Below are 57,671 nucleotides of genomic sequence, written 5' to 3'. Positions count from 1 at the left end.
CCACGGTTACAGCATTGCAGAAACGGATGACATCAGTCAGCAGGCGCTGCAAGCCTGTAATCAGAGCCACGCCCCTTATAGCCAGTCGCACAGCGGTATCGCGCTGGAGACCGAGAACGGCAAGATTTTCGCCGGGCGCTATGCGGAAAATGCTGCCTTCAACCCAAGCCTGCCACCGTTGCAGGGGGCGCTGATCTTGTTGAATATGTCCGGTGAAGATTGCATGAAAATCCGCCGTGCCGTTTTGATCGAACGCCCGCAGCCGCTGGTCAGCCAGCACGACGCCACCCGCTCCACGCTGGCCGCACTCGGCTGTGAAGAGCTCACCGCCCTGACACTGTAAGCTTCTGTTCGAAACATTGACGGGCGCTTAAACCCTGCCCGTCAATGCGCCCTGATTTGAAATCCCTCTTTGGCATTGTTACCCTTCCCACAGAAATCCGACATAAATCACAAATTCCCGGCCTTTCGTCATAGCCTGATAACAAATACTGTACATATTTACTTATTCTCTTAGGATCAGCTTCCTAACATAGTGAATACTAAGAAATCAGCCACCCGCCCCGAGAGCCTGAAGAGTAAAATCATGGAACTTGAATACGAGAGTAAACGCCCGCTGTATATCCCGCACGCTGGCCCGATCCTGCTGGAATTCCCGCTGCTCAACAAAGGCAGTGCCTTCACCGAAGAAGAGCGCAGCAACTTCAACTTGCATGGACTGCTGCCGGAAGCCGTTGAAACTATAGAAGAACAAGCCGAACGCGCCTACCGTCAGTTTCAGGATTTCAAAACCGATATCGATAAACACATCTATCTGCGCAATATACAGGACACCAACGAAACCCTGTTTTACCGCCTGATTGACTCCCATCTCAGCGAAATGATGCCGGTGATTTATACCCCGACCGTGGGCGAAGCCTGTGAACATTTCTCTGATATTTACCGCCGCGCACGCGGTCTGTTTATCTCTTATCCGAATCGCGCGCACATCGACGACATGTTGCAGAACGCCACCAAACAGCACGTTAAAGTGGTTGTCGTGACCGACGGCGAACGCATTCTGGGCCTTGGCGATCAGGGCATCGGAGGAATGGGCATTCCGATTGGTAAGCTGTCGCTTTATACCGCCTGTGGCGGCATCAGCCCGGCTTACACCCTGCCTGTCGTACTGGACGCCGGTACCAACAATCCGCAGTTGCTCAATGACCCGCTCTACATGGGCTGGCGTCACCCGCGTATCACCGGTGACGAGTATTACGCCTTCGTTGACCAGTTCATCGAAGCCGTAAAAGTGCGCTGGCCGAACGTTCTGCTGCAATTCGAAGACTTCGCGCAGAAAAATGCCATGCCGCTGCTGACACGCTACCGTGATGAACTCTGCTGTTTCAACGACGATATTCAGGGTACGGCGTCCGTGACGCTCGGCAGCCTGATTGCCGCCTGTAAAGCAGCCGGCAGCCGTCTGCGTGACCAGACCGTGACTTTCCTCGGTGCCGGTTCCGCCGGTTGCGGTATCGCTGAGCAGATCATTGCTCAGATGAAATCCGAAGGGCTGAGCGAAGAAGAAGCGCGCGCTAAAGTCTTCATGGTGGACAGATTCGGCCTGCTGACCGATAAACTGCCCAACCTGCTCGATTTCCAAAGCAAGCTGACGCAAAAAAGCGCCGACCTCAACGTCTGGGGGCTGAACAACGACAGCATCTCCCTGCTGGACGTGGTTCGTTATGCTAAACCTACCGTGCTGATTGGCGTATCAGGCCAGCCGGGGCTGTTTACCGAAGAGCTGATCCGTGAGATGCACAAGCACTGCGCGCGTCCGATCGTCATGCCGCTGAGCAACCCGACGTCCCGCGTTGAAGCGCAGCCCGCTGATATCATTAACTGGACCGACGGGGCTGCGCTGGTCGCGACCGGCAGCCCGTTCGCGCCAGTGCATTACAAAGGCCAGGTCTACCCCATTGCGCAGTGCAACAACTCCTATATCTTCCCCGGCATTGGTCTCGCAGTAGTCGCTTCGGGTGCCACCCGCGTTACCGACGGAATGCTGATGGCCGCCAGCCGCGCACTCGCTGAGTGTTCACCGCTGGCCACCGACGGCGTGGGTTCACTGCTGCCGGATGTGGATGATATTCAGGGCGTCTCAAAATGCATCGCGATGGAAGTGGGTAAAGCCGCCCAGTTGCAGGGCGTGGCAATGGTGACCTCGGAGGATGCGCTGTCGAAAGCCATCGAGCACAACTTCTGGGCACCACAATACCGTGATTACAAACGCACCTCGTTCTGACTAAGGCGCGTTTTTGAGTCCATTGATCAGGGCCAATGTCTTAAGGCATTGGCCCTTTTTATGCAAAAAATACGGTGGCGGTTCCAAACTCTCGAGTAATTGGCTGAAAACTGCCGAAAAATTCCGCGAAGCCTCGAGATCGCGCTTTGTGCTTATTGCATGGTTCTCGCTGGTCAAGTAGCCTTGAAGCCCTGATTTCCAGCGTTCTACTCCACACGGGGCACCATCATGTTTAAAAGGCTCATATTAGGCTTCACTGGCATCGTCGTACTGATGCTGGTTGTGGCTATTGGGCTTGACCGGTGGATGAGCTGGAAAACCAAAGACTATATCTATGATGAGGTGCAGGAACTGCCGCACCGTCAGGTTGGTGTTGTGCTCGGTACCGCAAAATACTACCGCACCGGCGTGCCCAACCAGTATTACCTCTACCGTATTCAGGGTGCCATTAACGCTTATAACAGCGGCAAGGTTAAATACCTGCTGCTCAGCGGTGATAATGCCCAGCAAAGTTATAACGAACCGATGACCATGCGTCGTGACCTGATGGCCGCGGGCATTCCTGCCAGTGATATCGTACTCGACTACGCCGGGTTCCGAACGCTGGACTCCATCGTACGCACCCGTAAAGTGTTCGATACCAACGACTTCATCATCATCACACAACGTTTCCACTGTGAGCGTGCGCTTTATATTGCGCTGCATATGGGGATTCAGGCGCAGTGTTTTGCCGTCCCGTCACCGAAAGACATCATGACCGTGCGCGTGCGCGAAATTTTTGCCCGCCTCGGCGCGCTGACGGATCTCTACATTCTTAAACGTGAGCCGCGCTTCCTGGGCCCGCTTATCCCGATCCCGGCCGTACATCATATTCCTGACGATGCTCAGGGATACCCTGCGGTAACGCCGGAGCAGCTGCTGGTATTACAGCAACGTCTGGCCGATGAGAAGAAAGCCGCTATTGCCAAAGCTGCGCAACTGAAAGCCGACGCTGAAAAAGCTACCGCCGATAAGGCCGCCGCGGTTGAAGCAGCCAGAATCAAAGCCGAGCAGGACGTCAGCGACGCTGAGCAGGATGACACCGAAGATGCCACGCCGCCACCCGCTGCCGCGCCAACGGAGCCCGGCAGAAATCCGTTCTCCCAGTCACGCCCTTTCACCCATTAATGTTGGTATGCAAAAAGAGCGCCGAAGCGTCTAATGCAAACCTTTTAAGGATCAGTTGGCTGACATAATGGATCTTGTAAAAAGGGTTAATGTTCAGACTGGCAGCTTTTTTACGCCTGCGCCATGAGGCCACCAGACGCACGACACGCGGCGAAAGCGCCAACTCACATCAACATCGGGCGAGAAATCTAAAACCCCACCACGGCGCGCTCAGCGGCGGCACGGTGATTAATATTTTTTGGAAAAATGTGGATCCATGCAGCACAAATGCACATTTACTCACCAACATTGAACACTTACACTTCCCACACGGACTTAATGGAGATTAACCAGGAGCGGTTATGTACTACAGCAATGAAGTCATTAGTTATCTTCAGGCCAATAAAATCCTCGCACTAAAGCTCGATCACGCATTTACGAGCGCCGGAAAGACGGTATCAACTCAGATTGAAACAATAGGAGCGGGCGCACAACGCGCGTTGTATTACACCTCCTGCTTTACCGATGAATATCAGGACGTTTGTCAGCAACAAAAGACCGAAGATATACGATTCTCTAAAGGGGTTTATCATCTTCTACGACATACCGATGTTGTATATGAAATGCTTAAAATCTATTTTGATGACGTATTCAAATACAAAACGTCCGATCAGATAGAGCACATCAAACAAATGCTCATGGCTGTGAATGTCCACATTGCCGCAAGCTCACTCACAAACGCCGGATTCGCTTTAGCGGCAGCATCGGCCGTCGCCGTTGGCATGAATCTAAGTCTTGAAATCAGCGCAATAGTAGGCGGCTGGGCTTCTAGGGGAATCGCATCAGTTGGCATATATGGCGTTGTTCAGAAAGCAGCAGATAGCGCACGTCGCCTTCACTTTACTTACCCGAGTTACTACGCTGCGCTATATGCTCAAGAACTGGAAATGATGTACTTCCTGATAGAACCATTGTTTGAGCGGGCTGAGGCGCTTAAAGCACAATGGGCGTCGGATAGTGGTATTGCCGACATCATCACCAAGATGATTCGATAAAACATGATGAATCTTATCAAAAGATTTTTTAGGCGGATATTCAGGTCATTATTTTCGATGTACGGGCCCGCAGCACTAACACTCATATTTGCGGTTGTTCTAGTGCATTTCTTCCCTGATGGCCCTATATGGCCTGTACCCGTATTCCTCGTATTCATGCTGGTTATTTTTGGTCGCTACGTGAAATGGTAATCGTCTGACAATTACCATTATTTGAAATTAATTTATAAGGAAATTGAATGTCCACTCCCGCACATTTATGGCTTGAAGATGAGAACGGCTCTCCGATTGTCGGTAGTTGTTTGATGCCAATGCGTTTAGGCTCCATCGAATTAAAATCATTCTCCCACGGTGTAACTATTCCTGTTGATGCGCATATGGGAAAACTCACCGGAACACGAGTTCACCGGCCTATCGTGATAGTGAAAGAATTCGACCAGACTACGCCGCTTCTATATCGCGCTGTATGTGAAGGCCGAATCATGAAGAAGGCGACAATCAAGATGTACCGTATCTTAGAATCCGGCATCGAGGCCGAGTATTTCAATATTATTCTGGATAACGTCAAGATCACGACGATTGCGCCGTATTTGGCCCCAAATGGTATGAGCAGCACACATTTGGAAACGCTCGAATTACGGTATGAGGCGATCACTTGGAAGTACACGGATGGAAACATTATCTACCGCGATACATGGAATGAACGTTGCGTAGCCTGATACCCTTCCCGACCAGGGGCGGTGCGAAAATGCTGATAACCTTCTGCACTTCTTCGTCGTACGACAGTTGTTAATCGGGCTGCCGTGGGCATCGCCGGGAACAATCCCGAGTCATCTGAAGCACTTTTACAGCAACACAGCGATGCTGAAATTACCCGAAAGGCGAGAGCGGGAGTATGCGAGAGAAGTGAGAGAAAAAAGGTCGAAATATCCCTTAAAAAAAATGCCAGTCACCTTAAGTGACCAGCATTGGCCGAAGCGCCCTTTTGTTTACTCTGCTGTGCAGACTCAATCCGGTTTGGACGCTTACTTCTTCTTGGCGTATTTCAATGAATCCAGCGCCACGGCGAAGATGATGATTGAACCCTTGATGATGTACTGCCAGTAAGGGTTCACACCAATGTACGTCAGGCCGTAGTTGATGACGGTAAAGATAAGCACACCGGTCACTACACCAGCGACAGAACCCACCCCACCCGCAAATGACACCCCACCAACGACGCAGGCAGCGATGGCATCCAGCTCGTACATAAAGCCGAGGTTGTTAGTGGCACTGCCGATACGCCCCGCTTCCAGCAAACCGCCGAAGGCGTAGAACACACCTGACAGGGCATAAATCATGATCAGGTTTAACGGTACGTTAACGCCGGACACTTTTGCCGCTTCCGGGTTACCACCGATGGCGAAGATATTTTTACCAAAACGGGTTTTATTCCACAGTACCCAGACGAAGCCAATAGCTATCAGCGCGTAGAAGGTAATGAATGAAAGTTTCAGGCCGCCAATCTGAATAAAGCCTTGGGCGAAATGCGAGAAACCAGGGTCGAAACCGGCGACCGGAGATGAGCCCACGTAGTCGTAATACAGCGAGTTAATGCCGTAAACGATAATCATGGTACCTAACGTGGTAATAAAAGGCGTCACATTCAGGTAGGCGATAATAATACCGTTCAGTAACCCAATGAGCGCCCCAATAATACAGACCGTCAAAATAACCAGCGGAATAGGCACCACGTCCAGATTCGGGAAGACCTTGTTCACGTTGTCCATTGCCTGCAACATGGTGGCCGCAACCACAGCAGCAAGACCTACCTGACGCCCGGCTGACAAGTCAGTACCCTGGGTAACAATCAATCCCGCTACACCGAGTGCAATAATAACGCGCACGGAGGACTGGGTAAGAATATTACTTAAGTTAATCAGACTCAGGAAACTTGGATCCTGGATAATAATAATTGCCAGCAATACCAGCAACACCACATAAATCCCGCCCTCTTTTAAATAAGTGAGCAAACTTTTCTTATTTAATGCTTTCATAATAAGAACCCTTAAAAATTAGAGGTGCAAGGATGCAAGGCGTAAGATTTCATTCTGCGAAGTTGTTTTGGTGTCAACAATTCCCGCAACCTGTCCATTGCTCATAACCAATATTCTGTCTGTAATCCCCAGAAGTTCAGGCATTTCGGAAGAGATAATAATGATCCCTTTCTCTTTTTTCGCCAGCTCGGTGATTAACTGATAAATTTCAAACTTCGCGCCCACATCGATACCGCGCGTCGGTTCATCCAGCATTAAGATTTCCGGCTGAGTTAATAACCAGCGGCCGATAATCACTTTTTGCTGATTTCCCCCGGAAAGCGACCCAATATTGGTGCGGTGTCCTGGTGTTTTTACCCGCATTGCATCGATAACCCATTGGGTATCGCTCTTCATGCGGCCAACGTCGAGCAGGCCCATTTTATTTTTGTAGTTACGGATATTGGAAATCAGCGAGTTAAAGCCGATATCCAGATACGCATAAATACCGGTAGAACGGCGCTCTTCGGTCACTAAGGCAAAGCCGTGGTTAATGGCTTCGTTGGCGCTGTGATTATTAATCTTTTTGCCGTGCAGTTTGATGGTGCCGGCCACTTTCTCGCGGATACCAAACAGGGTTTCCACAATGTCAGTGCGCTTGGCGCCCACCAGACCGGCAATGCCCAGAATCTCACCTTTATGCAGATCAAAAGAGATATCACGGATTGAAGGCTGGCGCAGCGACGTCAGATTTCGGACTTCAAGAATGACCTCTCCCGGTACATTCTGGCGATCCGGAAAACGCTGGCTGAGGGAACGGCCCACCATCATGGAGATAATTTTATCCATGTCGAGGCCTTCCAGCGTCTGGGAGATGATCCACTGACCATCGCGCAGAATCGTTATCTCATCACACAGTTGGAAAATTTCTTCCATCTTGTGCGAGATATATACAATGCCGCAGCCACGGTCTTTCAGCTTGCGGATGATCGTGAACAGATGGTTGACCTCTTTTTCGGTCAATGATGACGTCGGCTCATCCATAATCACGATTTTCGCGTTATAGGAGAAAGCCTTAGCAATTTCAATCATCTGCATCTGAGAAACGGACAGCTTGCCGACTTTCTCACGCGGGTCGATATCAATATCCAGCTCGTCGAAAATGGCTTTGGTGTCGCGGTACATCTTATCCTGATCGACGAAGAAACCTTTGGTCGGGTAACGCCCGAGCCACATGTTGTCCATGACGGTACGCTGCAACACCAGGTTTAATTCCTGATGAACCATCGACACGCCTTGTTCCAGTGCTTCTTTCGAACTTTTAAAATTAATTTCCTGCCCCTGAAACAAAATGGTGCCGGAATCTTTGCTGTAAATACCAAAAAGGCATTTTAATAACGTGGATTTCCCCGCGCCATTCTCACCCATCAGAGCATGAATAGAGTGCGGGCGAACTTTTAAATTCACATTATCGAGTGCCTTGACGCCAGGAAATGATTTATTGATACCACTCATTTCCAGCAAAAACTCGCGGGGTTGCTCGCTGTTTTTATCAGACAATGTTTTGTCAGGGCTATTCATATCGGCCATAGTTGTACCAGGCAAAAGATAAAAAAACTGAGATATTAATTCCTGATATCGCCAAAACGGCCGGTCAGAAAACTGACCGGCGTTTTCGACATAACATCCTGTTAGCAGGTATTAACGTCGTTCAACTCTATTTGTAAAATCCTTCATAAAATCAGATTTCACTTTCACTTCTTATTAATGCCACTACTTAGCTATATATTTAGCTATTTTCTTGTCTGTCCGTATTCTCTGAATTATTTAACAAAGTTAGATAAGTTAGATTGATCTACGGCTACGTAAGGAATACGTACCACTTTGTTTTCAATTTTCCATTTGGTGCCATCAGCAGCAGGTTTACCGTCAGCCAGATTTTTCGCCAAATCGAAGGTTGCTTTAGCCTGATTGTCAGCGTCGTTAAGCACGGTACCGGCCATTGCGCCAGATTTCACCAGTGCCAGCGCTTCTGGCAACGCATCCACACCGAAGACCGGAATGCTGGATTTGTTATGAGATTTCAGTGCTTCTACTGCACCCATTGCCATCGCATCGTTGTTGGCAATAACCACTTCGATTTTGTCAGCGTTTGGACCAGACAACCAGGCATCCATCTTGTCTTTCGCCTGTGCGGTATCCCACATGGCGGTATCAAGTTGCAACTGCTGAGTTTTCAGGCCTTCTTTACCATTCAGCGTGCTGATGACGTATTTGGTACGGGCTTCAGCATCCGGATGGCCCGGTTCGCCTTTGATCAGCACGTACTGGATCACGCCATCTTTGTTGAGGTCCCAGGCTGGCGTGGCTTTCCAATGTTTAGCGATCAGTTCGCCCTGGATAATGCCAGACTCTTTAGAGTCGGTACCGACGTAGTAAGCCTTGTCATAGCTGTCCAGATCTTTACGGGACGGTTCTTTGTTGTAGAACACAACCGGAATGCCAGCGCCGCGGGCTTTCTCGATAATCACCGGGGCCGCAGCCGGGTCAACCAGGTTGATTGCCAGCGCTTTAACGCCTTTTGCCAGCATGACGTCTACCTGGTCATTCTGGGTGGACTGGCTGTTTTGCGAGTCATTCATCAGCAGTTGCACACCAGGAGACGCTTTCGCATCTTTCTCGATGGCTTTACGCACTACAGACATGAAGTTGTCGTCATATTTGTAAATAGTGACACCGATTTTAGTATCAGCAGCATGGGCGGCAGCGCCAAACATCATAGTTGCAGCCAGAGTAGCCAGGGTGAAGACCTTCTTATTCATTTGTATCTCCGGTTATGTAGGGTGGTACAGAGTGTGGCACCGGCAATCCATGCGGGAGCAGTGCGTCCGCGCCTCAACAATCCTGCGGTGCCTGCCTTCCTTGACGTCTGACTTCCTGACTCGCTGTGAAACCTGTCCGGTAGGTCGGACCAAACTGAATCATGTAGAAAACGAATGAATCATAATGGCGTCAATGTTAATAAACTGTGAAAGTTCTCACAGATTGAAAACGGTTACACGACGTTATTTAATCAATAAGTGACCGGTGCCACATTTTGCCAGGGTGCCACGGAGTGACGCCTGACCAGCGTCGGCATGAAACAGTGCGACACCCCCGCCACCAGCTGGTTTGCGGCCCCTTTCAGCGCTAATTCAGTGGCTAATGTCGCCATAGAAACAATCGGATAGCGAACCGTCGTCAATTTCGGGCTTGTGTAGCGCGCAATAGGGATATCGTCGAATCCAACCAGTGAAAAATCCTGTGGAACATTGATACCGTTTTCTTTCAGCACTGCCAGCGCCCCTGCGGCCATCGCGTCGTTATAGGCGAAAATCGCACTCAGATGCAGGTTGCGGCCCAATAACTCCACCATCGCCGCTTCCCCGCCCTGCAGGTCCGGCGAACCCTGCGCACGCCAGCTTTCCGGCGGCGGCTGACGTGTCTGCGTCATTGGTGCTGACGCGTCCTGCGTCATCGCGGCCAGATAGCCCTGATGACGCTGTAATTCGTCTTCAATACCGTGATTGGAACCGATATAACCGATTCGCTGATGCCCCTGCGATAGCAGCAGCCGCGTCGCCATTTCGGCACCCACGACGTTATTAAGGGATACGCAGCGGTGCTCATAACCGGGGATCACACGGTTAACCAGCACCATGCCCGGCACCTGATCCAAAAAGCGTGAAAGTTCGTCATCACCCAGTGCTTTTGCATGTACAATCAGTGCGTTACAGCGCTGGCGAATCAGCACTTCTATCGCGTGACGCTCTTTCTCGGCCTCATGGTAACTGTTGCCGATCAGCACATATTTATGATGGCGCTGGGCCACCATATCCACGGCTTTGACCAGTGCACCAAAGAAGGGATCGGAGACGTCCATCACCACCACGCCGATGGTATCGCTGCTCTGCGTCGCCAGCGCCTGCGCGTTGGCATTTGGCCGGTAACCGAGCGCGGCCACCGCCTGCAGTACCTGCTCGCGTGCCTCTTTACTGGCAATAGCTGGATTATTCAGAACCCGAGAAACCGTTGCGACGGAGACGCCAGCCAGCTTTGCCACATCACGAATGGTGACCATAGGTCGCTCCGTGTTCTGACGGCAAAGAGGTTACGCGGGCGGTGTCGGTACGAAAGGAATAGGGAGGAAAACTCAGGGATAACACCCAGGTGGTGAGAAAGGTACTCAAAAAAGGCCGCAGTACAGTGATCATGGTGTTTCCTGTTTTAGTGTAACGATCGGCTAACTCTGCACGACCGCTATCCTAAACGCTTTGTGAAAACACCTGCGTGAATCTCGTCACAGGAAAGAAAACGTTTACATACAATTCTGCAACCTTTCTCTCATATTCATCATTTTGATGAATATCAGTCCTGTATTTTTAGCTCGACGCCTGAGGCTTTGATAGTCAGTTTTCGCCACACCCACTCCACCGGCCCCTGCCGGAAATAGCGCAACCAGGTCAGCGTGACCAGCAGATTGATGGCCCAGACCAGTGGCACCAGAGCCAGCAGTTCCAGCCGGTCAAAGTGCAGGAAAAAGCCAAAAATATTGAAGAAGGTGACGCAGGCCAGCGTCTGTAACAGATAGTTGGTAAGCGCCATACGCCCGACCTGAGAGATCCAGTGTACCAGCCGTAACCGGGAGAGCTGCGGCCAGAAACCATAACAAAGCGCCAGATAGGCCACCGCCTGCATCAGACCGCCAATTTCCCTCGGGGCCTGCAACAAAAAACCACTCCAGCGGTAATCCCAGCCGAGATGCCATTGCAGGTAAATCACCGGGATCTGGATAAGCAATGAAAGCGGTAACAGTAGCGCAGCCAGTTGCCGGTAGTGGCGCAGACTAAAGCCGCCGCGTAACCAGGTGCTGCGCATCAATCCGGCGCCGAGAAGCATCGCGCCGGCCAGCTCCCAGCCATACTGCACGCCAATGGCAATCAGGCTTGATGACAGCAGATCCAGACGGTTACGGATCGCCTCCAGTCCGCCTTTGAGTTTCCAAAACTGTTCATACTGGATCTCTGCCGGACCGGGCAACCAGAAACTCCCCGGCTTGGGCGTAGAGATAAACCCGAGCATCAGCAGGATTGCCACCCCAATCAGATAGAGCACGATGCCGGTCGTGATCAGCGACTGGCTGCTTCGCCCTTCCCTTACCATGCGCCAGCTCACCAGCCCGATAAGACCATAGGAGAGCAAAATATCGCCGTCCCAGAGAAAGGTGGCGTGCAGCAGGCCGCAAAAGACCAGCAGTGACAGACGGGACTGGATCCAGTGTTTACCGCGCGGTAACAGCAGATAAAGACCGCCACCAAACAGAATGGCAAACATCATCAGGAATTTGCCCTGCGCCACGGCGTCCAGCACCGCCCAGGTCAGGGCATCGCTGTGTGAGGGCTGCCCCGCATACGCAGGGTTAAGATAAGCGGCTTTCGGCAGGCCAAAAGCGCTGATATTGAGCAGTAAAATGCCGAAAATGGCGATGCCACGGGCAAAGTCCAGCGTGGCAATGCGTTGACGCATTTCTGGCGTTCCTTTATGGATTTACGAAGGATGTCTTACCGTGCGCAGAAATTCCTGACGGGTATTCTGGCTGGACTTAAACAGGCCGCCGAGAGACGTCGTGGTGGTGGCGCTGGTCGCATCACGGATACCTCGGGCTTTTACGCAGTAGTGAACGGCGTCAATCGACACGGCCACATTGGTGGTGCCGAGCAGGGTTTGTAATGCCAGCAGGATTTGCTGCGTCAGACGTTCCTGCACCTGCGGACGCTGTGAGAAGAACTGCACAATACGGTTGATTTTCGACAAACCAATCACTTTATCTTTCGGAATATAGGCCACGGTGGCTTTGCCATCGATGGTCACAAAGTGATGTTCGCAGGTACTGGTCAGCGTGATGTCGCGCACTGTCACCATTTCATCGACCTTCATCTTGTTTTCGATAACGGTGATTTTAGGGAAGTTGGCATAATCCAGACCGGAGAAGATCTCATCGACATACATCTTGGCGATGCGGCGTGGCGTTTCCGTCAGACTGTCATCGGCCAGATCAAGATTGAGCAACTGCATGATGCCGGTCATATGTTCTTGGATCCGCTGCTTGCGCGTTTCATTATCGATTGGCAGGGGTTCACGCAGTGGGGTTTCCAGACCACGGGCCATTAATGCCTCATGGACCAGGATGGCTTCTTTACTCAACGTCGACATAGTCTCTCTCCGGCAGGTCCTGCAAATGTAGTCAGTTTGACGCAGATCACGTCAAAAAGAGGTGGCTTACTGTAGTGGAGAGCGGATCCATAATCCAGTGATTGTGTTTCATGATAGGTGAAATAGCTGCTCGTTATCATCCCCCGGCAATCTGCCCACACAGGCTGCCGGGAATTTCTGCTTAGGAAAGAACCGCCTGCTCTGCGGGCCGACGAACCACCAGCGCACCGGCGATAATAAAGCCGATCAGGGCAACATACAGCGCTGGTTCAAGGCGATGGGTCAGTGAGGTGGAAATCGCGGACAGAATCGGCCCGAACAGTTGACCGATGGCGTAACCGGTGGTCAGCAATCCGGCCAGATAGCGGCTGTGATTAGGCGCCAGTTCGCGTCCACATTGTAGTGCCAGTTGCACCACGCTCAGGAAACCACCGCCCACCAGCAGCGCGCCGAGTACCAGTCCGGTCACGCCCGGCACCACTTCTGCGCACAAGATACCCAGCCCCTGCGCCCATAATGTCAGGGCCAGACGCGTGTGGCTGGTCAGGCGGTGACGGGTCAGGATGCCTATAACAATGCCAATTACCGCCGCGCCGCCAAATACCGGCCAGACAAACTGTGCAAACAGGCTGTCTGGAAAACGGGCGTTCGCCATCTGCGATAAAAAGGTCGCGGGCAGAATGTAGCCAAATCCGGCCAGACTGTAGCAGAGCACCAGACGTTTCAGCGCTGGCGTCATTTTCAGCGGTTCGGTGGCAACATGCGCACGATGCAGATCGCCCTTGCGCGGCAGATTCACACTGATTAACGCAATTAGGATCAGCGCCAGTACGCCATACACGCTCCACGCCTCGGCCGACGTCAGTTGCAGGCTATGGATCCCCACGGCCAGCATACCGCTGAGGAAGATCCCCGCGCCCGGCCCCGCGAACACCGCCGCACTCATGGCCGGACGACCGAAATGCATCAACCGCTCATTACACCACGCCGACACCAACACCATCGCCCAGCCGCTGGTCCAGCCAATCATAAAGCGGATCACGCTGTGCAGCACTTCGCCGGTCACCGCCGCAGAAAGCAGTGTCAGCACCACCGCACCCCACACGCCGAGCCACAGGCGGCGCTCAAGATGACGGGTCGCACGCATCGCGTCAAACGCCCCGCACAGATATCCGAGATAGTTAACCGCCGCCACCAGCCCGGCGCCGGTCAGGCTAAACTGATGTTCAGCTATCATTAAAGGCACCTGCGGCGTGAAGGCAAACCGCCCGATGCCCATCGCGACCACAAAGGCCAGAAAACCACTTAATGCAATACGAAATGCCATACCGTTCAGCCCCGCCCATGTAATTTACAATTTCGCAACACCGAACAAACATAATGAAATTGTAAAATCGAAACACCTTCTTTCTTACGAGAAGGTCAAAGTAAAGTGACAACCATCATGCAGGACGCATCAAATCACGAAAACTGAATAATAATCACCAAGTTCTTTCCGTTTTGAGAATCAGTAATTTTATGTATACTGAATTCCACCCTTCTTTCAGAGAGCAGATCATGGATCTTACCCAGCTGCGGATGTTTTGCAGTGTGGCCGAAACCGGATCGCTGACCCGTGCCGCCGAGCAACTGCACCGAGTGCCGTCGAACCTGACCACCCGTTTGCGCCAGCTTGAGCTGGAACTCGGCACCGATCTGTTCATCCGGGAAAAACAGCGCATCCGCCTGTCGGCGATGGGCCACAACTTCCTTAATTATGCCCAGCGCATTCTGGCACTAAGCGATGAAGCCATGAGCATCACCCATGCTGGTGAACCGGCCGGAAGCTTTGCGCTGGGTTCGATGGAGAGCACTGCCGCGACCCGGCTGCCCGTTCTGCTGGCGTCTTATCATCAGCACTATCCGCAGGTGGCGCTGTCGCTGAGCACCGCGACCTCCGGCGAAACCATCGACGGCGTACGCGCCGGGCGTCTGGCTGCGGCGCTGGTCGACGGCCCGATCGACTTTGACGACATTAACGGCTGCATTGCCTTTCGTGAGCGCATGGTGGTTATCTCCCCGCTCGGCGAAGCGCCGCTGCAAAACCCGCCCGGACGCCCCGCGCATACCGTCTTTGCCTTCCGCCAGAGCTGCTCTTATCGCACGCGGCTACAGGCGTGGATTAAACATACCGGCCTGCCGGTCACTAACATCATGGAAATTCAGTCTTACCACTCGATGGTCGCCTGTGTGGCCAGTGGCGCAGGCATTGCCATGGTGCCGCGCAGCGTACTCGAGCAGTTGCCCGGCCACGAACGTGTACAGGTCAATGAAATCCCGGATGAATTTGCCGATACCGCCACCTGGCTTATCTGGCGGCGTGACGCATTCAGCCCGAATGTGCGGGCACTGAAAGAGCTGATTATCGTACAGAACGACGGCGTGGTGCCGTTGCTTAAACACCCGATTACCGGTGAAATTCACCCGGTGATGAATTCAGGAGCACTACCATGAGCACCGATATGAAAATGATTAAAACCCGCGCGGCTGTTGCCTGGGGTCCAAACCAACCGCTGTCGATTGAAGAAGTGGATCTGATGCCGCCGCAAAAAGGTGAAGTCCTGGTGCGCATCGTGGCAACCGGCGTGTGTCATACCGACGCCTACACCCTGTCCGGCAAAGACCCTGAGGGCGTCTTCCCGGCGATCCTCGGCCACGAAGGCGGCGGCGTGGTTGAAGCCATCGGTGAAGGCGTGACCAGCGTTGCCATCGGCGACCATGTTATCCCGCTCTACACCCCGGAATGCGGCGAGTGCAAATTCTGTAAATCCGGCAAAACCAACCTCTGTCAGGCCATCCGCGCTACGCAGGGCAAAGGTCTGATGCCAGACGGCACTACCCGCTTCTTCAAAGACGGCAAGCCGATTTTCCACTATATGGGTACCTCGACCTTCTCCGAATACACCGTGGTTCCTGAGATTTCTCTGGCGAAAATCAACAAAGAAGCGCCGCTGGAAGAAGTTTGCCTGCTCGGTTGTGGCGTGACCACTGGCATGGGTGCCGTGATGAACACCGCCAAAGTACAAAAAGGCGACACCGTGGCGATCTTCGGCCTTGGCGGCATTGGCCTGTCGGCGGTTATCGGCGCAGTGATGGCCGGTGCGAGCCGCATCATCGGTATTGATCTCAACACCAGCAAATTCGATCTGGCGCGTAAACTCGGTGCCACTGATCTGATCAATCCGAAAGATTTCGATAAGCCAATTCAGGACGTGATCGTCGAAATGACCGACGGTGGCGTGGACTTCTCCTTCGAGTGCATCGGCAACGTTAACGTGATGCGTTCCGCGCTGGAGTGCTGTCACAAAGGCTGGGGCGAATCCGTTATTATTGGCGTAGCCGGTGCCGGTGAAGAGATCTCCACCCGTCCGTTCCAACTGGTGACCGGCCGCGTATGGCGTGGTTCTGCGTTCGGCGGCGTGAAAGGTCGTTCCCAATTGCCGGGCATCGTGCAGCGTTATCTTGACGGTGAATTCGCCCTCAATGACTTCATCACCCACACCATGCCGCTTGAAAAGATCAACGAAGCCTTTGATTTAATGCATGAAGGAAAGTCTATTCGCACAGTTATTCACTTTAATAAATAAGGAATTCTGGCGATGAGCAGCTCGATAGAACTTCTCGAAGAACACCGGATGTTTGGCGGCTGGCAGCAGCGCTACCGTCATACGTCTGGGAGCCTCAATTGCAGCATGACGTTCAGCATTTACCTGCCGCCACCGCGCGATGATAACCCGCCGCCGGTGCTTTACTGGCTGTCAGGGCTGACCTGCAATGACGAGAACTTTACGGTGAAAGCCGGGGCGCAGCGTATCGCCGCGGAACTGGGTCTGGTGCTGGTCATGCCGGACACCAGCCCGCGCGGTGACGGCGTCGCCAATGACGAAGGTTACGATCTGGGTCAGGGTGCTGGTTTTTATCTCAACGCCACCCGTTCCCCGTGGGCTGAACATTACCGCATGTACGACTATGTGATTGATGAACTGCCCACGCTGATTGCCGGGCATTTCAGCGTCAGCGATAAGCAGTCAATTTGCGGGCATTCGATGGGCGGTCACGGCGCATTGATGCTGGCCCTGCGCAATCCGCTGCGCTTTCGCTCGGTGTCGGCCTTTGCGCCTATCGTCAATCCGTGTCAGGTGCCGTGGGGCCGGAAAGCCTTCAGCACTTATCTCGGTGATGATGAAACCCTGTGGCTGAATTATGACAGTTGCCATCTGCTGAACGCCCTGCCAAAAGATCAGAAAACCTTCCCGATTCTGGTCGATCAGGGAGATGGCGACCAGTTTCTGGCCGACCAGTTACAGCCCTCGAAACTGGCGGAGATCGCCCGTCAGCGCAGCTGGCCGTTACAGCTACGGGCCCAGCCGGGGTACGATCATAGCTATTTCACGATAGCGACGTTTATTGAGGATCACCTCAAATTCCATGCAAAGTATTTGCATGATTGAGCTGAACCGTTGTGACAGCCTTTCTTGAGCCGCTGCCCAAACCTGCTTTAAATCTTTAAATTCAAAACCGTGGGCCTCGGCCCACACCGACCAGGAGAGGCGTAAACGCGCCTCCCCTGGACCCCTGCGTTTTTTCTCTGAGGCACCGACAGCTTCGCCGCTGGCAGGGCGCGTGTTTCAGCCACTTCCGTTCCCGGCGCAAAATGTCACGGCTTCGCCGTCCCCGTATTTCGGGTTCGAGCCTCAGGTCTCGAACCGCTCATCCGGTGCCATTTTTGACTGCGCCTTAGCGGCTATGTAGGTCAAAAGATAAAAGGCAAAAAAAAAGCAAAAAGAAGCACGCTCTGATTTTGGATTTAAAAAAGTGTGGGCCGCATTCAAAAATGGCGCTGAGCAAGGGGTTCGAGACCTGTGGCTCGAACCCGCGGCGAAGGCACCGCCTAAGCGGCGACATTTTGCGGCTGTAACAGCGGCACCTGAAACACGACCATTGTGACCCGCGCAGCTGCGGTGCTACAGCAGCAAAAAAACGCAGGATTCCAAAGGGTTTCGTTTAAAACCCTTTGGGCCAGTGTGGGCGGCGAGCCCACGGTGTTGACGTTAAAAGGCCGTTTTGAGCGACAGCCCAAGGTTTTGAAGTTGAATTTAAAAGCGGATTCGGGGCCGCCACCCCCAAATTACCCCTTTAGCTTAGGATCAAGCGCATCTCTGAGCCCATCTCCTAACAGATTAAACGCCAACACAGTCAGAAATATCGCCAAACTTGGGAAAATCGCCACGTGCGGTGCCATTACCATGTCCGCGCGGGCTTCATTGAGCATCGCGCCCCATTCTGGCGTCGGGGGTTGTGCGCCCATACCGAGGAAAGACAGGCTGGCGGCAGTGATGATGGAAGTACCGATACGCATGGTGAAATAGACCACGATGGCAGACAGTGTGCCGGGAAGAATGTGGCGAAACAGGATGGTGGCATCGGATGCGCCGATGCTGCGCGCAGATTCAATATAGGTCTGATGTTTCAGCACCAGCGTATTGCCACGAACCAGACGGGCGAAAGCGGGTACGCTGAAAATCGCCACGGCGATGATCACATTCGACATGCCGTTACCCATCACCGCCACCACCGCGATAGCCAGCAGAATGCCAGGAAAAGCAAACAGCACGTCGCAGATACGCATGGTAATGCGGTCCCACCAGCCTTCGTAGTAACCGGCCATCAGCCCTAACACCGTACCGATTGCGCCACCCAGCACCACGGACAGCACGCCCGCTGCCAGCGATATGCGCGCGCCCATCAGGATGCGGCTAAAGATATCCCGCCCGAGAGAATCTACCCCCAGCCAGTGCACCAGTGACGGCCCCTGATTAAGGCGGTCATAATCGAAATAGTTTTCGGCATCAAAGGGCACCAGCCACGGGGCAAGCGCCGCCACGGCGATCATCAGCAGGACAAAGACGCCCGCCGCCATCGCGATGTGCTGTTTGCGAAAGCGTCGCCAGAAGGCTTTCCACGGAGTGCGCACCGTCTGTTTTTGTACCGATTCCGCGGTCATTACCGGCATTAACGCCAGCACGGCATTTCGCCGCCAGTTTTTCATGCGCTTGCTCACTTGTATCGGATTGAAGGATTGATGACCGCGTACAGCATGTCCACCAACAGGTTAATCAAGATGAATTCCAGCGAGAAAAGCAGCACTTCGGCCTGGATCACCGGATAGTCACGCATTTCGACAGAATCAATCAGCAGCCGTCCGAGACCCGGCCAGTTGAAGACTTTCTCCACCACAATCGAACCGCCCAGCAGGAAGCCAAACTGTAGCCCCATCATGGTCACGACCGGGATCATGGCATTGCGCAGGCCATGTTTGACTACCACCCAAAACTCATGCACGCCTTTGGCCCGCGCGGTACGCATGTAATCTTCCTGCATGACTTCCACAAACGACGCACGGGTGAAGCGCGCCATGATGGCCGCCACCGCTGCGCCAAGCGTTATGGAAGGCAGAATGTAGTGTTGCCAGCTATCAGCGCCGATGGTCGGCAACCAGCCAAGCTCCACCGAGAAGACCTGCATCAGCAACATGCCGAGGGCGAAAGCCGGGAAAGAGATGCCTGAAACGGCCAGTGCCATTCCCAGACGGTCGGGCCAGCGGTTACGCCAGACGGCGGACACCACGCCAATGATCAGACCAAAAATGACCGACCACACCATGCTGGTCAGCGTCAGCCACAGGGTCGGCAGAAAACGGGAGCCGATCTCTTCCATTACCGGACGCTTCGAGACCATCGAGTGGCCGAAGTCGCCCTGCAATGCGTTGGCAAAGAAGGTGAAAAATTGCTGGTAGAGCGGTTTGTCGAGACCGAGATCTTTTCGCACCAGTTCGACCACGCTTTGATCGGCATCCTGCCCTGCCATCAGCCGCGCTGGGTCACCCGGCAGCAGATGGACAAACAGGAATACCAGCACCGCGACAATCAGCAGCGTCGGGATAAGGCCAAGTAATCGTTTTAAAAAATAATTCAGCATGGCAAATCAAATACGTTCATTGGTTAACCCGAGATATACGGGGTTAACACGGCGTGAGGCATCCCTGCGGGAGCCCCATCGCCGTGCTTCCCCTAAAATGAAACGTTACAGAAGTCTGTGATACTTATTTCACGTCGGCATTATCAAAGTTAAACGACGTGTCTGGCATCACGTAGAAACCGGTCAGGCGTTTATTGTTGGCAGACACCAGACGTTCAGTCACGAGGAATGCCCAAGGTGCGTCAGCCCAGATACGGTTCTGTGCGTCTTCATACAGTTTGGCTTTCTCGGTTTTATCCGTGGTTTTCAGCGCATCAGCCAGATCTTTATCCACCTGCGGGTTGCTGTAGAACGCGGTATTAAACTGTTTTGGTGGCGCTGACTGGGTGGCGAACAGCGGCGTTAACGCCCAATCCGCTTCGCCGGTAGACGCTGACCAGCCGGTGTAGAACATACGCAGACCGGACTCTTTCTGGCCCACATTTTCTACCTGAGCGGCGCGCTGTGCAGCGTCCATGGCGGTCACGGTCACTTTGATACCTACCTGCGCCAGCTGCTGCTGAGCAAACTGAATCACTTTCTGCGCGGTGCTGCTGTTATGCGATGACCACAGCGTGGTGGTGAAACCGTTCGGATAACCTGCTTCTTTCAGCAGTTCTTTGGCTTTGGCCGGGTCATAAGGCCAGGGTTTGAATTTCGCGGCATATTCGATGCCCTGCGGCAGCGGGCCTTCAGATGGTACAGCATAACCGGCGAACGCCACTTTGATCAGCGCATCCTTGTTGATGGCGTAGTTGATCGCCTGACGCACTTTCAGGTTATCAAACGGCTTTTGCGTCACGTTAAAGCTGATGTAACGGTGCAGGATGGAAGGGGCAGCCACCAGATCCAGTTTGCTGTTTTTCTCCAGCAATGCAGCCTGCTCGTAAGGTACCGGGAAAGCAAAATCGGCTTCGCCGGTTTGCAGCATGGCGGCACGGGTGTTGTTATCCACCACCGGACGGAAGGTAATGGTGTCGAGTTTCGGTTCACCTTTTTTCCAGTAACCGTCGAATTTCTTCACTTTGACAAAATCGGTCTGGTTCCACTGGTCAAGCACGTACGGGCCGGTACCCACCGGGTGGAAGCCGATATCTTTGCCATATTTGGCCAGCGCGGCCGGGGAGATCATCACCGCCGACGGGTGCGCCAGATTGTTGATGAAGGCGGAGAATGGCGTTTTCAGGGTAATTTTCACCGTGTTCGCATCAACGACTTCAGTCTTATCAATGTTTTTAAACAGGTTGTAGCGTTTGAGATGGCTGTCAGGATTGCTGGCGCGGTCAAGGTTCACTTTGACCGCCGCGGCGTTAAAATCGGTACCGTCGGAGAATTTCACGCCCGGATGCAATTTGATGGTGTAAACCAGCCCGTCTTTGCTGACGGTGTAGCTTTCAGCCAGCACGTTAACCAGTTTGATGTTCTTGTCAAAGCCAAACAGGCCCTGATAGAACGACTTCGCGACCGCCTGTGACAGCGTGTCATTGGCGTCATACGGGTCGAGTGAGGTGAAGTTTGACCCCACGGCGATGGTAACGTCTTTTGCCGCCCAGGCGGAACCGGAGGCCAGTCCGCCAGCGATGGCGACAGCGAGGATGGCTGCGCGCAGCCCTGTCTTACCCTTCAAAGTCTGAATCATGTTGGTTCCTTATATTTTTAGTAGTCTGTCTGAAAGTTGCTACCCGTTTTCTTGTACCTGAATCAATAAAGCCCGCCGACCAGATGCCGCGCCACAAAATGCCCTTCGGCCACCTGCACCAGCGGAGCCACGGTCGGTTCGTCATGCAACGCGCGAATGGGACTCGGGATATCATCCACCAGCAGCGTCTGTTCTTTACGGCGATGGGCCGGATCCGCGACCGGTACGGCAGCCATCAGTTTGCGCGTGTAGGCATGTTGAGGATGCTCAAACACCGCGCGACGCGGACCGATCTCCACAATCTGCCCGAGATACATCACCGCCACGCGATGGCTGATACGCTCCACCACCGCCATATCGTGGGAGATAAACAGGAACGCGATACCGAATTCGCGCTGTAAATCCATCAGCAGATTGACGATCTGCGCCTGAATCGAGACATCCAGCGCCGAGACGGATTCATCAGCGATCACCACTTTCGGGTTGAGCGCCAGCGCGCGGGCGATACAAATACGTTGCCGCTGCCCGCCGGAAAACTCGTGCGGATAACGCTGGGCGTGTTCTGGCAGCAAACCGACTTTCTCCAGCAGCCATGCGACTCTGGACTCCGCCTCCTTACCGCGCGCGACGTTGTGCACCAGCAGCGGCTCCATAATGGAGTAGCCAACCGTCAGGCGCGGATCGAGCGAGGCGTAGGGATCTTGAAAGATAAATTGTATGTCACGGCGCAAATGTTGCAGCGCCGGACCTTTGAGATCGGTAATAACCTGACCGTTAAAGGTAATACTGCCGCCCTGACTTTCCACCAGCCGCAGCAACGAGCGCCCGGTGGTGGATTTGCCGCAGCCGGACTCGCCCACCAGCGCCAGCGTTTCGCCGGGGTAGAGATCAAAACTGACTTTCTCAACCGCATGTACCTGACGGGTAACGCGGTTAAGAATGCCGCTGCGCAGGTCAAAACGGGTCACCAGATCGCGCACCTGTAGCACGGGTGGCGCACCGGGAGTCAACGTATTTTGGGTCAGATCGCTGGCGGAACCGGTCAGGGTTTCGTCGTGATGCAACAACGGGAAGCGCGCAGGCAAGGCTTTGCCGGTCATCGAACCGAGTTTCGGCACGGCGGCCAGCAGCGCTTTGGTATAGACATGCTGCGGCGCACTGAAAATGGTGCCCACCTCACCCACTTCCACTTTATTGCCCTGATACATCACCAGCACGCGGTCGGCAATTTCGGCCACCACGCCCATATCGTGGGTGATGAAAATCACCCCCATGTTCATCTCTTTTTGCAACACGCGGATGAGTTGCAGGATCTGCGCCTGAATCGTGACGTCCAGCGCCGTGGTCGGTTCATCGGCAATCAGTAGCGCCGGTTTGCATGACAGCGCCATGGCGATCATCACCCGCTGGCGCATCCCACCGGAGAGCTGATGCGGGTAGCTGTCGAGAATATTTCGCGCTTCGGGAATCCGGACTAAATCAAGCATTCGCAACGCTTCAGCGCGTGCCGTGCGGTGATCTTTGCCCTGATGCAGACGGATAGATTCCGCAATCTGCTCACCGACCGGAAACACCGGGTTGAGCGAGGTCATCGGCTCCTGAAAGATCATCGCCATATCGGCACCGCGCAGGGAACGCATCGCCGACTGCGGGGCACAGCTGATGTCCACCACTTCGCCGTTACGACGGCGAAATTGCACGTCGCCCTGAGTTATCTGGCCGCCGCCCTGTTCCACCAGTCGCATCAGCGCCAGCGAAGTGACGGATTTTCCAGAGCCGGACTCGCCGACAATCGCCAGCGTTTCGCCACGGCTCACCTCAAAGCTCAGCCCGCGAACCGCTTCGATCGCCTGACCTTCGTGTTCAAACCGCACGCTGAGATTGCGCGCCGCCAGTACCTGATTATCGGGAAGAATCAAAGGAGAGCTGCTCACCGGTAAATCGCCACCTGCGGTGCCTCACCGGCGTAGCCCACGCCGCGATACATGCCTTCGCTGTTAAAAGGCAGTGCCACGTTGCCCTGATGGTCAATGGCAATCAGACCGCCGGAGCCGCCAAGCGCCACCAGTTTATCCATCACGACGTTATCGCTGGCCTGTTGCAGGGTCAGCCCGGCGTAATCCATCTGCGCCGCGACGTCATAGGCGGCCAGCGTGCGCATAAACACTTCGCCGGTCCCGGTGCAGGAGACAGCAACGGTGCGGTTGTTCGCATAACAGCCGGCGCCAATAATCGGTGAGTCACCGACGCGCCCGGCCTGTTTGTTGGTCATTCCGCCGGTAGACGTTGCCGCCGCGAGATTGCCCGCCGCGTCAATAGCGACGGCCCCCACGGTGCCAAATTTGCGATCGGCATCGAGCGGATCATCAGAGCCGTGCGCATGCAGACCGGCACCGTCGTGATCGAGCACCACACCGCTTTCGCTGGCGATGGCACGTTGTAATTGTTCGAACCGTTCCTGAGTATAGAAGTAGTCCGCACCGACGATCTCCTGCCCGTGTTCGCGGGCAAAGTTCTCAGCACCCGCGCCGGTAAACATCACGTGCGGGCTGAGTTCCAGCACTTTGCGCGCCGTCAGAATCGGGTTGCGGATATGGTTCACGCAGCTGATAGCGCCGGCATCCAGCGTGCTGCCATCCATAATGCTGGCATCAAGTTCATGGGTCCCCTGATGGGTAAAAACCGCGCCCTTGCCGGCATTGAATAACGGACACTCTTCCAGCAGGCGCACCGCCTCGGTCACGGCGTCTAGCGCGCTGCCACCGGCGGCCAAAATGGCCTGCCCGCTGGCGATGATATCTTCCAGCGCCTGTAAATAATCTCGCTCTTTTTCGGCACTCATGGCCGCACGGGTGATTGCCCCGGCACCACCATGAATAGCAATAACCGGACGCTTCTTATCCGAAACGGAAGCCGCTGAATCAGCAGTAGGAGAACTCATTGGCGCTGCACCCTGTGTTGTTATATAGATGTTGACCTCTACCCAAAATCATTCGAATTACAGGAAGGCGGCAAACGCGCGAATCCTGATGAGCTTACGCCTGTAAGTGATTCGGGTGAGCAAGAGCAGACAACGCACCTGTAGTTTGAAGGATGACGGGTATATTTTGACTATATTTAGCCCGCTACAGTATGTAAAGCAGAAATGTATAACCACAAAAAATGGGCTAATTACTTAGAATATTTAGGAAAATTAAATAAGGGGAAGGTATAAACACGCGAGACAAACCTCTAAATAACAGGAATAATAAACGTCCTAACGGTGGGTAAAGCATCTCTGGCAAGGCTTCCCACGTTTTTTTTATTTTTACTTTTACTCACCCGATACCATCCGGCTTTTGGGATGACGGGGACTTTTAGGAATGACAATGGATACTGTTTATAACCGCCGGCGCATCAATGTGATCTCCTGGCTGAGCTACTTCTTTACCGGCGGACTGGTTTCTACCCTGGGTATTGTTATCGGACCCGTCGCGACGGCATTTAACAAAGACCCTGCCTTTATCGGCCTCATGTTTTCACTGATGAACATCGGCCTGTTCCTGCCGATCATGATCAGTGGCATCCTGATGCGTAAGTTTGATTTGGGCAAACAGCTAATCACCGGCTCGGTCATTTCTGTCCTGACCTGTATCGCCCTGTTCCTGATGCCGTCGATCACGCTGTTTGGTATTGGCGTGTTCCTGATTGGTGCCACCGCGGGCCTGATGATGTCTATCGGCAGCTATCTGGTTGTGCGTATTAATGATGACCCGAAAAAGCGCTCGGCGAATCTCATCTTCACCGACTTCTTCTTCGCACTGTCCGGGATGACGCTCTCCCTGGTGCTGGGCTTCCTGTTCAAACATGGCGCAAGCTGGTTGGCGATGTACGGCATCATGGGGACACTGAGCCTGCTGATGATCCTCCTGTGCGTCGGGCAGAAATTCCCGTCCGTGCCGCAACCGGAGAAAGTCGCCAAAAGCGATCGCGTGGCCAAAGAGCCGTGGGGCATTGCCGCCTACGTGCTTTGTTTCGCCCTGTTTGCCTTCGTGTTCAGCGAACTGGTCTTCACCCTGTGGATGCCAAGCTGGTTGCTGGAACATTTCGGGCTGGATGCTGACCGCGCTGCGTTCTACATCACCATTTACTGGACGGTAAAAGCGATTGGTCTGTTCCTGAACCAGTTCACCGTGCGCTTTGTCAAACTGCGCACCTTCCTGCTGGTCTCTGCCGTGGTAGGCTTTATCAGCCTGAGCATTGTGACCCACAGCGAATCCACCTCGTTGGTGCTGATTGCCGTCGGCGTCTTCGGCTTCTGTAACTCAGGGATGTTCTCCGGTCTGATGAGCTACGGCAGCTTGCAGGTGAAGAAATCACCGCCAACGCTGACCTCAGCCTTGCTGACTACCGCCTCCGTCGGCACGCTGATTTTCGCTTCATTCTCTTCGTTTATTCACCGCGAATTCGGCCTATTCTGGGCCCTGAATATTGCCACCATCTCTTATGTGATGCTGGTGATTGCGGTCATTATTGCGGGCATTAAGAGCAAAGCAGAAAAAATTAATCACGACGTTTCCGCGCACTAATCAACAACGCGTAGTGATGTCTGAAAACAGCCGCCGGGCTCATCCCCGGCGGTTTTTTTATGCGCTTTTTCCACTCTCCAGCGTCGCCAGAAAACGCAGCGCCACGGGCGTGACCGTCTCGGTCTGATAAATTGCGTAGAGATCGGCGGGCAGACGTTCCTTCAGGGCGCAAAAACGTACACCCGGCCAGTGAATACGTGCATAGCTTTCCGGCAGCAGCGTGATGCCATAACCGTTAGCCACCAGAGCAAGTGCGGTCTGAGGTTCATTCACCTGATGCCTGACTTTCGGCAAAAAGCCGTGCTGACGACAGCGGGCATAAAGATAACTGCCAAGACTGGAGGCGTTCATCGGCATCAGGACGAAATCCTCATGCTCCAGTTCACTCAACCCGACGCTATTTTTCGCCGCCAGCGGATGCTGGTCTGGCAGCGCCAGCGCCACATTTTCATGTCCGAACAAGGTACTGACCATACCCGGCGGCAGCGCCGTATTGGCTTCACGCCAAATCCCAATATCAATACGGTTTTGCTGCAGCGCGTCAATCTGCTGCACCGGCGTCAGCTCAGTCAAAGACCAGCTGATCTCAGGTGCACCGGCAGCAAAGGTATTCAGCGCAGGCAGCAGCGATCCCCAGACGGCGGTCCCTACCGTGCCAAACTGAATATGCCCCACTTCACCGCGACCAATTTTGCGGACGTGATGCAGTGAACGGTTAATGCCATCGAGCATCAGCCCTGCCTCGCGCATCAGCGCCGCACCGGCGGGCGTCAGCGAAACCGACCGCGTGGTGCGGTTAAACAGCGGGGTGCCGAGCAGTAACTCCAGCTCTTTGATGTGCAAGCTGAGCGGTGGCTGCGACATGTTCAGGCGCACCGCCGCTTTACTGAAATTCAGCTCTTCGGCCACTACGCGGAAATAGTGCAGCAGCCGCAGGTTGATCTGCCCCAGATCAAAGGGGGAATCGGTAAAAGGTTTGGTCATCAACAAGTTTCTCGGCAGGCTGGCGGATTTATAGGCTTTACCTATAAATAGTGTCAAATAACGGTATTAGACGTGATATGCCGCTCACCCTAGCATTGGCAGTAACCCAACCCTACTGACAATTGCGAGAGAAGTGATCATGCTCAATAACTCAAATATCAATAATCATGCCTTTGACTGCGCCGCATTAATCCGTCAACGTGCGCCCGGCTTTATCCCGCACGCGGCGCTGATCCTCGGATCCGGCCTTGGCGCATTGTGTGACGCCATGACCGATGCCATCGCCATTCCCTATCACGAATTGCCTGGCTTCCCGCAAAGCAGCGTCGTCGGCCACGCCGGTGAACTGGTGCTGGGTAAACTTGAAGGCGTACCGGTGATGTGCATGAAAGGCCGCGGGCATTTCTACGAAGGCCACGGCATGTCCGTGATGACCAGCGCTGTGCGCACTTTTAAATTGCTTGGCTGCGAGTTTTTACTGGCGACCAATGCCGCCGGTTCATTGCGTAAAGAAGTGGCACCGGGGCGTCTGGTGGCACTGACCGATCACATCAACTTTATGCCTGAATCCCCGCTGGTTGGCCCGAACGATGAACGCTTTGGCCCGCGCTTCTTCAGCCTCGCCAATGCTTACGACAAAGACTTGCGTGCGCAGTTGCATCAGGTCGCTGGCACGCTGGACATCGATGTCGCAGAAGGCGTTTTTGCCTCCTACACCGGCCCGAATTTTGAAACTCCGGCGGAGATCCGCATGATGCAAACCCTCGGCTGCGACGTGGTGGGAATGTCGGTCGTGCCGGAAGTGATTTCTGCGCGCCATTGTGGCCTGAAAGTGCTGGCCGTCTCGGCCATGACCAACTACGCCGAAGGATTGTCAGACACCGTGCTGTCACACGAACAGACCCTGAAATGCGCCGCACTGGCCGCCGGTGATTTCACCCGCCTGATCCGCGCCTTCTTCGCCGCCATCGCCCGCGCAGAAAAATAAGGAGTTCGTCATGGAACAGACCTTCAACCGCCGGCGGATCAATATGATCTCCTGGCTGAGCTACTTCTTTACCGGTGCGCTGGTTTCCACTCTCGGCATTGTTATTGGCCCGGTGTCTGAAGCTTTTGGCAAAGATCCCGGTTTTATCGGCCAGATGTTTACCCTGATGAATATCGGTCTGTTTCTGCCGATCATGGTCAGCGGCCTGCTGATGCGCAAATTCAATCTCGGCAAGCAGCTGATCACCGGTTCCACCGTATCGGTACTGACCTGCATCGCGCTGTTTCTGATGCCGTCGATCACCATGTTCGGCATCGGTGTGTTTCTGATTGGCGCGGCGTCCGGCATCATGATGTCCATCGGCAGCTATCTGGTGGTACGTATTAATGAAGATCCGAAAAAGCGCTCGGCAAACTTAATCCTGACGGACTTCTTCTTTGCGCTGGCCGGTGTAGTGCTCTCGCTGCTGCTTGGGTATTTGTTCCAACACGGGGCAAGCTGGCTGGCGATGTACGGCGTGATGGCAGTGCTGAGCCTGATGATGATCGTGTTGTGTGTCGGGCAGAAATTCCCGTCCATTCCGCAGGCGTCTGAAGCCTCTTCGACGCAGGCCAACCAGCAACGCTGGGGAATGTCAGTCTGGGTGCTCTGTTTCGCGCTGTTTGCTTTCTTGCTGGCCGAACCGATTTTCACTATGTGGTTACCAAGCTGGCTGAAAGAGCATTTCGGCATGGCTGCTGACCGCGCGGCGTTTTACATCACCACCTACTGGACGGTGAAATCTATTGGCCTGTTTGTGAATCAGTTCACCGTACGTTTCATCAAACTGCGCACCTATTTGCTGATCTCCACGGTGGTCGGTCTGGCGTGTCTGGCCGTGGCAGCCAACAGCAACCAGCCGGGACTGATTCTGATTTGTGCCGGTCTGTTTGGTTTCTGTAACTCAGGTCTGTTCTCTGGGATCATGAGCTATGGCAGCCTGCAAGTGCGCAACTCACCGCCAACGCTGACCTCGGCGCTGCTGACTATCGGCACCATCGGCACGCTGATTTTCTCCACCCTGTCATCACTGGTTTACAGCCACTACGGCTTGTTCTGGGCACTGAACACCGCAACGGTCTCCTACGTATTCCTGCTGGTCGCGCTGATTTTGGCCTGCGTCAACAGCAAGGCGGAAGGGTTTGAGCAACAGCCTGCGCATTAAAAGCTGAGTAAAAGTGAGAAGTTCACAAGAGAGAGGCTTTAAACTGCCTCTCTCCTTATTTCCTCAAATTTCAAACGTTTCCCGTCAAAATAGCCAGCAGACCAATACCGTTAATCAGCATATGCAAAGTCACAGGCAGTAGCAGCCCATTACTTTTTATCCGCGCGTAAGCCAACAAAACACCGCTCATAAAAAGACTTACGAAAGAGATCGGATCGGTATATTGCCAGTGCACCATCGCGAATAGCCCAGCGCTAATAGCGATGCCAATTTTGGCCACATTACCGCCCCACAACAAAAATGCCTGTAACAGGAAACCCCGAAAAACAATTTCCTCACCAATCGGCGCAATGACCAGCAGAGTCAAAATGCGGGTCATATCAGCTGTGGATGAATAATTTAAAAATCCTGAGACCCAGGCCTCGGGCGGTGCAAAAAATGGTGTAATACAAGTCAGCCCGACAATCGCCAATCCAAAGTGTAAAAACATGCCGCGATCTGGCGAACCGACGTGTACATCCAGGCCAAGTTGTCGGTATCGCAGTAATAAATAGCCCATCAACAAGGTTTCAATCACATGGAATACAAATACATCGTAGCCATTTTCGATCAGTAATTTGGCGGCTGGAAACAAAGCGACGGCAAACGACACCATAAACCATAAGAAAAACAAACCCAGACAAATTAATGAATTACCGAGTTTATCTTGTGAATCATCCATGAAAAATTTCCCATCTATAAGGTGACGAATAATGTGACGAAGATTTTATCTGTATCTGACAAGTTTGTTTCATCAATTTTCTGCGGACATGAAAAAAGGGAAGACAGCGATGTCTTCCCTTTTGCATTCTTAAATCCTGCGAAATGAATTACAGCTGCGGGGCGCGCTGCAAACTGTTCATCCAGCCGGTGACGGGTTGCTGAATCAGACGACGAGCACGGCCGTGGCGGCGCAAAATCAGCCCCTGATCCTGCATCTCGCTGAGGTCGCGACGGATAGTTTCCAGGCTCACTTCCAGCCACTGCGCCAGTTCACTGACCTGTACCACTTCATGCTGGTCCACCAACCGGAGAATGGCTTGATGGCGGTTTCTTTTCATCACGATGCAACTCCCGTTGGCGCTCGACATTTATTTGTGAACCAAGTCACATAACTGGCGGTAATCATACGCAGGTTTTCAGCTTAGTTTTGGGATCGATCTCAATTTTTGGGAAAAAGCTGTCGTTTTTTGCATCGGCAGTTTTTGGTCAGCGCGATTTCTCAGCCACTCTTTACTCTGACATAATAGCGGAATGTTTTTTGCCACACTTCACTGCCGCCAGTCGTGCAGGGCACTACAAGGAATTTAAAGATGGAATTCAATACCGCCGGTTTGATCTCATTGCAGGACGCGCTGGATAAAATGCGCGCCCATACTCCCGCTAAAACAGACAAAGACGTTGAGTCCGTGCCGCTGGCCGCCGCCGCCGGGCGTATCACCGCCGCACCGGTGCGTTCACCCGTGTTTGTGCCGCCGTTTGATAACTCGGCGATGGACGGTTATGCCCTGCGCACCGCCGACCTGCACGACGGCGCTGTGCTGCCGGTAGCAGGTAAAGCCTTCGCCGGTGCGCCTTTCCACGGTGAATGGCCAGCCGGAAGCTGTATCCGCATTATGACCGGCGCACCGGTGCCTGCGGGCGCAGATGCGGTGATCATGCAGGAGCAGACCGAAGTGACAGAAGCGGGCGTGCGGTTAACCGCCGCCGTGCAAAAAGGTCAAAACATCCGCCTCATCGGCGATGACATCAAACAGGGCGACAGCGTGCTGGCACAAGGCGTGCGTCTTGGCGCTGCCGAATTACCCCTGCTGGCTTCGCTCGGCGTGGAGCACGTTGAGGTATTCAAACCGCTGAAGGTGGCGATTTTCTCCACCGGAGACGAACTGCAACCGGTCGGCACGCCGCTACAAGAAGGCCAGATTTATGATACCAACCGTTTTGCCGTGCGCCTGATGCTCGAGCAGATTGGTTGTACGGTGCTGGATTTAGGCATCATCCGCGATGACCAGCAGGCACTGCGTGAAGCCTTTGCACAGGCCAATGCCTTTGCTGATCTGGTGATCTCCAGTGGCGGTGTTTCGGTGGGCGAAGCGGATTACACCAAAAAGATGCTCGAGGAGCTGGGCGAAATTGGTTTCTGGAAACTGGCGATTAAACCGGGTAAGCCTTTCGCCTTCGGCAAGCTTAAAAAGGCCTGGTTCTGCGGCCTGCCGGGCAACCCGGTTTCCGCGGCCCTCACCTTCTATCAACTGGTGCAGCCGTTTATCGCCGGGCTGAGCGGCCATACGTCATGGTCAATGCCACCACGCCTGAAAGCCAGAGCTACCACGCCCTTTAATAAATCACCGGGGCGTCTGGAGTTCCAGCGCGGTATTTTCAGCACCAGCGCTGGCGGAGAACTGGAAGTCCGCACTACCGGCCATCAGGGCTCGCACGTCTTCAGCTCATTTAGCCAGGCCAACTGCTTTGTGGTGCTGGAACGCGAACGTGACCGCGTGGCTGCCGGTGAGCTGGTGGACGTCGAACCTTTTAACGCTCTGCTGCGGGGCTGAAGATGACAACGCTGCCGGAACTGACCGACGCCGAAACCCTGCGCTATAACCGCCAGATCGTTCTGAAAGGTTTCGATTTCGACGGGCAGGAAAAACTGAAAGCCAGCCATGCACTGATTGTCGGACTCGGTGGTCTGGGCTGTGCGGCAGCGCAATATCTGGCCGCTGCCGGGGTAGGATCCCTGACCCTGCTGGATTTCGACACCGTGTCGCTGTCCAATTTGCAGCGCCAGACGCTGCATACTGACGCTCGCATCGGTATGACCAAAGTAGCCTCGGCACAACTGGCACTGGAAGCGATCAATCCGCACGTCGGCATCACGCAAATTGACCGCCAGCTCGATGATGTGGCGCTCGCCGTGATCGTCAGTCAGTGCGACGTGGTGCTGGACTGCACCGACAACGTCGCCACCCGCGACCAGCTTAACCGCGCCTGTTTTGCGTCAAAAACGCCGCTGGTTTCCGGCGCGGCTATCCGCATGGAGGGCCAGCTCAGCGTCTTCACCTATCAGCCCGACGAACCCTGCTATCGCTGCCTCAGCCGCCTGTTTGGTGAAAACGCCCTGACCTGCGTTGAAGCGGGCGTCATGGCACCGCTGGTCGGCACCATCGGCAGTTTGCAGGCGATGGAAGCGATCAAATTGCTGACAGAATTCGGACAAGTTCTGCGCAGCCGTTTACTGATGTTTGATGCAATGACAATGCAGTTTCGGGAAATGAAATTAATGAAAAATGCGGGCTGCGAGGTGTGTGGGAAATAACGAATCAAATGGAGATGGAACAGGGAAGATATGTTTATTTATCGTAAACGGAGTGCACTCCGCCGCCTACTAGATATTGATTTTGGCAAATGGTTAGCCATTGCCCCGATACTCATTACCCTCATTGTTTACGTGGCGATTTTGCTTTTTGCCGGTCGATTTCGTTTTACTGTTTTCGTATACAGATGGGTGCCAGAGTGGACAACGGCGCTTACCGCGGGAGTAATTGGTGGCCTGATCATTGCTGCTCTGATGATGCCGCAGATGAGACGTGAAAATAAACCCTGGTGGGAAATAATTAAAATATTCGGCTTTGGCGTGATGTTAATAGGCTTACCCGCCCTTTCATATTATGAGTATCTGGTTTGGTTTTTCCCCGAAAAGACAGTCAGTTACGTTACAGAATATGATGTGACTTTTCCCGGCCCTTCGAAAGGAAAACATGGTCATTGCGAGGCCGGGTTACTCATCAAAGATAAAACATTGGGACGCTGGGTAACGCTTTGTTCTTCAAAAGAATATTTACTCAAAGAACATAAACAAGGAATGGACGGAATCTATGTAGTTGAAAATGTCAGCCGTTATGGTGTCCGTCTAACACATACTGAATTCACTTGGCTCTAAAATAAAAAAAAACCGCCCCTATAAAATGAACTGATCCATAAAGTTGGACGGTTTATATCAGGCGGCAACTGAGCGAATCCCAGGTCACATAATAAGTATGTGACCTGGGTGAGCAAAAGCAATTAACGCCGCTATTGCATGAAGGATGACGCGGATTTAGCTATTGATGCCCTGACTACGTAGATAATCTTCGTAGTTACCGGAGAAGTCGATGACTCGGGTCGGGGTCATTTCGATGATACGGGTCGCCAGTGAACTCACAAATTCACGGTCGTGGGAGACGAAGATCAGCGTGCCTTCGTACATTTCCAGCGCCATGTTCAGCGACTCGATGGATTCCATATCAAGGTGGTTGGTTGGCTCATCCATGATCAGAATGTTAGGGCGCTGCATCATCAGTTTCCCGAACAGCATGCGGCCTTTCTCACCACCGGAAAGTACTTTCACTTTCTTCTTGATGTCGTCCTGACCGAACAGCAGACGGCCTAAAATGCCGCGCACCGCTTGTTCGTCGTCTTTCTCGGACTTCCACTGGCTCATCCAGTCGAATACGTTCAGAGAGTCATCGAATTCATATTCGTGATCCTGCGCGTAGTAACCGATTTTGGCGTTTTCAGACCATTTCACCGAACCGCTTTCTGGCTCATGCTCACCCACCAGCGTTTTCAGTAAGGTGGTTTTACCGATACCGTTGGCGCCCAGAATGGCAATTTTCTCACCGACTTCCAGCATCAGGCCAAGGTTTTTAAACAGCGGACCGTTATCAAAACCTTTGGTGATTTTTTCAACTTCCAGCGCATTACGGAACAGTTTTTTGTCCTGCTCAAAACGCATGTATGGGTTCTGACGGCTGGACGCTTTGATTTCGTCGAGCTGAATTTTGTCAATCTGACGGGCACGGGAGGTCGCCTGTTTAGATTTGGAAGCGTTGGCGCTAAAGCGGCTAACGAAGGATTGCAGTTCAGCAATCTGCGCTTTTTTCTTGGCGTTATTGGCGCTCAGAAGTTCACGGGCCTGCGTGGCCGCCGTCATGTATTCGTCATAGTTGCCCGGATACACGCGCAGCTCGCCGTAGTCCAGATCCGCCATGTGCGTACAGACCATGTTCAGGAAGTGACGGTCATGCGAAATGATGATCATGGTGCTGTTACGTTCGTTCAGCACCTGCTCCAGCCAGCGAATAGTATCGATGTCCAGGTTGTTCGTTGGTTCGTCAAGCAGCAGAATTTCCGGATCAGAGAACAGCGCCTGCGCCAGCAATACGCGCAGTTTAAAGCCCGGTGCGATTTCGCTCATCAGGCCGTAGTGTTGTTCTACGGGAATGCCAACGCCGAGCAGCAGTTCGCCCGCGCGTGATTCCGCACTGTAGCCGTCCATTTCGCCGTATTCGACTTCCAGATCGGCCACTTTATAGCCGTCTGCTTCGCTCATTTCCGCCATCGCGTAAATGCGGTCGCGCTCTTCTTTTACGGCCCACAGTTCGTTATGGCCCATGATCACGGTGTCGAGCACGGTGAACTGTTCGAAGGCGAACTGATCCTGGCGTAGTTTGCCCAGACGCTCGTTCGGGTCGAGTACCACGTTACCGCCGGACGGCACTAAATCGCCACCGAGGATCTTCATGAAAGTGGATTTGCCGCAACCGTTAGCGCCGATCAAACCGTAACGGTTACCGCCGCCAAATTTCACGTTAATATTTTCGAATAACGGCTTGCTGCCGAATTGCATGGTGATGTTGTAAGTACTTAACACAACGCTCGCTCTTAATTAGGAATGTGATTTGGCGCGCATTATGCCACAACGGCGCAAGGAGATCGCCTGTTGGGATGGTTGTTTTTCAGGCGGACCTCCTCACATCGGTAACTTTTTGTTAATTTTGACCGGATGTTAATTTCGCGGCTTTGCATTACACTGCCGGCCATGAAAAAAATCCGTCTGTTGATCCTGCTCATTCTTAGCATCACGCTGCCTTCTTTAGGGCTGGCGTCGGTGAATTTGATTGCGCAGTGTTCCGCGATGACGGAAATGACCACCAGCGAGCAGGCAGCGATGCCGGGTATGTCGACGATGGCCGACTCCCCTGATGACTGCATGACGCAAAAAAGTGACATGTCGTCGAAAGGCAAGCAGCAAGGCGGGCAAAGCTGTAAGTTTGGCGCCAACTGTAATCTCAGCACAATTTTGACCTCTTTCGTTCCCCTGACGTTATCTTCCCCTTATCACGACAACGCGTTACCGACACCTGAAACTCCGTTTTCTCCGGCCCTTGAAGGCCAGTGGCGCCCTCCACGGTTCATCTGATTCTTATCGATAGCTAACGCCGTTCAGCCTGTGGCTGGCGGAATAAGGTATGCCTTTTGGCGTGCCGTTACTTTCATGGAATCAATACGATGTCCTTTAAATCGTTCTTTTTTCCTGTGCAGCTTTTGCTCGCAGGAATACCTTCACTCGCCCATGCCGCGCCGCTGACCTTCAGCTATGCGGTCAGCAGCGCGTTGCAACAATCTCCCGAGTTATCCGCCAGCCAGACGGGTATTCATTCTGCACAGGCGGCGGCTATTCCCGCTGGCGCATTACCTGACCCTAAACTCATTGCCGGGCTCGACAACTTCCCGGTCTCCGGCCCCATGGCGAATTCACTGACCGAAGAGTCGATGACCATGGAGAAAATCGGCCTGATGCAGGAATTTCCTAATTCAGCCAAGCGCGATGCCCGTGAGGACGTGGCGAACGCGCAGGTCGGGCAGGCCGGTTCACAACACCGTATTTTACAAACTGATGTGGCGCAGGGTGCCGCTGTGGCCTGGCTCAGCCGTTATTATCTTGAACAGCAGCTTGGCCTGCTGCATCAGCTGGAGCAGGAGAATGGCTTGCTGGGGAAAACCTTACAGGCCCAGATCGTATCAGGGCGGACCCCGCTTGCTGATTCGCTCAATGCGGATGAAAAACAGGCCGAACTGGCCGATCGTGAAGACCAGCTTCAGCGCGAGCTGCGCAACGCCACGGCGAATCTCAGCCGTTATATCGGTGCTGACGCGCAACAACCGTTAGCCGGCAGCGCCCCAGACTTACCGGTCGAGGCGGCGACCTATCTTAAAATCCTGCATAAAACCCCAAAAATTCAGGCCTATAACAACGAGACGGAAAAAGCGCGGGCTGAATTGCGAGCAGCACAGGCAGAGAAAATCCCTGACTGGAGCGTCGAACTGGACTACCAGCGGCGCGACCCGCAATTCGGCAATATGGTGTCGGTGCAATTTACCGTCGGTCTGCCGGTGTTTGCGGCCAGCCGTCAGGACCCGGTTATTGCCGCCAAAACCCTCGATCTGACGCAAGTGGGTGAATTACGGGATGCTGCTATCCGTCAACAAACCAATCAGCTCAATAACGATCTCGCCGATTACACCACCCTCACCCGCCAGATAGAACGCATCGACCAAAGCTGGCTGCCGCTGGCCCGTCAAAAGGTCACGCTTTTGAACGCCAGTTATTCGCGTGGCACCGGCGAGGGTGCCGCCCTGATTAACGCCCGCAGCGCCGAGCTAGAGCAGCAACTGCGCAAAGTCGGGCTACAAAGCCAGCGCGCGCAACTGGCTGCCAACCTCTATTACGCCTTTGCAGGAGTTCAACCATGAAACGCACATCTTTTTCGCTGGCGCCGCTGGCCGTGGTCTGCATTACTGCGGGTCTTGCAACTGGCAGTGCCGCCGGTTTCTGGTACGGCAAAACGCAGGCTGCCGAGACGCAGGAGGCGTCCGTCAAAGACACCGTGCCGGCTGAAAGTAAACCCCTCTACTGGTATGACCCGATGGCACCGGCCCAGCATTTCGACAAGCCGGGAAAATCGCCCTTTATGGACATGCAGCTGATACCCAAATATGCCGAAGAAAAAACCGCGAATAACAGCGTGCGGATTGACTCAGGGGTGGTGCAAAATCTGGCTATCCGCTGGGTGAAAGCCACCACCGGACACGTCGATACCACGGTCAATGCGGTTGCCAACGTGGTGCTCAACGATCGTGACGTGGCGATTATTCAGGCGCGCAGTAACGGGTTTGTCCAGCACAGTTATCCGCTGGCGGCGGGCGATGTCGTGAAAGCCGGCGCGCCTCTGGTGGATTTGCTGATGCCTGACTGGGCGGGCGCGCAGGCCGAATATCTGGCCATGCGCAGCACCGGAGACAGCACGCTGGCCCGCGCGGCAAAACAGCGCCTGTTACTGCTCGGTATGCCGCCGTCGCTGATAAGTGAGGTCACACGCAGCGGTAAACCGCAGGAGGTCGTGACCCTGACCGCCCCTGTCGCGGGCGTCATTCAGTCACTCGACATTCGTCAGGGCATGGTGGTTTCCAGCGGCAATACGCTGGTGACACTCAACGGTATTGCCACTGTATGGCTGGACGTCGCCGTTCCCGAAGCGCAGGGCGCAAGCGTGCTCACCGGCCAGCCGGCGCAGATCACCTTCCCGGCGTACCCCGGAAAAACCTTCACCGGTAAGGTCAATGCTATTTTGCCGGTGGCCGACGCCGCCAGCCGCACGTTGAAAGTCAGGGTGGAACTGGCGAATCCTCAGCAACAGTTCAGGCCCGGCATGTTTGCCAATGTCGCGTTGCACAGCGGCGCGGCAACGGAATATCTCACCGTGCCAAGCGAAGCGGTGATCCGCACCGGGCTGCGCAATGTGGTGATCGTCAACGATGAAAATCAGCACTTTGCTCCGGTTGAGGTCAATCTCGGGCCGGAGTCTGCTGGTAAAACAGCAATTCTTTCCGGCCTGAAAGAAGGTCAGCAAGTGGTGGCCTCCGGCCAGTTCCTGATTGATTCAGAAGCCAGCCTGCAAGGCGTTCTCAGCAGAATGGATAACGCAAAAAATGAGGGGAACCAGCCATGATCGCGTTATTGATTCGCTGGTCGGTGGCCAACCGTGTTCTGGTCCTGATGGCGACGCTGTTTATCGCCGCCGCCGGTGTCTGGGCTATCAACACCACGCCGGTCGATGCCCTGCCCGACCTGTCAGATGTTCAGGTCATTGTCAGGACCAGCTACCCCGGTCAGGCACCGCAGCTGGTTGAAAATCAGGTCACTTATCCGCTGACCACCACCATGCTCTCGGTGCCCGGCGCGCAAACCGTGCGCGGGTACTCCTTCTTCGGCGACTCTTTTGTCTACGTCATCTTTAGAGAAGGCACCAACCTGTACTGGGCGCGTTCTCGGGTGCTGGAATATCTCAGTCAGGTGCAATCGCGTTTACCGCCCGGAGCAAAACCCGCTCTGGGGCCAGATGCGACGGGCGTTGGCTGGATTTATGAATATGCTCTGGTGGATAAAAGCGGAAAACACGATCTCAGCCAGCTGCGCAGTTTGCAGGATTGGTTCCTGCGCTTCGAACTGAAAAGCCTGCCGAATGTGGCCGAAGTCGCCAGCATTGGCGGCATGGTGAAGCAGTATCAGATTGTGCTCGACCCGGTAAAAATGGCGGCATATCGCCTGCCACAACAAACGGTGATCGCTGCCGTACAGCAGGCCAATCAGGAGGCCGGTGGGTCGGTAGTGGAACTGGCCGAAACGGATTATATGGTCAGGGCGTCCGGCTACCTGAAAACCCTTGATGATTTCCGGCTGATCCCGCTCGGCGTAGTGAATGGCATTGCGGTCACCTTAGGCGACGTTGCAACGGTGCAAGTTGGGCCGGAACTCCGTCAGGGCGTCGCGGAACTCAACGGTCAGGGGGAAACCGTCGGCGGCGTGATTATTCTGCGTTCCGGCGAAAATGCCCGCACGACGATTGCCAGCGTGAAACAGAAACTGCACGCGTTACAGCGCAACCTGCCCGACGGGGTGGAGATCGTACCGGTGTATGATCGCAGTAAGCTGATCGACCGTTCCATCGATAATCTCACCCACAAACTTATCGAAGAGTTTGTGGTGGTGTTGGTGGTGTGTGCGCTGTTCCTGTGGCATTTCCGCTCCGCGCTGGTGGCTATTATCTCCCTGCCACTTGGCATCATGATCGCCTTTATTCTGATGCGCATTCAGGGGATCAACGCCAATATGATGTCGCTGGCAGGGATTGCGATTGCCATCGGGGCGATGGTCGACGCCGCGATTGTGATGATCGAAAATGCTCATAAGAAAATAGAGCACTGGACGAGCGAACATCCCGGCGAGAAGCTTGAGGGGCAAGCGCATTGGGAGGTGATCACGCAGGCGGCAACTGAAGTCGGCCCCGCGCTGTTCTTCAGTTTACTGGTGATCACCCTGTCGTTTATCCCGGTCTTCACGCTCGAATCGCAGGAGGGCAAACTGTTTGGCCCACTGGCTTTCACCAAAACCTACGCTATGGCCGGCGCAGCCCTGCTGTCGGTGACGCTGATCCCGGTGCTGATGGGCTACTGGATACGCGGGAAAATCCCCGATGAGCGCCGCAACCCGATTAACCGCGGTCTGACAAAAGTCTACCGGCCGATGCTCGACTGGGTACTGGCCCGCCCTAAACTGACGGTGCTGCTGGCAGTTTTGGTTCTGCTGACCACGCTCTGGCCGCTCAGTCGTATCGGTTCGGAATTCATGCCTGCGATTGACGAAGGCGACCTGCTTTATATGCCCTCGGCCCTGCCGGGTCTGTCCGTCTCGAAGGCCGCCGAACTATTGCAACAAACGGATCGCTTAATTAAAACCGTGCCGGAAGTGCAAAGCGTCTTTGGCAAGGCGGGACGGGCTGAAAGTGCCACCGATCCGGCACCGGTCGAGATGTTTGAAACCACCCTTCAGTTCAAACCTCGCGACCAGTGGCGTCAGGGCATGACACCGGAAAAACTGGTGAAAGAGCTCGACCGCGTGGTGAAAGTGCCCGGTTTAGCCAACATCTGGGTGCCGCCGATCCGCAACCGTATCGACATGCTGGCGACCGGGATTAAAAGCCCGATTGGCGTGAAGATCTCCGGACCCACGCTGGACGTCATCGACAACACCGCACAGGCCATCGAAAAAATAGCGAAAACGGTACCCGGTGTCAGCTCGGCATTAGCTGAACGCTTAACCGGCGGCCACTATATTGATGTGGACATCAACCGGGCAGCCGCCAGCCGTTACGGACTGAATATTGCTGACGTACAGGCGATAGTCTCTTCGGCCATTGGCGGAGCAAACATCGGAGAAACCGTCGAGGGGCTGGCGCGTTATCCGATCAACCTGCGTTATCCGCGTGAAACCCGTGACTCGCTCGACGGGCTGCGCAACCTGCCGGTTTATACGCCATCCGGGCAGCAAATCACCCTGGGTACCGTGGCAACGCTCAACGTTAGCGAAGGCCCGCCGATGATCAAAACCGAAAACGCGCGACTTTCAGGGCTGGTTTATATCGACGCCAGTAACAGCGACGTCGCCAACGTGGTTGAGGCACTGCGTCTGGCGGTTAATCAGCAACTGCATCTCGCGCCGGGTGTCAGCATCGAGTACGCCGGGCAGTTTGAATACCTGCAACATGCGGTGGAGCGGCTGAAACTGGTGGTACCGGCAACGCTTGCGATCATCTTCTTCCTGCTCTATCTGCTCTTTCGTCGGGTAGAGGAAGCGGCGCTGATCATGCTGACGTTGCCCTTCGCCATGGTCGGCGGTATCTGGCTGCTCTATCTGCTGGGCTACAACCTGTCGATTGCCTCAGGCATTGGTTTTATCGCGCTGGCCGGGGTGTCTGCCGAGTTTGGCGTGATCATGCTGGTCTATCTGCGACAGGCCATGACGGCGCATAACCCCCGCAACCTGCCGCTGACACCGGCGGAAATGGATGTCGTCATTCGCGAAGGGGCGACCTTACGCGTCAGGCCGAAAGCCATGACGGTGGCGGTGATCCTGGCCGGACTGGTGCCGATTTTACTCAGCAGCGGCACCGGGTCAGAAGTGATGAGCCGCATCGCTGCGCCGATGGTCGGCGGCATGATAAGCGCCCCACTGCTCTCGATGTTTATCATTCCCGCGCTCTGGCGTTTACTGGCCGAACGCCAATTCTCTGTACGTAAATACTCAGCCTCTTTAGCGGCTTCCCGTTCTCATGACCTCAACAAGTGAAGGAAATATCATGTCTAAGCTCATCAACGTTATTGCTCTCTCCGTGCTGTTTTCCGCCGCAGCGCCGGTAATGGCTGCTGACACCCGCATGTCCGGCAATATGGCAGGAATGCAAATGGCCGACACCCCGTCAAAAAGTGATACCGCAGCAGCCAGCGGTGTGGTGAAAAAAATCGATACTGCAGCGGGCATGGTGACGCTGCAACACGGTCCAATTCCGGCCATAAGTTGGCCCGCGATGACCATGGGATTTAAAGTAGCCGATCCGGCATTGCTGAAAAATATCAAGGAAGGGGAAACCGTCGATTTCACCCTGAAAGCAGAAGATGGCAATGAAGTTGTGATTGCGCTTGAGGCGAAGAAATAGCGTCATAAAAAAACCCGGCATTGCCGGGTTTTTATTATTGGACTGTACGGGTGGGATTAGAAGCTGTAACCAATCACGCCGTAGTAACCCCAGCCGGTAGATTTGACGTCGAAATTACCGTTACCGAAGTTCAGCTCAGCACCATCTTGCCACTGGCCACCGTTGTGGAAGTAACGCGCCACGAACGAGTAGTGCCAGTGCGTGTAGTTCAGCGCAAGGATGTGGCTGGATGCCACGGAGTTGCTTGAACGCGCTTTACGGCCGTTAACGTCGCTGAAATCGTCGTTACCCAGATCGGAGCCCCAGTCGAAGTTGGTGAAACCGATGTAGCTCAGGTTACCGCCCCACAGTTGGGTCAATGGCACGAAGTATTTCACTTTGAAACGGTAGCCGTCCCAGCTGTTTTCGTTCGCAGCGCCGTAGTTTTCCCACTGGTATTTAGCATACACGTTCAGGGAGAGACTCATCGGCAGATGGGTATCAATGTCAGTACCCAGACCCATGAACCAGGTGTTTTGGCGGTTATCGCTGTCCGGGCCCATATCGTAGATATAGTTGTTAGCGAAGTACCACTCTTTGAACGGGCCGAAGCTCAGATCAGTATTGGTCAGCTTGTCGATAGAGAAGCGCGGTTCGATTTCCATAAACATCGGAGAACCGTTCTTATCCCAGATACCGGTGTCGTTGCCGTTACCAGCGCCGAAGGTTTTTGGAATATCGATATAACCGTAGAAATCGAACCAGTCTTTGTGTGCAAAGGCTTCATATTCGAGATAAACGTCGTTACGAATCGTTGGTCCGAAACGGGTATCAGCGCTGCCTACAACGTTAACACTCTGATGCCACCAGTCGGAAACGAATTCACCCTTGGTGTCATCAGCCAGCGCAGTCGCGCTGTAAGACAAAGCTAAAAGTGCGCCAGCTGCAATAATTTTATTGTTCATTTGTTTACCAGAAGCGGGTTAGGAAGCAACTCCCTGCCAGAAGGAGACAATTTTTACGAAACATTCAGCGTCTGAATCTATGTTAAGGACCACTGACTGTTTAAAACCGTAATTGGCGTGCCACATCACTACGCATAAGAAAGAATCTGAAACTGTGACCGACAACCGATTGCGACGCCATAATACAAAAAATGAGCAATTTCCAGTCGCAGCAGATCGGATTCAACTTTTGTTAGCTAATAAATAGATTTGGTCAATGTTTGTCAATTTCTGTTTCATTCGGATACATACTTTGTGTGATGAGTGTCACGTTAGGTTCACATATTGCAGTTATGGGGGAGAAATATGTCAGGGAAAAATCGATTGCGCAATATGTGCACAACAGACAATTGTCGTGGTATTATTATGACAATTAGCCTAACGAAGGAGCTCATCATGCAACCTAAAATTTCAGATCTGCATTCCAAAAACTCGCACGTTCCTGCAATGCGCCTCTGGCAATCTGCGGGGCTTCCCGCAAGCGGCGGAATGAGTTTGATCAATGCCATACAAAAAGGGTTTTCAGTTGATAGCATTCACCTCCTCAACGCCGAACTAGGATGGTCAAAAATGGCTCTGCTGGAAATTATGGGGATTAATGAACGCAGCTTCGCCCGCCGCAAAGCGGAAAATGGTCTGCTGAAAATGGACGAAAGCGAACGTGTCGCACGCCTAATCCGTGTTGTAGATGCTGCTACCGACTTATTCGAAGGTGACCGCAGCGCAGCGCTCGAGTGGATACGCCGCCCTGCTCCGGCACTCGGCGGTATTGCACCGGTCGAGATGCTGACCTCTGAAGCGGGTGCACTGGAAGTGAACCGTCTGATTGGCCGCCTGGAATACGGGGTCTTTGGGTGAAGCTCTATCGCATAGTGAAAACCAAACATCTGGCAACAGCCTGGTCGGGTTCCGGCGCGCAGCTGTATGGCGGACGGTGGAATCCGCCGGGCAAGCCAGTGGTCTATCTCGCTACAAGCATTTCACTGGCGATACTGGAAATCATGGTGCATCTGCAAAGCAGCGTATTGTTGCAGGCCTATACCCTGCTGAGTATTGAGGTCCCGGAAGAAATGCTGCCAGTGCTCGACGCCTCGGCACTCAGTGCAGACTGGAAAGATCCGTCGCCGCCGGACAGCACGCAGAGTCTGGGAGAAGAGTGGTTACTGGACGAGGAAAGCGTCGGATTAAGAGTACCTTCAGTCATTGTACCGAGTGAATTCAACGCGATTATGAATCCGCTACATGCCGACTTTGCCGCCCTACTTGAGACGGTAGAGACAGAGGCGATGGTGTTTGATCCGCGCCTGACCTGACAGCCTGACGCGGAACGCGGTTTAGGATGAAACGTCTATGATTAACGTCGGTTGCTGCGGTAAATCAGCCATAATGCGATAGCAAGGCAGGGAACCGCCGCCATACGCTGCGATGAAAGAGCGATCATCGGGTTTTGCAACCAGCCGAAATTATCAATCATCATTCCCATCGACAACTGCCCGAGAATAACCGCCACCGTCGCCGCCGCAGTACCAATACGTGGCACAGCCGTTACCATAATAATGATGTACGGCACGCCAAACAGCGCGCCCATCAGTTGCCACTTTGGCACGGTCAGCAAGGTCGCTGCCTGCGGTGTCTGAATGAACAAGATCAGCACCGCGGTGATAGCTGCACCGACGCTGAACGTCAGAAATGCGCTTTTCAGCACGCCCACTTTTTCGCCCAGCTTGCCGTTAACCGCTGCCTGCATACTTAGCGCTGCTCCGGCAATTACAGCCAGAATAATCATTATCAGTTCAGTCATCTTCAGCTCCAGGCAATCAGTATCAGTGCAGCGACAATAAACAGCAGCGCCAGCAAACGCTCACCGCCGACTTTTTTCGCCGGGCTGCCAAACCAGCCAAAGTGGTCAATCAGCAGACTTTTGGCGACCTGCCCGGAAAGGATGGCGATCATCGTCAGTCCGATGCCAATCAGCGGCGTCGCCAGCGTCAGCACAATCACATAAACCGGCCCCAGAACGCCGCCCAAAAGTTGCCAGCCGGGTAGCTGCGTAAAGGCAGGCGCATTGCGCGGGCTGAAGAACAATACCAGCAAGCCTGTCAGCACTGACCCCACGCCGAAAATACTCAGCGTCGCCCATAAATGGCCGACTTCAGTGCCCAGCGGCCCAATCAGCCCGGCCTCCAGCGACAGCCCCATACCGGCCAGCACCACCAGCGGAATTAAAAGCAGATTCATTGTATTCCTGTTATTGCCCGAAAAAGAAGCGGACTATAACCTGGCACTGCATTGCGAAAAACAGGATAATAATGAAAACACTTTTGCGAGATACGCACTGATGGAAGATTTTAGTCAGCTCAATTTCAGGTCCCTGCGGTTATTTGTCGCCGTGGTGGATCAGGGGAGTTTTTCCGAAGTCGCACGCCGCGAAGCGATGTCGCCCTCCTCCATTTCGCGGGTGATCCAGCAGATGGAACAGGCATTGCAGACGCAACTGCTCTACCGCAACACCCGTGCCGTCAGCCCGACGGAATCGGGCCTGTTGCTGGCCCATCATGCCCGTCAGGTTCTGGATCAACTGGAGCAAGCGATGCGAGGGTTGCAGGAGCAGGATCTGGAACCGGGCGGGATGGTGCGTATCAATGCGCCGGTGGTTTTCGGCCAGCGCCATATTGCTCCCTGGCTGCATGAGCTGTGCGCCCGCTTCCCTAAATTGCAAATTGAACTGATGCAGACCGATGATTTTATCGACCCGTTGCATGACGCTACCGACCTGCTGATCCGCATTGGCGTTATGGCCGACTCCAGCCTGCAGTCACGCACGCTCGGGTATCAGCACTTTTCGCTGGCTGCCAGCCCGGCCTATCTGGCCCGCGCCGGGATCCCAACGTCGCCAACGGAACTGGCGCAGCACAGTTGTCTGGTGTTTAAAGGTTTCGCGGGTTCCCAGCGCTGGTTCTTCCGCCAGCCCCATGAAGCCTGGGAGCCTTACACTTTGCGGGGCGTACTGACCAGCAACAATGCGGAGACCCTGACACAGGCCGCCATCGACGGCATAGGGCTGGTGGTCTTCCCCACATGGCTGATAGGCGATGCCTTACACGAAGGCCGCCTGGTCAGCGTGCTGGAGACGTATCAGGTGTCCACCTCGCTGGAGGTTCAAACCATCTCGGCCGTTTATCCGAACAGTAAAAAGCCATCGATTAAAGTCCGGGCGGTGATTGATTTTCTGTTGGAGAAATTTGGAAATGAGGAATGGGGTTGCCATCCAAACCGGCTTTTAAAGGGCCCCTGAAACTCCCTCAAGTTTCATACTTATATGCGGTATACCATCTTCATCATAAATCTCCGTATAGGCCACAAACCCCAGACTCCCGTAGAACTTCTGTAAGTGCGCCTGCGCGGAAAGAATCACCTGCGCACCGGGCCAGTGTTTTTTACAGGAAGCGAGCGCCCTTTCCATCAACTGGTAGCCCAGTTTCAAACCGCGAGCCGCCGGGGCGATGATCACACGGCCAATCGCGACTTCACCATCCAGATTGAGGATGCGCAGATAGGCCACCGGCACACCGTTTTGCCAGCCAATCACATGGCGGTTGTCACCGATGAGGTCACGGCCATCGAGATCCTGATAAACACAGGTTTGCTCAATCACAAACACTTCGCTGCGCAAGGCCAGAATGGCGTAAAGCTGCGTCGCGCTGAGCTTACTGTGGTGTAAATCCTGCCAGACGATATCTTTCGCTAAATCAGTCATAAAGAATAAAGCTCCTGCCATCAGGACCATAACAATACGGCCCAAAAAAAGGGATAATCCGAAGATCATCCCTTTTATCAGGCTAATGCGCCAAAAGCCATAAAGCTATTCATCAACTAGATGATTTAACCTGTTCTCCTCTGGCCGGAGCGTCACCCGCGACATGATATTCCGCCGTACTTTTGGGTAATGCCTCGCGCCCGCGGATTTTATCGGCAATTTTTTCAGCGATCATGATAGTGGTCGCGTTCAGGTTGCCGGTAATAATTTGCGGCATGATCGAGGCATCTACAACACGCAAACCCTGCATCCCGTGCACCCGGCCCTGCCCGTCCACGACGGCCATCTCATCGTTGCCCATCTTGCATGAGCAGGACGGGTGGAAAGCGGTTTCACCATGCTCGCGGATAAAAGCATCGAGCTGTTCATCGGTCTGCACATCTGCACCTGGGCTGATTTCACGCCCGCGATACGGGTCCAGCGCCGGTTGCGCCATGATTTCACGGGTGATGCGGATAGCATCGCGGAACTCATGCCAGTCCTGCTCACTCGACATGTAATTAAACAGGATGCTCGGATGCTGACGCGGATCTTTCGATTTCACCTGCACGCGGCCCCGGCTGGGGGAACGCATCGAACCTACGTGGGCCTGGAATCCGTGCTCATTCACCGCATTGCTGCCGTTGTAATTGATGGCTACCGGCAGGAAATGATACTGAATATTCGGCCATGCAAATTCTTCTCGGCTGCGGATAAAACCGCCCGCCTCGAACTGGTTACTGGCCCCGACGCCCGTTCCGTTGAACAGCCATTCGGCACCAATTTTCGGTTGATTAAACCATTTAAGCGCCGGATAGAGCGACACCGGCTGGGTACAGCTGTACTGAAGATACATCTCCAGATGGTCCTGCAAGTTTTCGCCGACACCCGGCAAATCATGCACCAACGGAATACCCAGACCGTTGAGCAGTGCGGCCGGTCCGACGCCGGAGCGCTGTAAAATCTGCGGTGATGCAATCGCGCCGCTGCACAGCAGAACTTCGCGTTTGGCGTTGGCGGTTTTAGCGTTGTATTCGTCGCCTTTAAAATAGCTGACGCCCACGGCGTGTTTCCCTTCGAACAGGATTTTGTCGGTCAGCGCGTGCGTCACAATGGTCAGATTGGCGCGCGGTTTGGCCTGATCCAGATAGCCACGGGCGGTGCTTGCGCGTCGTCCTTTCGGCGTCACCGTGCGGTCCATCGGGCCGAAACCTTCCTGCTGATAACCGTTAAGGTCTTCGGTGCGCGGGTAACCGGCCTGCACGCCCGCTTCAACCATCGCGTGGAACAACGGATTGTTACCGTTCTTTGGCGTCGCAACGCTCACCGGACCCTCGCCGCCGTGAAAATCATTCTGGCCGATGTCACGGGTTTCTGCTTTACGAAAATACGGCAGGCAGTCGAGATAACTCCAGTCTTCCAGACCCGGTGCGGTGGCCCAGTTGTCGAAGTCCATCGCGTTGCCACGGATGTAGCACATGCCGTTGATCAGTGACGAGCCGCCCAGCCCTTTGCCGCGCCCGCATTCCATGCGGCGGTTATTCATGTAGGGTTCAGGGTCGGTTTCATACGCCCAGTTATAGCGTTTCCCCTGCAATGGGAAGGCCAGTGCCGCAGGCATCTGGGTGCGAAAATCCATGCGGTAGTCCGGGCCACCGGCCTCGAGCAGCAGTACGCTGACGTTGCTGTCTTCGGTTAATCGGGTCGCTAATACGTTGCCGGCAGAACCGGCACCAATAATGATGTAATCGTAATCCATTGATTTCTCCTATGCGGAAGGCGGATTAAAAGACCGAACTGAATTCGCCCAGCTCAACCTGCACGGATTTAACTTGTGTGTAATGTTCAAGGGTGCTGATGCCGTTCTCGCGGCCGACGCCGGAGTGCTTATAGCCTCCGACTGGCATGGCTGCGTCAGATTCGCCCCAGGTGTTGATCCAGCAAATACCGGCTTCCAGCTGATGAATAACGCGGTGCGCGGTGTTCAGATCCTGCGTCACCAGCCCGGCGGCCAGACCGTATTCGGTATTGTTGGCGCGGCGCACCACTTCGTCTTCGTTCTCGTAAGTCAGGATGCTCATGACCGGCCCGAAGATCTCTTCGCGCACGATGGTCATGTCATCTCGGCAGTCGGTGAAGACCGTCGGGGCAACATAAGCGCCTTTGGCATACTCGCCGGTGTTCATGCGCTCGCCACCGGCCAGCAGGCGGGCTCCTTCACTCTTGCCGCTTTCGATATAACGCAGCACGGATTCCATGTGCGCGAAACTCACCAACGGGCCGAAGTTAACGTTTTCGTCGGTCGGATTACCCAGACGGATACGCTGCACGCGCTCAAGGATTTTGGCTTCGAATTCGCCTTTCAGCGCAGCAGGAACAAACACGCGTGTGCCGTTGGTACAAACCTGACCGGAGCTGTAGAAGTTCGCCATCATGGCGATATCAGCGGCTTTATCCAGATTGGCGTCCGGGAAGATAATCAGCGGAGATTTACCGCCAAGCTCCATCGTGACCTCTTTCAGGGTTGAGGCTGACGCGCTGGCCATCACTTTCTTGCCGGTGGTGACACCGCCGGTGAAGGAGATTTTAGCAATGTGCGGATGGTCAGTCAGAGCCTGCCCTACGCTGGCGCCGCTGCCGGTAACCACGCTGAAGACGCCATCCGGCATACCGGCTTCGGTGTAAATCTCAGCCAGTTTCAGTGCGGTCAGCGAAGTCACTTCGCTCGGTTTGAAAATCATGGCATTACCGGCCGCCAGCGCAGGCGCAGATTTCCACAGGGCAATCTGAATCGGGTAGTTCCACGCACCGATACCGGCCACGACGCCCAGCGGTTCGCGGCGGGTGTAGACAAATGCAGAATCGCGCAGCGGGATTTGCTGACCTTCGAGAGCCGGAATCAGCCCCGCGTAATACTCAAGTACGTCCGCGCCGGTGACGATGTCTACCGCCGTTGTTTCGGACAGCGGCTTGCCAGTGTCCGCTGTTTCTATGGCGGCCAGTTCGTCGTTGCGTTCACGCAGAATATCCACCGCGCGGCGCAAAATGCGCGAGCGCTGCATGGAGGTCATCGCCGCCCAGACCTTCTGGCCCTGACGCGCAGCGCTGACGGCTAAATCCACGTCTTCGGCAGTGGCGTTTGGCAGCGTGGCAATCACTTCGCCGTTGGCCGGGTTGATGGCATCAAACGTCTCGTTGCCGGTGCTTTCCTGATAGCGTCCATCGATATACAGTTTTTGGGTGCCGTAGCGTGACATATGCTGTTCTCCTCGGTCAGTGCGGTCTGAATTCAGGCAGCCGGGCGTGGCTGCGAAATTTGTGACTCAATAAAGCAATAGGTGATTTGTAACGCCTCATCGCGGTTGAACGCTTTGCCGCTGAGCGCGGCCCGTAACCAGAGGCCGTCAATCAGCCCGGCCATGCCCTTGGCGGCTAAACGCGCCGCGTCTTTAGGCAGAAACTGCCTGAATTCAGAACATAAATTTGAATAGAGCCGGCGGCTGTTCACCTGTTGCAGGCGATGCAACTGCGGGTGATGCATACTGCTGGCCCAGAAGGCCAGCCAGGTTTTCATTGCCGCGCTGTTGGTCTGACTGTCGTCGAAATTCGCTTCGGCGATGGCATGTAACCGCGCCGTTGGGGCGTTGTCGTCGAGCCGCGACAACCGTTCCTGAACCCCCTCCCCCAGATGACTGAGCAGATAACGCATGGTGGCTTCCAGCAATCCATTCTTGTCACGAAAGTAGTGACTGATGATGCCGTTGGAAACGCCAGCGCGACGGGCAATTTGCGAAATAGAGGCTTCATGCATCCCCACTTCGTTGACTGCCGCCAGTGTTGCCTCAATCAATTGCTGCCGTCTGATGGGCTGCATTCCTACTTTGGGCATGGGTCCGACTCCTGAAAAATAGGTCTTCCGGAAACCGTTTTACTCGCGTTTTTTAACGGTAACTCCGGACGTTCTTAACCTTGGTGCTGACTCTATTTAACTTTTTTTTGATTGAACGTTCAATCAAAAATGCATATATTTTATTACCAATACGTTAGTAATTTGTATGCTAATTGCATTGATATTTGCTCTAATTGATTGAAATTAAGTTAATAATTCATATAACAGGGGATACGATGGCTTCTGTCGATAAGACTGACAAACTGTCCGATAAACCACGTGACGAGCTCAACAAGGTGGTGTTTTTCACTTCTGCCGGGTTAATTCTGGCGTTCACGCTGATGTCTATTTTCTACACCGATCTGTCGGGAAAATGGCTCAGCCGATCACTCAACTGGGTGTCTGCTACTTTTGGCTGGTATTACATGCTGGCTGCTACGCTGTACATCGTGTTTGTAGTGTTCATTGCCTGTTCGCGCTTCGGCTCGATCAAACTCGGCCCTGAACAATCCAAACCCGAATTCAGCATGATGAGTTGGGCTGCTATGTTGTTTGCCGCCGGGATTGGCATCGATTTGATGTTCTTCTCCGTCGCCGAACCGGTGACGCAATATATGCTGCCCCCGGAAGGCCAGGGCCAGACGCTGGAAGCCGCACGCCAGGCGATGACCTGGACGCTGTTCCACTACGGTCTGACCGGCTGGGCAATGTACGCCCTGATGGGCATCGCGCTAGCCTACTTCAGCTACCGCTATAATCTGCCGCTGACCATCCGCTCAGCGCTCTACCCGATTTTCGGCAAACGTATTTATGGCCCAATTGGCCACACGGTGGATATTGCCGCCGTCGTCGGGACCATTTTTGGCATCGCCACGACGCTCGGTATCGGTGTCGTACAGCTCAATTACGGTCTGAAAGTGCTGTTCCAGATCCCGGAAAACCTGACGGTGCAGGCATCGCTGATTTTGCTCTCGGTGGTGATGGCGACGATCTCAGTCACTTCCGGGGTAAATAAAGGCATCCGTATTCTGTCCGAGCTGAACGTGCTGCTGGCGCTGGGGCTGATCCTGTTCCTGCTGTTCTTCGGCAATACCGAGTTTCTGCTTAATGCGCTGGTGCTGAACATCGGCGACTACATCAACCGCTTTATGGGCATGACGCTCAACACCTTTGCCTTTGACCGTCCGACCGAATGGATGAACAGCTGGACTCTGTTCTTCTGGGCCTGGTGGGTAGCATGGTCCCCGTTTGTCGGCCTGTTCCTGGCGCGTATTTCACGCGGGCGCACCATCCGTCAGTTCGTGCTGGGGACGCTGATCATTCCGTTCGTCTTCACCCTGCTGTGGCTGTCGATTTTCGGAAACAGCGCGCTGTACCAGATCATTCACGGCAATCTCGATTTCGCCAACGAAGTGATTGCCCATCCTGAACGCGGGGTTTACAGCCTGCTGGCCCAGTATCCGGGCTTTACGCTGAGTGCCTCGGTCGCGACGATCACCGGTCTGCTGTTTTATGTCACCTCGGCAGATTCCGGCTCGCTGGTGCTGGGTAACTTCACCTCGAAACTGGCGGATATCAACAACGATGCGCCGAACTGGCTGCGGATCTTCTGGTCGATCACCATCGGGGTTCTGACGCTTGGAATGCTGATGACCGACGGGGTGTCTGCACTGCAAAACGCCACGGTGATCATGGGACTGCCGTTCAGTTTCGTGATTTTCTTCATCATGGCCGGATTGTATAAATCGCTGCGCCTCGAAGATTTCCGCCGCGCCAGTACGCTGCAATCGCTGGCACCGATGCCCGCGGCGGGCGGTGACGCGGTGCTGAACTGGAAACAGCGCCTGTCGCGGGTGATGAACTATCCGGGCACCACGCATACTCAGCGCATGATGGATCTGGTGTGTCGCCCGGCGATGCTCGACGTGGCACAGGAGCTGAAACTGCGCGGGGCCAAAGTGGAGTTCAACGAGCATGAACCGGTGGAAGACGAAAAACTCAATCACCTCGAGCTGATTGTGGCGCTGGGTGAAGAGCAGAACTTTGTCTATCAGATCTGGCCGGTGCGCTATGCGGTGCCGGGCTTTACCTACCGAGCACGCTCGGGGAAATCACATTATTACCGCCTCGAAACCTTCCTGCTGGAAGGCACACAGGGTAACGATTTGATGGATTTCACCAAGCATCAGGTGATCAACGACATTCTTGATCAGTACGAGCGTCACCTGAACTTCCTGCATCTTAACCGCGAGGCGCCGGGCAATACGCTGACGTTTCCCGAGTAAGACCACACAGGCATAAAAAAACCCGCGCAAGCGGGTTTTTGTTTTCTGGCTGACGGCGTTATGCGCGGGCTAATTCCGCCCGGTGGACATCGTTAATCTTTACCCCGGCATTTGCCAGCTTTTCCTCGGCTTCTTCAAGATCTTCGCTGTCGATTTCCAGTGTCTCCTGCGTGCTGCCTTCCTGCGGCGTCAGCGCCAGTTCCACCATGATCGGGAAATGGTCGGACCCCATTGGCGGCAGGCGTTGCAGGTCAATCAGGGTGAACTCTTTGCTGTGGAATACGTGATCCAGCGGCCAGCGCAGAAACGGATAGCTGGCGTGGAAAGTGTTGTACATCCCGCGGCCACGGCGCGGATCGAGCAGGCCGCTGACTTTCATAAACAGCCGCGTGGTGCGTGACCATGCCACGTCGTTCAGATCACCGGTGACGATGGTCGGATAGGTCGCGCGCGCGGCGGTGTGACCGACAGCGACCAGCTCGCCATCGCGGTTGGTCGATTCGTCATCTTCCGTCGGGCTTGGCGGCATCGGATGCAGGCAGTGCAGGATCACGTGATCGCCCGAAGTCAGTTCAACGCGAAAGTGCATCGATGGAATGCCATCGGCCACAAGAAACTGTATTTTTCCGTTAAAAATCGGCAGGCGCGAATAGACGTGCATCCCATACAAATTGTCGAGGGGGCACTTCAGGCTGTGAGGATAATCCGCTTCGATGGGTGCCATCTGGTCTTCCCACCACTGATCGGTTTCCAGCAGGACGAGAATATCCGGGTGCTGTTCTTTCACAATGTCCAGCAGACGAGCAGATTCACGGTTGGTCATCAGCACGTTGCAGTTAATGATTTTCAGGCGCGGGTGGCCGTTAGGGATCGTCTTTTTGACCTGCACCCGATACAGTCGCGTATAAGGTAAAATCCACCACGCCTGATAGAGCATACAGGCCAGCGACAGCAGCACGATAAGCGTTGCCAGCGGCCCACCGAGCGGCAAAATCCACAGCTCCGTCAGCAGGAAAAGCAGTGACAATGTGGCCATTTGCAGCCGGGGGAAATCCCACACCCGCACCCACCAGCGCTGATTTTTCGACAGCGGCAACAAGGTCAGCAGCGTCATAATAACCGTCAGCACGCTGACTATAATTCGAAGTGTATACATTAAATCAGGACTCACTCAGGGTATCGGCATGACGCCAGTGCAGTTGCGGAGAAAGATAACACTGATTCTGTGCCGGTGGCTGCTCGTTAATCAGGCCGGTGATCATCTCAAAACAGTGGATCGCCAGCGCCCGGCAGTCCTGTGCGACGGTATCAATTTTCACCGAGAGAGAGTCATACAGGTAGTGGTCATCGAAGCTGCACAAGTGGATATCACTCTCCAGCAACTTATGCTGGCTCATGTAGCGCAACACCCCTTCCATCAGCCCGCAGGAGGCGACAAACAGCGCCTTCGGAGGCCGACCGAGACGCGCACAGAGATTCGCAAACATCTCGTAGCCGGAACCCGGATGGTAATTGCCGTAGAGGATCCATTCGGGCTTGAGGCTGACGCCGGCGCGCTCCAGTCCGAGCTGATAGCCCGCCAGACGGTCGCGTGTCGGGGAAATACGCGGTTGTCCGCCGAGGAAGTAGAACTCCTCCTGCTGATGTCTCGCGACCTTTTCAACCAGTGCAGCCGAAGACTCAATGGCTTCGCAGACCACCAGCGGCAGTTGGGTATCGCTAATGTGACGGTCGAAAAGGACCACCGGCAGTTGCTGGCTGATTTTCAGATATTCCGCGTCATTGAGCATACTGGAGGCGACGATCAGACCGTCAACCTGACGCTGAATCAGGTTGTTGACCACCATCATTTCCTGACTGGTATTTTCATCCGTACAGGCGATCAGCAGCTGCATACCGTTTTCACGGCACAGGTTTTCAAGTTCATTAGAGCAGGCCGCAAAGCCGTAGTTGGTCATCTCCGGCACCACCAGTCCCAGCGTATAGCTGCGCGTGACATTCAGCGAACGGGCATGAATGCTCGGTTGATAATGGTGTTCAGCCGCCACGGCGAGGACGCGATCGCGGGTAGCATCCGAGATACGAAATTTTTTGCTGTGCCCGTTAAGCACTTGACTGGCAGTCGATTTCGACACGCCAGCCAGTTCTGCAATACCGCTGATAGTGATGCGTTTGCTTTTTTTCACTGCGCCATATTCTATTGTCCGGAAAGAGTTTTATTCTATCACGCAATCCGACAACGACCAGTAGCGCAGCGCGATGCTCTCCTGACCCGTAAAGCGAATATGTGCAGGGTGAGCCGGGAAATAGCGCGACGTCATCACCGCTTCCCCCTGATTGATAAAAATCTCTACGCTGGAGTGGTCGCACAGCAGGCGTAACTCCCGCAGTTCACCGCGCCAGTAGCGATGATCCTTTTCCCCGCTGCGCAAATTACGCCGTGAAAGCGTGAGGCGTTCGCCATCCCATTGCAACGCAAGCACCCCGCTTAGATCGGCACTGAAAGGCTTGCCGGTTTGAATCAGCAACTCCGCCTGCGAGATATCCCACTGCGGCGCGTCTTCTGCCACACCCTGCCACACGTGTTCCGCACCCCGCAGTTGGTGAAGCTCGCGGGCCGGTTGTTGATAAATCTTACCGTCGTGCAGGGTCAGCTCACGCGGACAGGTCATGGTGTGTATCCAGCCCAGCGGCGCCGTCGGCTGATAAAGTTCGTCGCCATCCGGAATGCCCATCCAGCCAAACAGCAGCCGCCGCCCGTCGTCACTGAGCGTGGTTTGTGGTGCGTAGAATTCGAAACCAGCATCCAGTTCGGTGAATTCGCCGTGTGGAAAAGCACCGGTTTGATAATCCAACTGGCCGGTAAAATATCCGGCCTGAAACGTATTCAAATACCGCTCACTTTGCGCCGTCAGCCCCTGCGGGCAGCAGATAAGCACGTCAGTGTCACCCAGCGCAAACAGATCCGGACACTCCCACATGTAGCCAAAATCGCCCAGCCCGTTCAGGCCGGAACCGGCGATTTCTCCCACGCGCTCCCAGGAAGTTAACTGTGCCGAACGCAGCAGCAGAACTTTCCCCTGTAAGCTAAGGTCCTGCGCACCAAGCACCATGTACCACAGGCCGTCATGCCACCAGACTTTCGGGTCACGGACGTGTCCGGTGTAGCCTGCGGGCAAAGGCAGCACCGGCCCGGTTTTATCAAACTCTCCGCGCTCATTTTCACGCGCCAGACACTGGAACGCAGTGCGCTTCCCGTCGGGGTATTTGACGTTGCCGGTGTAGACCAGCGTCAGCGTGCCGTTGTCAGACACCGCTGAGCCCGAGTAGCAGCCGTGGGATTCATACGCTTCGGACGGCACCAGCGCCACCGGTTCATGCCGCCAGTGGACTAAATCCGCCGAGCTCCAGTGGCCCCAGTATTTCGCCCCGTGCGTACAGGACAGTGGATTCCATTGATAGAACAGATGAAAACGGCCGTTATGCTGAATAAACCCGTTCGGGTCGTTGAGCAAACCCACCGGTGGCGCAAGATGCCACGCCGGGCGGTGCGGGTCAGCGTTGGCCTTCTCCTGCCCTGACATGACTGCACGCAGCGCCTGTTTGAGTAAAGAAGCTTCTGGCATTATTCGCTCTCCGTTTTATATTTCAGCAGCAGCGAGATGAAGAAGGCGCTGCCAAAGGCAATCCCCAGACCGATGATGTAACTGAGCATGGAACTGGCCTGCACAATCGCCAGCCCCGGGATACCGGTCAGCCCGACGGCGGTCATGTTAACGTGCATCGCCACGACCCATGCGCCGCCCAGTGCGCCACCGGCCAGTGCGGCCAGGAAAGGTTTCATAAAGCGCAGGTTAATCCCGAAGATTGCCGCCTCGGTAATGCCCAGCATGGCCGAGAAAGCCGAGGGTACGGCAATGGCCTTAATTTTGGCGTCGCGGGTTTTGAAGTACACCGCCAGACAGGCACCGCCCTGCGCCACGTTAGCCATCGACCAGATCGGCAACAGGAAATTAACGCCGATATTTGGGTTCCCGAGCAGTCCGGCTTCAATCGCATGAAAACTGTGGTGAACGCCGGTGATCACAATCACTGAATACAGCCCGCCAAACAGCAGGCCCGCCACCCATCCCGCGTGGGTGATCAGCGTGCTGAGTACAAAGGAAATGCCATCACCCAGCGCGCGCCCCGCTGGCCCGATGATCAGCAGCGCGATAAAACCGGAAATCACCACGGTGAAAAACGGCGTGAGGATCAAGTCCAGCGCATCGGGAATAATTTTTCGCAGCCGCTTTTCGATGAAGCTCATAAACCACACCGCCAGCAGCACCGGGAACACCGTGCCCTGATAGCCAATCATGGCGATATCCAGACCAAAGAAGTTCATGGTATGGAACCCACCCGCCACACCCCAGGCATTGGTCAGCGCAGGATGGGTGAGAATACCGCCGAGCGTCGCGCCCAGATACGGGTTACCACCAAATTCGCGGGCCGCCGTAAAACCAATCAGGATCGGCAAAATGATAAACGCCGCCGAACTGAACATGTCGAGCATGATAAAAATAGCGCTGTCCGCATTGGCCCAGCCGTAGGTTTTTACCATTCCCAACAGGCCCATTAATAAGCCGGAAGCCACAATGGCGGGAATGATCGGCACGAAGATATTCGACAACATGCGCGCCAGACGCTGGAACGGATTGAGCTTTTGCGCCGCAATATTGGCCGCTTCCGATTTACTCGATTCGCTAATGCCCGCCACTTTAATGAATTCGGCATGGACTTTGTTGACCAGCCCGGTGCCGAAAATAATCTGTATCTGCCCGGCATTACTGAAACAGCCCTTAACGCCTTCCACTTTCTCAATGGCGCTTTTGTTGATCAGGCTGTCATCCACCAGCACCAGACGCAGGCGCGTGGCGCAGTGCGCAGCGCTGGCAATGTTCTCTTTTCCGCCCAATAACGGCAGCAGTTCACTGGCAATTGCGTTGATATTCATAGCATTCCTTTTATTACCCTGAACGACAGCGCCTGATGAATTCAGGCGTGTCCTGGTGATGCAAAATCCTGCCGGCTTAGAACCAGGTTTCCATCTGGATACCGAAGTTCCACTGCCC

At 54.4% G+C, this 57,671-nt stretch carries 52 protein-coding genes and 1 pseudogene (2 of these 53 only partly in view); 25 read left to right on the top strand and 28 right to left on the bottom strand.

The genetic code is table 11. From position 1 onward, the window contains the following. The 7 genes and pseudogenes from cdd to ACZRKO_RS03200 form a co-directional block, all read left to right on the top strand. Window positions 1-343, top strand: partial view of a cytidine deaminase gene (gene cdd, locus ACZRKO_RS03230; protein ID WP_463735818.1) — the 3' portion only. The gene continues 542 nt to the left of window position 1, outside the view; only the last 343 of its 885 coding nucleotides appear in the window; the start codon falls outside the window, past its left edge; its stop codon occupies window positions 341-343. Between the two features lie 243 nt (window positions 344-586). After that, window positions 587-2,284 (top strand): NAD-dependent malic enzyme, encoded by a 1,698-nt coding sequence (locus ACZRKO_RS03225; protein ID WP_463735817.1) that lies wholly within the window; start codon window positions 587-589, stop codon window positions 2,282-2,284. Between the two features lie 228 nt (window positions 2,285-2,512). Then, on the top strand, window positions 2,513-3,451 hold the full coding sequence (gene sanA / locus ACZRKO_RS03220) for an outer membrane permeability protein SanA (RefSeq protein WP_463735816.1): 939 nt from the start codon (window positions 2,513-2,515) through the stop codon (window positions 3,449-3,451). 341 nt (window positions 3,452-3,792) lie between these two features. Continuing rightward, on the top strand, window positions 3,793-4,485 hold the full coding sequence (locus ACZRKO_RS03215; RefSeq protein ID WP_463735815.1) for a hypothetical protein: 693 nt from the start codon (window positions 3,793-3,795) through the stop codon (window positions 4,483-4,485). Between the two features lie 3 nt (window positions 4,486-4,488). Further along, window positions 4,489-4,677, top strand: a complete 189-nt coding sequence (locus ACZRKO_RS03210) for a hypothetical protein (RefSeq protein WP_463735814.1) — start codon at window positions 4,489-4,491, stop codon at window positions 4,675-4,677. 47 nt (window positions 4,678-4,724) lie between these two features. Continuing rightward, window positions 4,725-5,204 carry an Hcp family type VI secretion system effector gene (locus tag ACZRKO_RS03205; RefSeq protein WP_463735813.1) on the top strand — a complete coding sequence of 160 codons (480 nt, stop codon included), beginning with the start codon at window positions 4,725-4,727 and terminating at the stop codon, window positions 5,202-5,204. A gap of 58 nt (window positions 5,205-5,262) precedes the next feature. After that, window positions 5,263-5,433 (top strand): annotated as a pseudogene (locus tag ACZRKO_RS03200) (IS4 family transposase); the annotation flags it as partial. A 77-nt stretch (window positions 5,434-5,510) separates the two neighbouring features. On the opposite strand, the gene mglC reads toward ACZRKO_RS03200, so the two are convergent. From mglC to ACZRKO_RS03165, 7 genes are all read right to left on the bottom strand, one after another. Continuing rightward, complete coding sequence (mglC, locus tag ACZRKO_RS03195; protein WP_463735812.1) at window positions 5,511-6,521, bottom strand: galactose/methyl galactoside ABC transporter permease MglC; 1,011 nt, start codon at window positions 6,519-6,521, stop codon at window positions 5,511-5,513. An 18-nt stretch (window positions 6,522-6,539) separates the two neighbouring features. After that, window positions 6,540-8,081: a galactose/methyl galactoside ABC transporter ATP-binding protein MglA gene (gene mglA, locus ACZRKO_RS03190; protein ID WP_463737454.1), complete on the bottom strand. Its 1,542-nt coding sequence runs from the start codon at window positions 8,079-8,081 to the stop codon at window positions 6,540-6,542. Window positions 8,082-8,323: 242 nt separating this feature from the next. Next, window positions 8,324-9,322, bottom strand: coding sequence for a galactose/glucose ABC transporter substrate-binding protein MglB (gene mglB, locus ACZRKO_RS03185; RefSeq protein ID WP_463735811.1), 999 nt, complete (start codon window positions 9,320-9,322; stop codon window positions 8,324-8,326). 251 nt (window positions 9,323-9,573) lie between these two features. Beyond that, entirely contained in the window at window positions 9,574-10,620 is a 1,047-nt protein-coding gene (galS, locus tag ACZRKO_RS03180; protein ID WP_463735810.1) for an HTH-type transcriptional regulator GalS, read from the bottom strand. Window positions 10,621-10,907: 287 nt separating this feature from the next. Further along, entirely contained in the window at window positions 10,908-12,065 is a 1,158-nt protein-coding gene (yeiB, locus tag ACZRKO_RS03175) for a DUF418 domain-containing protein YeiB (protein ID WP_463735809.1), read from the bottom strand. Window positions 12,066-12,086: 21 nt separating this feature from the next. Then, window positions 12,087-12,752, bottom strand: coding sequence for a GTP cyclohydrolase I FolE (folE, locus tag ACZRKO_RS03170; RefSeq protein WP_463735808.1), 666 nt, complete (start codon window positions 12,750-12,752; stop codon window positions 12,087-12,089). Between the two features lie 181 nt (window positions 12,753-12,933). Then, a complete protein-coding gene (locus ACZRKO_RS03165) occupies window positions 12,934-14,079 on the bottom strand; it encodes a YbfB/YjiJ family MFS transporter (RefSeq protein WP_463735807.1) in 1,146 nt (381 codons plus the stop codon). A gap of 230 nt (window positions 14,080-14,309) precedes the next feature. Here ACZRKO_RS03165 and ptrR point away from each other — a divergent pair, with 230 nt between their 5' ends. The 3 genes from ptrR to fghA are packed head-to-tail and all read left to right on the top strand — an operon-like array spanning window position 14,310 to window position 17,242. Continuing rightward, window positions 14,310-15,245 (top strand): putrescine utilization regulator PtrR, encoded by a 936-nt coding sequence (ptrR, locus tag ACZRKO_RS03160; protein WP_463735806.1) that lies wholly within the window; start codon window positions 14,310-14,312, stop codon window positions 15,243-15,245. Window positions 15,246-15,253: 8 nt separating this feature from the next. Next, a complete protein-coding gene (locus tag ACZRKO_RS03155) occupies window positions 15,254-16,378 on the top strand; it encodes an S-(hydroxymethyl)glutathione dehydrogenase/class III alcohol dehydrogenase (RefSeq protein ID WP_463737453.1) in 1,125 nt (374 codons plus the stop codon). A gap of 12 nt (window positions 16,379-16,390) precedes the next feature. Next, on the top strand, window positions 16,391-17,242 hold the full coding sequence (gene fghA / locus ACZRKO_RS03150; protein WP_463735805.1) for an S-formylglutathione hydrolase: 852 nt from the start codon (window positions 16,391-16,393) through the stop codon (window positions 17,240-17,242). Between the two features lie 677 nt (window positions 17,243-17,919). On the opposite strand, the gene gsiD is transcribed toward fghA, so the two are convergent. The 5 genes from gsiD to ACZRKO_RS03125 all read right to left on the bottom strand — a co-directional run bounded on the left by gsiD (window position 17,920) and on the right by ACZRKO_RS03125 (window position 24,388). Continuing rightward, window positions 17,920-18,840, bottom strand: coding sequence for a glutathione ABC transporter permease GsiD (gene gsiD, locus ACZRKO_RS03145; protein ID WP_463735804.1), 921 nt, complete (start codon window positions 18,838-18,840; stop codon window positions 17,920-17,922). A gap of 8 nt (window positions 18,841-18,848) precedes the next feature. Then, window positions 18,849-19,769 carry a glutathione ABC transporter permease GsiC gene (gene gsiC / locus ACZRKO_RS03140; RefSeq protein ID WP_463735803.1) on the bottom strand — a complete coding sequence of 307 codons (921 nt, stop codon included), beginning with the start codon at window positions 19,767-19,769 and terminating at the stop codon, window positions 18,849-18,851. 124 nt (window positions 19,770-19,893) lie between these two features. Further along, window positions 19,894-21,447, bottom strand: a complete 1,554-nt coding sequence (gsiB, locus tag ACZRKO_RS03135) for a glutathione ABC transporter substrate-binding protein GsiB (protein WP_463735802.1) — start codon at window positions 21,445-21,447, stop codon at window positions 19,894-19,896. A 62-nt stretch (window positions 21,448-21,509) separates the two neighbouring features. Continuing rightward, a complete protein-coding gene (gene gsiA, locus ACZRKO_RS03130) occupies window positions 21,510-23,381 on the bottom strand; it encodes a glutathione ABC transporter ATP-binding protein GsiA (RefSeq protein ID WP_463735801.1) in 1,872 nt (623 codons plus the stop codon). After that, entirely contained in the window at window positions 23,378-24,388 is a 1,011-nt protein-coding gene (locus ACZRKO_RS03125; RefSeq protein WP_463735800.1) for an isoaspartyl peptidase/L-asparaginase family protein, read from the bottom strand. The genes gsiA and ACZRKO_RS03125 overlap by 4 nt, the downstream gene beginning before the upstream one ends. Before the next feature lie 427 nt (window positions 24,389-24,815). On the opposite strand from ACZRKO_RS03125, the gene tsgA (ACZRKO_RS03120) reads away from it, so the two are divergent. After that, window positions 24,816-26,015 carry an MFS transporter TsgA gene (tsgA, locus tag ACZRKO_RS03120; RefSeq protein WP_140470241.1) on the top strand — a complete coding sequence of 400 codons (1,200 nt, stop codon included), beginning with the start codon at window positions 24,816-24,818 and terminating at the stop codon, window positions 26,013-26,015. Between the two features lie 57 nt (window positions 26,016-26,072). Here the strand turns inward: tsgA (ACZRKO_RS03120) and ACZRKO_RS03115 are convergent, their stop codons facing one another. Beyond that, the gene (locus ACZRKO_RS03115) at window positions 26,073-26,999 is read right to left on the bottom strand and encodes a LysR family transcriptional regulator (RefSeq protein ID WP_463735799.1); all 927 of its coding nucleotides are present in this window, start codon (window positions 26,997-26,999) and stop codon (window positions 26,073-26,075) included. A gap of 139 nt (window positions 27,000-27,138) precedes the next feature. Here ACZRKO_RS03115 and xapA point away from each other — a divergent pair, with 139 nt between their 5' ends. Together xapA and tsgA (ACZRKO_RS03105) are read left to right on the top strand one after the other, a co-directional pair. After that, window positions 27,139-27,987 carry a xanthosine phosphorylase gene (gene xapA, locus ACZRKO_RS03110; protein WP_463735798.1) on the top strand — a complete coding sequence of 283 codons (849 nt, stop codon included), beginning with the start codon at window positions 27,139-27,141 and terminating at the stop codon, window positions 27,985-27,987. Between the two features lie 10 nt (window positions 27,988-27,997). Further along, a complete protein-coding gene (tsgA, locus tag ACZRKO_RS03105; RefSeq protein WP_463735797.1) occupies window positions 27,998-29,191 on the top strand; it encodes an MFS transporter TsgA in 1,194 nt (397 codons plus the stop codon). A gap of 70 nt (window positions 29,192-29,261) precedes the next feature. Here tsgA (ACZRKO_RS03105) and ACZRKO_RS03100 read toward each other — a convergent pair whose 3' ends face one another. Together ACZRKO_RS03100 and ACZRKO_RS03095 are read right to left on the bottom strand one after the other, a co-directional pair. Continuing rightward, window positions 29,262-29,912, bottom strand: a complete 651-nt coding sequence (locus ACZRKO_RS03100; RefSeq protein WP_463735796.1) for a lysostaphin resistance A-like protein — start codon at window positions 29,910-29,912, stop codon at window positions 29,262-29,264. A gap of 148 nt (window positions 29,913-30,060) precedes the next feature. Then, window positions 30,061-30,291 (bottom strand): DeoR family transcriptional regulator, encoded by a 231-nt coding sequence (locus tag ACZRKO_RS03095; RefSeq protein ID WP_463737452.1) that lies wholly within the window; start codon window positions 30,289-30,291, stop codon window positions 30,061-30,063. 252 nt (window positions 30,292-30,543) lie between these two features. Between ACZRKO_RS03095 and moeA the strand changes: the two genes are divergently transcribed. Genes moeA through ACZRKO_RS03080 form a run of 3 tightly spaced genes read left to right on the top strand, consistent with a single transcriptional unit; the run spans window position 30,544 to window position 33,170 of the window. Then, window positions 30,544-31,785 (top strand): molybdopterin molybdotransferase MoeA, encoded by a 1,242-nt coding sequence (gene moeA / locus ACZRKO_RS03090; protein WP_463735795.1) that lies wholly within the window; start codon window positions 30,544-30,546, stop codon window positions 31,783-31,785. 2 nt (window positions 31,786-31,787) lie between these two features. Next, entirely contained in the window at window positions 31,788-32,546 is a 759-nt protein-coding gene (gene moeB / locus ACZRKO_RS03085) for a molybdopterin-synthase adenylyltransferase MoeB (protein ID WP_463735794.1), read from the top strand. Between the two features lie 30 nt (window positions 32,547-32,576). After that, on the top strand, window positions 32,577-33,170 hold the full coding sequence (locus ACZRKO_RS03080; protein WP_463735793.1) for a hypothetical protein: 594 nt from the start codon (window positions 32,577-32,579) through the stop codon (window positions 33,168-33,170). Between the two features lie 156 nt (window positions 33,171-33,326). Here ACZRKO_RS03080 and ACZRKO_RS03075 read toward each other — a convergent pair whose 3' ends face one another. Beyond that, complete coding sequence (locus ACZRKO_RS03075) at window positions 33,327-34,922, bottom strand: ABC-F family ATPase (protein ID WP_463735792.1); 1,596 nt, start codon at window positions 34,920-34,922, stop codon at window positions 33,327-33,329. A 168-nt stretch (window positions 34,923-35,090) separates the two neighbouring features. On the opposite strand from ACZRKO_RS03075, the gene ACZRKO_RS03070 reads away from it, so the two are divergent. From ACZRKO_RS03070 to ACZRKO_RS03050, 5 genes are all read left to right on the top strand, one after another. Further along, window positions 35,091-35,471 (top strand): hypothetical protein, encoded by a 381-nt coding sequence (locus ACZRKO_RS03070; RefSeq protein ID WP_463735791.1) that lies wholly within the window; start codon window positions 35,091-35,093, stop codon window positions 35,469-35,471. Window positions 35,472-35,560: 89 nt separating this feature from the next. After that, window positions 35,561-36,805, top strand: coding sequence for a TolC family protein (locus ACZRKO_RS03065; RefSeq protein ID WP_463735790.1), 1,245 nt, complete (start codon window positions 35,561-35,563; stop codon window positions 36,803-36,805). Continuing rightward, a complete protein-coding gene (locus tag ACZRKO_RS03060; RefSeq protein ID WP_463735789.1) occupies window positions 36,802-38,061 on the top strand; it encodes an efflux RND transporter periplasmic adaptor subunit in 1,260 nt (419 codons plus the stop codon). The genes ACZRKO_RS03065 and ACZRKO_RS03060 overlap by 4 nt, the downstream gene beginning before the upstream one ends. After that, window positions 38,058-41,237, top strand: a complete 3,180-nt coding sequence (locus ACZRKO_RS03055; RefSeq protein ID WP_463735788.1) for an efflux RND transporter permease subunit — start codon at window positions 38,058-38,060, stop codon at window positions 41,235-41,237. The genes ACZRKO_RS03060 and ACZRKO_RS03055 overlap by 4 nt, the downstream gene beginning before the upstream one ends. 10 nt (window positions 41,238-41,247) lie before the next feature. Beyond that, window positions 41,248-41,604: a copper-binding protein gene (locus ACZRKO_RS03050; protein ID WP_463735787.1), complete on the top strand. Its 357-nt coding sequence runs from the start codon at window positions 41,248-41,250 to the stop codon at window positions 41,602-41,604. Window positions 41,605-41,660: 56 nt separating this feature from the next. On the opposite strand, the gene ACZRKO_RS03045 is transcribed toward ACZRKO_RS03050, so the two are convergent. Continuing rightward, window positions 41,661-42,548 (bottom strand): nucleoside-specific channel-forming protein Tsx, encoded by an 888-nt coding sequence (locus tag ACZRKO_RS03045; protein WP_463735786.1) that lies wholly within the window; start codon window positions 42,546-42,548, stop codon window positions 41,661-41,663. 435 nt (window positions 42,549-42,983) lie between these two features. On the opposite strand from ACZRKO_RS03045, the gene parS reads away from it, so the two are divergent. Both parS and ACZRKO_RS03035 read left to right on the top strand, forming a co-directional pair. Further along, window positions 42,984-43,445, top strand: coding sequence for a type II RES/Xre toxin-antitoxin system antitoxin (parS, locus tag ACZRKO_RS03040; RefSeq protein ID WP_463735785.1), 462 nt, complete (start codon window positions 42,984-42,986; stop codon window positions 43,443-43,445). Then, window positions 43,442-43,900 carry an RES family NAD+ phosphorylase gene (locus ACZRKO_RS03035; protein WP_463735784.1) on the top strand — a complete coding sequence of 153 codons (459 nt, stop codon included), beginning with the start codon at window positions 43,442-43,444 and terminating at the stop codon, window positions 43,898-43,900. The genes parS and ACZRKO_RS03035 overlap by 4 nt, the downstream gene beginning before the upstream one ends. A gap of 41 nt (window positions 43,901-43,941) precedes the next feature. Here the strand turns inward: ACZRKO_RS03035 and ACZRKO_RS03030 are convergent, their stop codons facing one another. Then, complete coding sequence (locus ACZRKO_RS03030) at window positions 43,942-44,388, bottom strand: DMT family transporter (RefSeq protein ID WP_463735783.1); 447 nt, start codon at window positions 44,386-44,388, stop codon at window positions 43,942-43,944. A 2-nt stretch (window positions 44,389-44,390) separates the two neighbouring features. Beyond that, window positions 44,391-44,825 carry a DMT family transporter gene (locus ACZRKO_RS03025; protein WP_463735782.1) on the bottom strand — a complete coding sequence of 145 codons (435 nt, stop codon included), beginning with the start codon at window positions 44,823-44,825 and terminating at the stop codon, window positions 44,391-44,393. 100 nt (window positions 44,826-44,925) lie between these two features. Here ACZRKO_RS03025 and ACZRKO_RS03020 point away from each other — a divergent pair, with 100 nt between their 5' ends. After that, the gene (locus tag ACZRKO_RS03020) at window positions 44,926-45,882 is read left to right on the top strand and encodes a LysR family transcriptional regulator (RefSeq protein ID WP_463735781.1); all 957 of its coding nucleotides are present in this window, start codon (window positions 44,926-44,928) and stop codon (window positions 45,880-45,882) included. Here ACZRKO_RS03020 and ACZRKO_RS03015 read toward each other — a convergent pair. The 4 genes from ACZRKO_RS03015 to betI form a co-directional block, all read right to left on the bottom strand. Next, a complete protein-coding gene (locus tag ACZRKO_RS03015; protein ID WP_463735780.1) occupies window positions 45,868-46,344 on the bottom strand; it encodes a GNAT family N-acetyltransferase in 477 nt (158 codons plus the stop codon). The two genes, ACZRKO_RS03020 and ACZRKO_RS03015, sit on opposite strands and share 15 nt — an antisense overlap. Before the next feature lie 112 nt (window positions 46,345-46,456). After that, the gene (gene betA / locus ACZRKO_RS03010) at window positions 46,457-48,142 is read right to left on the bottom strand and encodes a choline dehydrogenase (protein WP_463735779.1); all 1,686 of its coding nucleotides are present in this window, start codon (window positions 48,140-48,142) and stop codon (window positions 46,457-46,459) included. Between the two features lie 25 nt (window positions 48,143-48,167). After that, the gene (gene betB, locus ACZRKO_RS03005; protein WP_463735778.1) at window positions 48,168-49,640 is read right to left on the bottom strand and encodes a betaine-aldehyde dehydrogenase; all 1,473 of its coding nucleotides are present in this window, start codon (window positions 49,638-49,640) and stop codon (window positions 48,168-48,170) included. Window positions 49,641-49,672: 32 nt separating this feature from the next. Then, a complete protein-coding gene (betI, locus tag ACZRKO_RS03000) occupies window positions 49,673-50,272 on the bottom strand; it encodes a transcriptional regulator BetI (RefSeq protein ID WP_463735777.1) in 600 nt (199 codons plus the stop codon). A 236-nt stretch (window positions 50,273-50,508) separates the two neighbouring features. On the opposite strand from betI, the gene ACZRKO_RS02995 reads away from it, so the two are divergent. Continuing rightward, on the top strand, window positions 50,509-52,557 hold the full coding sequence (locus ACZRKO_RS02995; RefSeq protein WP_463735776.1) for a choline transporter: 2,049 nt from the start codon (window positions 50,509-50,511) through the stop codon (window positions 52,555-52,557). 58 nt (window positions 52,558-52,615) lie between these two features. Here the strand turns inward: ACZRKO_RS02995 and ACZRKO_RS02990 are convergent, their stop codons facing one another. From ACZRKO_RS02990 to ACZRKO_RS02970, 5 genes are all read right to left on the bottom strand, one after another. Continuing rightward, window positions 52,616-53,713, bottom strand: coding sequence for an endonuclease/exonuclease/phosphatase family protein (locus ACZRKO_RS02990; protein ID WP_463735775.1), 1,098 nt, complete (start codon window positions 53,711-53,713; stop codon window positions 52,616-52,618). Window positions 53,714-53,717: 4 nt separating this feature from the next. Next, window positions 53,718-54,743, bottom strand: a complete 1,026-nt coding sequence (locus ACZRKO_RS02985) for a LacI family DNA-binding transcriptional regulator (RefSeq protein ID WP_463735774.1) — start codon at window positions 54,741-54,743, stop codon at window positions 53,718-53,720. A 30-nt stretch (window positions 54,744-54,773) separates the two neighbouring features. Beyond that, window positions 54,774-56,183 (bottom strand): sucrose-6-phosphate hydrolase, encoded by a 1,410-nt coding sequence (locus ACZRKO_RS02980; RefSeq protein WP_463735773.1) that lies wholly within the window; start codon window positions 56,181-56,183, stop codon window positions 54,774-54,776. Next, on the bottom strand, window positions 56,183-57,553 hold the full coding sequence (locus tag ACZRKO_RS02975; protein WP_463735772.1) for a sucrose-specific PTS transporter subunit IIBC: 1,371 nt from the start codon (window positions 57,551-57,553) through the stop codon (window positions 56,183-56,185). Before ACZRKO_RS02975 ends, ACZRKO_RS02980 begins: the two co-directional genes overlap by 1 nt. Window positions 57,554-57,629: 76 nt before the next feature. Further along, on the bottom strand, window positions 57,630-57,671 hold the end of the coding sequence (locus tag ACZRKO_RS02970) for a carbohydrate porin (protein WP_463737451.1). 1,542 nt of this gene lie beyond the right edge of the window; only the last 42 of its 1,584 coding nucleotides appear in the window; the start codon falls outside the window, past its right edge; it ends in the stop codon at window positions 57,630-57,632.

The organism is Ewingella sp. C233 (assembly GCF_055407225.1).
Note: the sequence above shows the minus strand (reverse complement) of the source record. Positions and strands in the feature narration are given on the sequence as shown.

Excerpts from the sequence above, each read along its gene's own strand:
- ACZRKO_RS03225 (WP_463735817.1), top strand. The coding sequence starts at position 587 with ATGGAACTTGAATACGAGAGTAAACGCCCGCTGTATATCCCGCACGCT.
- sanA (WP_463735816.1), top strand. The coding sequence starts at position 2,513 with ATGTTTAAAAGGCTCATATTAGGCTTCACTGGCATCGTCGTACTGATG.
- ACZRKO_RS03215 (WP_463735815.1), top strand. The coding sequence starts at position 3,793 with ATGTACTACAGCAATGAAGTCATTAGTTATCTTCAGGCCAATAAAATC.
- ACZRKO_RS03210 (WP_463735814.1), top strand. The coding sequence starts at position 4,489 with ATGATGAATCTTATCAAAAGATTTTTTAGGCGGATATTCAGGTCATTA.
- ACZRKO_RS03205 (WP_463735813.1), top strand. The coding sequence starts at position 4,725 with ATGTCCACTCCCGCACATTTATGGCTTGAAGATGAGAACGGCTCTCCG.
- mglC (WP_463735812.1), bottom strand. The coding sequence starts at position 6,521 with ATGAAAGCATTAAATAAGAAAAGTTTGCTCACTTATTTAAAAGAGGGC.
- mglA (WP_463737454.1), bottom strand. The coding sequence starts at position 8,081 with ATGAATAGCCCTGACAAAACATTGTCTGATAAAAACAGCGAGCAACCC.
- mglB (WP_463735811.1), bottom strand. The coding sequence starts at position 9,322 with ATGAATAAGAAGGTCTTCACCCTGGCTACTCTGGCTGCAACTATGATG.
- galS (WP_463735810.1), bottom strand. The coding sequence starts at position 10,620 with ATGGTCACCATTCGTGATGTGGCAAAGCTGGCTGGCGTCTCCGTCGCA.
- yeiB (WP_463735809.1), bottom strand. The coding sequence starts at position 12,065 with ATGCGTCAACGCATTGCCACGCTGGACTTTGCCCGTGGCATCGCCATT.
- folE (WP_463735808.1), bottom strand. The coding sequence starts at position 12,752 with ATGTCGACGTTGAGTAAAGAAGCCATCCTGGTCCATGAGGCATTAATG.
- ACZRKO_RS03165 (WP_463735807.1), bottom strand. The coding sequence starts at position 14,079 with ATGGCATTTCGTATTGCATTAAGTGGTTTTCTGGCCTTTGTGGTCGCG.
- ptrR (WP_463735806.1), top strand. The coding sequence starts at position 14,310 with ATGGATCTTACCCAGCTGCGGATGTTTTGCAGTGTGGCCGAAACCGGA.
- ACZRKO_RS03155 (WP_463737453.1), top strand. The coding sequence starts at position 15,254 with ATGAAAATGATTAAAACCCGCGCGGCTGTTGCCTGGGGTCCAAACCAA.
- fghA (WP_463735805.1), top strand. The coding sequence starts at position 16,391 with ATGAGCAGCTCGATAGAACTTCTCGAAGAACACCGGATGTTTGGCGGC.
- gsiD (WP_463735804.1), bottom strand. The coding sequence starts at position 18,840 with ATGAAAAACTGGCGGCGAAATGCCGTGCTGGCGTTAATGCCGGTAATG.
- gsiC (WP_463735803.1), bottom strand. The coding sequence starts at position 19,769 with ATGCTGAATTATTTTTTAAAACGATTACTTGGCCTTATCCCGACGCTG.
- gsiB (WP_463735802.1), bottom strand. The coding sequence starts at position 21,447 with ATGATTCAGACTTTGAAGGGTAAGACAGGGCTGCGCGCAGCCATCCTC.
- ACZRKO_RS03125 (WP_463735800.1), bottom strand. The coding sequence starts at position 24,388 with ATGAGTTCTCCTACTGCTGATTCAGCGGCTTCCGTTTCGGATAAGAAG.
- tsgA (WP_140470241.1), top strand. The coding sequence starts at position 24,816 with ATGGATACTGTTTATAACCGCCGGCGCATCAATGTGATCTCCTGGCTG.
- ACZRKO_RS03115 (WP_463735799.1), bottom strand. The coding sequence starts at position 26,999 with ATGACCAAACCTTTTACCGATTCCCCCTTTGATCTGGGGCAGATCAAC.
- xapA (WP_463735798.1), top strand. The coding sequence starts at position 27,139 with ATGCTCAATAACTCAAATATCAATAATCATGCCTTTGACTGCGCCGCA.
- tsgA (WP_463735797.1), top strand. The coding sequence starts at position 27,998 with ATGGAACAGACCTTCAACCGCCGGCGGATCAATATGATCTCCTGGCTG.
- ACZRKO_RS03100 (WP_463735796.1), bottom strand. The coding sequence starts at position 29,912 with ATGGATGATTCACAAGATAAACTCGGTAATTCATTAATTTGTCTGGGT.
- ACZRKO_RS03095 (WP_463737452.1), bottom strand. The coding sequence starts at position 30,291 with ATGAAAAGAAACCGCCATCAAGCCATTCTCCGGTTGGTGGACCAGCAT.
- moeA (WP_463735795.1), top strand. The coding sequence starts at position 30,544 with ATGGAATTCAATACCGCCGGTTTGATCTCATTGCAGGACGCGCTGGAT.
- moeB (WP_463735794.1), top strand. The coding sequence starts at position 31,788 with ATGACAACGCTGCCGGAACTGACCGACGCCGAAACCCTGCGCTATAAC.
- ACZRKO_RS03080 (WP_463735793.1), top strand. The coding sequence starts at position 32,577 with ATGTTTATTTATCGTAAACGGAGTGCACTCCGCCGCCTACTAGATATT.
- ACZRKO_RS03070 (WP_463735791.1), top strand. The coding sequence starts at position 35,091 with ATGAAAAAAATCCGTCTGTTGATCCTGCTCATTCTTAGCATCACGCTG.
- ACZRKO_RS03065 (WP_463735790.1), top strand. The coding sequence starts at position 35,561 with ATGTCCTTTAAATCGTTCTTTTTTCCTGTGCAGCTTTTGCTCGCAGGA.
- ACZRKO_RS03060 (WP_463735789.1), top strand. The coding sequence starts at position 36,802 with ATGAAACGCACATCTTTTTCGCTGGCGCCGCTGGCCGTGGTCTGCATT.
- ACZRKO_RS03055 (WP_463735788.1), top strand. The coding sequence starts at position 38,058 with ATGATCGCGTTATTGATTCGCTGGTCGGTGGCCAACCGTGTTCTGGTC.
- ACZRKO_RS03050 (WP_463735787.1), top strand. The coding sequence starts at position 41,248 with ATGTCTAAGCTCATCAACGTTATTGCTCTCTCCGTGCTGTTTTCCGCC.
- ACZRKO_RS03045 (WP_463735786.1), bottom strand. The coding sequence starts at position 42,548 with ATGAACAATAAAATTATTGCAGCTGGCGCACTTTTAGCTTTGTCTTAC.
- parS (WP_463735785.1), top strand. The coding sequence starts at position 42,984 with ATGCAACCTAAAATTTCAGATCTGCATTCCAAAAACTCGCACGTTCCT.
- ACZRKO_RS03030 (WP_463735783.1), bottom strand. The coding sequence starts at position 44,388 with ATGACTGAACTGATAATGATTATTCTGGCTGTAATTGCCGGAGCAGCG.
- ACZRKO_RS03025 (WP_463735782.1), bottom strand. The coding sequence starts at position 44,825 with ATGAATCTGCTTTTAATTCCGCTGGTGGTGCTGGCCGGTATGGGGCTG.
- ACZRKO_RS03020 (WP_463735781.1), top strand. The coding sequence starts at position 44,926 with ATGGAAGATTTTAGTCAGCTCAATTTCAGGTCCCTGCGGTTATTTGTC.
- ACZRKO_RS03015 (WP_463735780.1), bottom strand. The coding sequence starts at position 46,344 with ATGACTGATTTAGCGAAAGATATCGTCTGGCAGGATTTACACCACAGT.
- betA (WP_463735779.1), bottom strand. The coding sequence starts at position 48,142 with ATGGATTACGATTACATCATTATTGGTGCCGGTTCTGCCGGCAACGTA.
- betB (WP_463735778.1), bottom strand. The coding sequence starts at position 49,640 with ATGTCACGCTACGGCACCCAAAAACTGTATATCGATGGACGCTATCAG.
- betI (WP_463735777.1), bottom strand. The coding sequence starts at position 50,272 with ATGCCCAAAGTAGGAATGCAGCCCATCAGACGGCAGCAATTGATTGAG.
- ACZRKO_RS02995 (WP_463735776.1), top strand. The coding sequence starts at position 50,509 with ATGGCTTCTGTCGATAAGACTGACAAACTGTCCGATAAACCACGTGAC.
- ACZRKO_RS02990 (WP_463735775.1), bottom strand. The coding sequence starts at position 53,713 with ATGTATACACTTCGAATTATAGTCAGCGTGCTGACGGTTATTATGACG.
- ACZRKO_RS02980 (WP_463735773.1), bottom strand. The coding sequence starts at position 56,183 with ATGCCAGAAGCTTCTTTACTCAAACAGGCGCTGCGTGCAGTCATGTCA.
- ACZRKO_RS02975 (WP_463735772.1), bottom strand. The coding sequence starts at position 57,553 with ATGAATATCAACGCAATTGCCAGTGAACTGCTGCCGTTATTGGGCGGA.